Source organism: Candidatus Eremiobacteraceae bacterium (genome assembly GCA_035710745.1).
In the GTDB taxonomy this organism is placed as follows: domain Bacteria; phylum Vulcanimicrobiota; class Vulcanimicrobiia; order Eremiobacterales; family Eremiobacteraceae; genus JANWLL01.
The window spans coordinates 1-48,383 of record DASTCX010000038.1 but is presented as its reverse complement, the minus strand read 5'-3'; the positions used below and the strand labels follow the sequence as shown (position 1 = coordinate 48,383).

The following is a 48,383-nucleotide window of genomic DNA, read 5'->3' as shown; positions in this document are numbered from 1 at the left end:
CATCTACAACTTCGCGAACTTCTACAACACCCAGCGACCGCACAAAGCGCTCAACGGGAAGGCACCCCTGCACAAGCTCGCGCAGGCTCGCAAAGTGTAGCGTAGCTGTGTAGACCCTACACTAAAGCTCGACCGCTACACTTCTCCTAGGAAAAACTGCGGCGGTCGACCGTAAAGGTCGACCGCTCCAAGAATATGATCGGGTATGGTCAGACGGCGCGGGCGACGCGCTTCGATTTGAGGCAACCCGTGCATACCTTCGCGGTCTTCACGGTGCCGCGCTCGCGGATGCGAACGGATTGAAGATTGGGCAACCAACGCCGGCGCGTCTTGCGCATCGAGTGGCTGACGTTATTGCCTGCGACCGGACCTTTTCCGCATACGTCGCAACGTTTTGCCATGAGCTGATCCCTTTGAAAACAACAGGTCGCAACGCGACAACCCCCGTATGATACCACAAGCTGAGAAGCCCTTCAAGGGGCCTAAAAACGGGCGGGACATCAACGTGGAGCAAGTTACGACGTGTGACGGACGGCGATTTTCCGATTTCGTCGTCGCGGGCACGTATTTCTTGCGCAAGTACCGCACCGTCATCAACGATCTCAACGTCTTCCCGGTGCCCGACGGCGACACGGGCACGAACATGTTCTTCACGGTCCGCAGCGCGATGATCGAAGCGCGCAAAGCGCGAACTCCGGACCTCTCGAAAGTCGCCGCCGCAGCAGCCCAGGGCGCGCTCATGGGTGCGCGCGGCAATTCTGGCGTCATCATCTCGCAGATGTTCCGCGGCTTCGCGCATGCGGTGCGGCACAAGGAGTCGGTCCGCACGATCGAGTTCTCGTCCGCCCTCGGCGAAGCGGTTCAAGCCGCGCGTCAGGCGTTGCTCAAACCGGTCGAAGGCACGATCTTGTCGGTCGCAGCGGCAGCGCACGCCGCCGCGTTCAAAGCCGCGGTGAGCGAGCGCGCGTTCATTCCCGTCCTCCACGCGCTCGTCGACGCCGCGCAAGAAGCGCTCGAACGAACGCCCGATCAACTCGCCGTCCTCAAAGAGGCGAAGGTCGTCGACGCAGGCGGCGCCGGCTTCCTTTACTTCATGGAGGGCGTCATCCGGATGCTGCCCGGTCGAGCGCCGTACACGACCGCGTTCCCGCGCAAGCCGGTGCGCAAGACGACGTTCACGGCCCGGCAAAAAGTGGAGTCGAACCGTTTTTGCACCGAGTTCGTCATCGTCGGACCGAGCGCGAACGAAGATCAGCTACGCTCGCTCTTGACGGCGCACGGCGACTCGCTCATCGTCGCGGGCGGCGACGGAGCGATACGCGTCCACATCCATACCGACTATCCCCAAGAGGTCGCCGGCGTCGCGGGAAAGTTCGGCGACGTCCAAAAGCTCAAAGTCGACAACATGGAGGACCAGCACAACGTCCTCGTCGTCGACCGCGAAGCGAAGCCGCGCGGAATCGTCGCGGTCGTGCCCGGCGAAGGGTTCGCGAAGATATCGAAGGAGCTCGGCGCTGACGTCACCGTGCTCGGCGGCGCGACGATGAACCCGTCTGTGAAAGACCTGCTCGTCGCCGTCAACAAAGTGCTCGCACCCGTCGTCTATCTATTGCCGAACGACAAGAACGTCGTCCTCGCGGCTCGCCAGGTCGGCGAACTGACCGACCGGAAAGTCGTCGTCATCCCGACGCGGACGGTCGTCGACGGCGTCGCCGCACTGTTCTCGCTCGTCAACTTGCCGGAAGACGCGACGCCGGCGGCGGAAGACATAGCCGGAGAGTCGCAAATCGTCGCGAGCGGCTCGATCTTCCAAGCCGGCCGCGATGCGGAGATGGGCGGCGTCGCGGTCAAGCGCAGCCAACTCGTCGGCGCGCTCGATGCGCGCAACGGAACCGCGGAAAAACTCGTGGCCGGGGCCGACGCTCCATCGATCGCGGTAGCGATGATCGCGTCTGCAGGCGCCGGCGATGCCGGCCTTGCGACGATCTACTACGGCGGCAGCCGCAAACTCAAAGACGCCGAGGACATCGCCGGCGTCATCCACGAGACGTATCCCTCCATGACGGTCGAGACGTACTACGGCGGTCAGCCGTCATCCGAATTTGTGATATCGATTGAGCGCTGAATCGCCCCGCATATCGATCGACGCCATGGGCGGCGACAACGCACCGCGCGAGATCGTCGCCGGCACGCTCCAGGCGGCAGCCGCTTTCGACGCGCGCTTCATCCTCGTCGGCGACGAGAAGCAGATCGCGCCGCTCGTCGAGCAGGCAGCGCGTGGCGCGAAGATCGAGATCGTGCATGCGCCCGAGACCGTCGCGATGGACGAAGCGCCCGTCGCCGCCGTGCGCCGCGGCGCAGTGACGTCGATGGCAAAGGCATTCGAGCTCGTCCGCGACGGCGAGGCGGACGCCGTCTTTTCCGCCGGCAACAGCGGAGCGTTTCTCGCGTTCTCGATGATACGGCTGCGCCCGCTTGCCGGCATCGCCCGGCCTGCCTTCGCGACCATCTGGCCCGCGCGCAACGGCCCGATGCTCGTGCTCGACGCAGGTGCGAACGTCGATTGCAAGCCCGAGTGGCTCGTCCAGTTCGCCATCATGGGAAGCGCGTACTCGCGCGCCGTGCTTGGCGTCGACAGGCCGAAGGTCGGCCTGCTTTCGATCGGCGAGGAAGAGGGCAAGGGAAACGCGCTCATCGATGCGGCGACGCCGCTGCTCGCCGACGCGCCGATCGAGTTCGCAGGCAACGTCGAAGGACGCGACCTGCTGCTCGGGTCCGTCGACGTCATCGTCTGCGACGGCTTCGTCGGCAACGTCGCCCTCAAGTTGGCCGAAGGCGCGGGAGAATACATCTTCGGCGCGTTGAAGGAGGCTGCGACGACGTCGCTCGCGGCGCGGATCGGCGCGCTCCTTCTGCGGCCGAAGATACGCGAGATCCGCGGTCGCATGGATTATCGCGAGTACGGCGGCGCGCCGGTGCTCGGCGTCCGCGGCGTCAGTTTCGTCGGCCACGGCCGCACCGACAAAAAAGCGGTGGTCAGTGCTTGTCGCGCGGCGGTTCGCGCCGTCCGCCAAGACCTCGTCGGCACGATCGCCCGCGCGATCGCTCCGGCGAATGACGCGGAGGCGGCCCGATGAGCGGCCGCGTCGCGATCGTCACCGACTCGACGTCGGATCTGGGCGCGCTCGCCGGTCAGCACGGGATCGAGGTCGTGCCCCTCACCATCCGTTTCGGCAACGACGAGTTTCGCGACGGCGTCGATCTCAGCGAGGCGGATTTCTACCGCAAGCTCGAAGCGAGCCCGACGACGCCCATCACTGCACAGCCGACGCCCGCGCTTTTCGCCCAGACATATCGGCGTCTGCTTGACGGCGGCGCCGACCGCATCATATCCATCCACTTGCCTGCGACGTTGTCGGGCACGATCAACGCCGCGGCGATCGCCGCGAACGAGATCGGCGACGGCAAGGTCGACGTCCTCGATTCTCGGTCTGTGAGCGCCGGAATCGGCATTCTCGCACTCGACGCTGCGCGTCGAGCCGCGGCCGGGGAAGACGCCGACGCCATAGGGTCCGCGTTGCGCGCCGACGTGCCGAAGGTGCAGCTCTTCGCGACGATCCCGTCGCTGACGTACTTGGCGCGGGGCGGCCGGATCGGGCAGCTGAGCGGACTCGTCGGCAACGTCCTCAAGATCGTGCCGATCTTGACGATGGTCGACGGCACGCTCAAAGAACATGCAAAGGTCCGGACGTTCCAAAAAGCGGTCGATCAGATCGTCGACATCGCGACCGCGCGTCTCTCGGGGACGCACGGCGCTCGCGTCGCCGTGATCCACAGCATGGCGCCGGACCTCGCTCAAAGCGTCGCTGGCCGGATCTCGGCCGCGGCTGACCTTGGATCGCTTTACATCAGCACGATCGGGCCGACAGTCGGCACGCACGCCGGGCCCGGAGTCGTCGGCACTGTCTTCATCGTGTGAGCCGGATATGAGCTCCGACAGATACGCCGCCGTCTCCGACGACACGGCCGGCTGCTACGTCCACCTGCCGTTTTGCGATCGCATCTGCCCGTATTGCGATTTCGCGGTCGTGCGTCACGTCCAACAGCGCGTCGAACGCTACACGTCTGCGCTCGCGTCCGAGATCGAACGAAGTCCGTTGCCGGACAAACCGGTGCGGACGATCTTCTTCGGCGGTGGAACGCCGAGCGCGCTCGAGGCGAATCGTCTCGAGCGGCTGCTCGATCAGCTCTTCGAGCGTTTCGGAATACGACCGGGCTCGATCGAGTGCTCGCTCGAAGCGAACCCGAGCCGGAACGTCGATGACCTTCCGAAGTGGCGGCACGCCGGCGTCACGAGGGTCTCGATCGGCGTCCAGTCGCTCGATGACGGCGAGCTTCATCGGCTCGGCCGCGATCACTCCGCTTCGCAAGCGGAAGCGTTCGCTCGCGCGGCGCGACGTGCCGGGTTCGACAGCGTCTCCATCGATCTCATCGCCGGCGCGCCGGGTCAGACGGCGGGATCGTTCGCGACGTCGCTGGATCGCGCGATCGCGCTGGAGCCGGATCACATCTCCGTCTACGGACTGACGATCGAAGCGTCGACGCCGTACGCCGCGTGGCATGCGAGGGAGCCGGCGGCGTTTCCCGATGACGACGCGGTCGCCGATATGCTGACCGAGGCCGATGCGCGCCTCTCGTCCGCCGGATTCGAACATTACGAGCTGTCGAACTTCGCACGCCCCGGACATCGCTGCGAACACAACGTCGGCTACTGGCGTCAGCGGGACTGCATCGCGTATGGTATGTCTGCGGCGGGATACGATAACGGCGAGCGCTACCGCAACGAGCGCGATTTCGACGCGTATTGCGCGGCCATCGAGAAGGGCTCGTCGCCGCGCGCCGTGTTCGAACGCCTCGAACGAGGGCGCAGGATAGGCGAGGCGGCGATGCTCGCGCTGCGAACGGCGGACGGCATCGGCGATGCGGACTTCCTCAAGCGCTTCGGAATAGATATATCCGTCGCGTTCGCGGCCGCGATAAAAAAATGCTCAGCAAGGGGCCTTCTCGAAGCAGATGGGCATGGAGCGAGGCTGACCGCCACGGGTCGCCTGCTCGCCAACGACGTCTGCGCGGAGTTCCTGGTCCCGCAGATCGACGAACCGTCGGAACGAACTTCGAAGGGAGTGCCGATCGCTTGAGCGGCCTTGCGCGAGCCACTATCGCCGTCCTCGCCGGACTTATCGGTTGGATGGTAGCGCGCTTCGTCGCGCACCTCACGCCGAGCGAGGACGACATCATCGAATGGGGCGGCGCGCTCGCGCTCGCGCTCATCGCGTTCTTCGTCAGTCCGCAGATCGGCCGCATCCTCGACCGCGCGGCATCGGTCGTCGAGCTCAGCCTCGGCGGCATGTCGGCGTCCGAGGCGCTGTCGGGCGCGATCGGGCTGCTCATCGGTCTTATCATCATGTTCTCGGTGCGCGGGGCGTATCAGGACCTCCACATGTTCGAACGCTACGGCCCGGAGCCGTTCTACGCGCTCTGGCTGCCGATCGTCGCATTCTTCGCGTTTCTCGGATTTCGTATCGGACGCCAGCGCGCGAGGCGGTCGTCGACCGTCCAAGAGAAATTGCTCGACACTTCGGTCATCATCGACGGCCGCATCGTCGACATCGTCGGCAGCGGCTTCGTCGATGGTCCGCTCGTCGTGCCGCGCTTCGTCCTCGGCGAGCTGCAGATGCTGGCCGATTCGGCGGATCCCATCCGGCGAGCGCGAGGCAAACGCGGTCTGGAAGTGCTCGAGCGCCTGCGGGCGGCCAGCCGCGAGTTCCTCGTCGTCGATCAGCAGACCGAAGATCATGACGTCGACGCGAAACTCGTCACGCTCGCGCGCCGTCGCGGCGGCAAGATCTTGACGAACGACTACAACCTCAACCGCGTCGCGAAGCTCCAAGGCGTCGGCGTCCTCAACATCAACGAGCTGAGCAACGCCGTGAAGGCCGTCGCCCTGCCCGGCGAAGAGATGGCCGTTAGCATCATCAAGGAAGGCAAGGAGCAGAACCAGGGCGTCGGGTTCCTCGATGACGGCACGATGGTCGTCGTCGAGAACGGGCGCGAGCGGAAGGGCGAGCAGGTCGGCATAGAAGTGACGTCGGTGCTGCAGACCGCCGCCGGCCGGATGATCTTCGCGAAACTGAAGCGTTGAACCACGTGACCGCCATCGTCGCGGCAGCCGGGCGCGGCTCGCGGCTCGGCGTGCGCAAGCAGCTCCTCGATCTCTGCGGCAAACCTGTCGTCTCGTGGTGTCTCGACGTCATCGCGCACTGCGGCTGCGTCGACGATGTCGTCGTCGTGTGCGAGCCGGACGAGCGCGAGGAGTGCGAGCGGCTCGCGCGGGCGACGTGCGCGTCGAAGCTCCGCGCCGTCGTCACCGGCGGCGATCGGCGTCAAGATTCCGTACTCGCGGGCTTGCGCGCATCGATGCCCGATGCCGACTACGTCGTCATCCACGACGGCGCGCGCCCGTTCGTGACGGAAGACATGGTCGAGCGATCGCTCGCAGCGGCTCGGTTGAGCGGCGCGAGCGTCGTGGCGGTCCAGGTGAAGGACACGATCAAACAAGTGAGCGAGGGTGGCGTCGTCACGCGCAGTCTTCCACGCGAGACGCTTTGGGCGGCGCAGACACCGCAGGCATTTTCGGTCGACGCGCTCGTCCGCGCGTACGCAGCGGCGGAAGCAGAAGGGTTCGTCGCCACCGACGATGCGATGCTCGTCGAATGGGCCGGTACCGGGCAAGTGAGCGTCGTCGAAGGCTCGTACGACAATCTGAAGATCACGACGCCCGATGACCTCATCGTCGCGGAGCAGATCGTACGGCGCCGGGCGGCGTCGACGGCATGAGAGCTGGACTCGGCTACGACGCGCACCCGCTCGTCGCGGATCGTCCGCTCATCCTCGCGGGCGTAGAGATATCGTTCGGCCGCGGGCTCGAGGGCTTCTCGGACGCGGACGTCGTTGCGCACGCGGTCATCGACGCGATCCTCGGGGCCGCGGCGCTCGGCGACTGCGGCACGCACTTCCCGAGCGGAGATGCGAAGTTCGCGGGCGCGCGCAGTGTCGAGCTGCTGCACCAGGCGGTTGGGTTCGTCTCGGACGCCGGCTTCGCTGTCGGCAACGTCGACTGCACGATCGTCGCCGAGCGGCCGTCGCTCGCCCCGTACGTCGCGCGCATGCGCGACGAGCTCGCTGCTGCGATCGGCATCGAGGTCGGGCGCGTCAGCGTCAAAGCGAAGCGCACCGAAGGACTCGGCTTCACAGGCAGCGGCGACGGGATCGAGGCGTACGCCATCGCGCTCCTCGAAGACAAGCGGTGAGCGCCCTCGTCCGCGTCCGCTTCGCCCCTGCTCCGACGGGCTCGCTCCACGTCGGCGGCGCACGCACGGCGCTCTTCAACTATCTGTTCGCGCGTGGACGCAGCGGCACGCTCGTGCTGCGATCGGAAGACACCGATCTCACCCGCTCGTCGATCGAGTCGGAGCGGGTCATCGAAGACGATCTGCGCTGGCTCGGCCTCGATTGGGATGAGGGCGTCGATCGCGGCGGGCCGTACGGGCCGTATCGCCAGACCGAGCGGCGCGATCGCTACGGTCTCGCTGCGGCACGCCTGCTGGAAATCGAAGCCGCGTATCCGTGCTACTGCACCCCGGAAGAACTCGAGGCAGACCGTGCGGCCGCCGAGGCGCGCGGCCTCGCGCCGAAGTATTCCGGCCGCTGCCGCGAGCTGACGCACGCGCAGCGCAGCGCGTTCGAAAGCGAAGGCCGTAAACCGGCGATCCGCTTCCAGATGCCCGAGCGCGACGTCTACGTCGAAGATCTCGTGCGCGGCTCGGTCCACTTCCCCGCCGGCTCGATCGGCGATTTCGTCATCGTCAAGTCCGACGGCAATGCCGCCTACAACTTCGCCGCGGTCATCGACGACAGCGAGATGGCGATCACGCACGTGATCCGAGGCGACGAACATCTGCCGAACACGCCGCGGCAGGTGAGCCTCTACGAGGCACTCGGACTTCCGCTGCCGCTCTTCGCGCACGTCTCGATGATCCTCGCGCCCGACCATCAGAAACTGTCGAAGCGGCACGGCGCGACCGCTCTGAGCGAGTACCGGGAACAGGGTTTCGTGGCGCCGGCGCTCGTCAACTATCTGGCGCTCCTCGGTTGGTCGCCAGGAGACGATCGCGAGTTCTTCACGCTTGACGAGCTCGCGCGCGCATTTTCGATCGAGCGCGTGAGCAAAAGCCCGGCCGTCTTCGATCACGCGAAACTGCGCTGGTTCAACGCGCACTACGTGCGCGCGCTGCCGCTCGAGGAACGGGCGGCCCTCTTCATCGAGTGGGCCGCTCGCGATCCGCGCGTCGTGCAAGCGCCCGAGCTTGGCGACGCGAGGTGGCGAAAACGGCTCGCGGCCGCGATCGGCGATCACGTCGAGATCCTCAGCGACGTCGCACCCGCGGTCGAGGAACTGCTGCGCGACGACGTCACGCTCGGCGATGCGGCGCGCGACGTGCTCAAGGAAGGATCGGCGCGATCGCTCGTGGCCGAACTTGCCGAGGTCGCGCGCCGTTCGAACGCCGACGGGTTCGAGAATGCGACGTCAAGAGAAAGGCTCAACGAATTGGGCCGTCGTCACGGCGTCAAAGGCAAGGCGCTTTTCCAGCCCATACGACTTGCGGTGACGGGGATGGAACATGGCATCGAGCTGCCGTTGCTCTTGCCGCTGCTCGGCCCCGCACGCGTCGCGTCGCGCATCACCTCCGCGCTGTCGCAGGATTCGTGAACCTCGCACCAAACTAGCGTGCGTGATGACAATGGTGACGCGCCTCCTTCGGATGTTCTGCCCCGGTTGCTGCTGCGTCTGCTCGTCCTGCTGCTGTTGTTGATCGCGGCTCCAGCCGCCCATCACGCGTTTCACCCGTCACCTTAGAGCAGGACTTCCATGCGTCACGAATCGTTCTTCCAGTGCATCCGCCGCGACTGGCGCGCTTGTTTCGAACGCGACCCGGCCGCGCGCAACTGGCTGGAAGTGCTCCTGTGCTATTCCGGTTTCCACGCGATCTTCTGGCACCGCTTGACGCATCCGCTCTACCGTTTAGGCGTTCCCGTACTGCCTCGCGTCATGTCGCAGTGGACGCGGTTTTTCACCGGCATCGAGATCCATCCGGGCGCCGAGATCGCGTCGGGTCTCTTCATCGATCACGGCATGGGCGTCGTCATCGGCGAAACCGCTGAGATCGGACGCGATTGCACGCTCTACCAAGGCGTGACGCTCGGCGGCACGAGCTTGCAGCGCGGCAAGCGTCATCCGACGCTTGAAGACGGAGTCGTCTGCGGTGCGGGGGCGAAGATCATCGGCGCGATCGTCATCGGCGCGCGCTCGAAGATCGCCGCAGGCGCGGTCGTCGTGAAATCGGTCGCTTCGGATTCGACCGTCGTCGGCGTGCCCGGCCGCGTCGTCATGCAAGACGGAAAACGAGTCGCGGAACCGATCATACCGCAAGTCGACATGCCGGATCCGGAGGTCGAAGACATCGCGGCGCTCACCGCGCGGATCGATGCGCTCGAGGCGCGGATCCGTACCACCGAAGGGCAGCATGGCACTTCGGCTCTATAACAGCCTGACGAGGAGCGTCGAACCTTTCGAGCCGCGCACGAGCGGCTCGGCCGGTATCTACGTCTGCGGCATGACGCCGAGCTTCCACCCGCATCTCGGCCACGCACGTACCTTCCTCACGTTCGACGTGCTGCGCCGCCATCTGCGCAATCGCGGCTACAAGGTGACGTATGTCCAGAACGTCACGGACATAGAGGACAAGATCATCGAGCGCGCGGCGGCCGAGAACGTGCCGTGGCAACAGATCGTCGATCGCTACTACGGCGAGTATAAGAAGTGCGCCGAGATCCTCGGGATCGAGCCGCCGGACGTCGAGCCGTACGCGACGCGCGAGATGGCGGACATCGTCGATATCATCGCGGCGCTCGTCGCGCGCGACGACGCATACGAGACGGGTGACGGCGTCTATTTCTCGGTCCAATCCTTCCCGCGCTATTCCGAGTTGAGCAACCGCGACCTCGAAGAGCTGCGAGCGGGCGCGCGCGTCGCCAAACGCGAGGATAAGCGCGACCCGATGGACTTCGCCCTCTGGAAAAAAGCAAAGCCGGGCGAGCCGTCGTGGCCAAGCCAATGGGGTCCGGGCCGGCCGGGCTGGCATATCGAGTGCTCGGTGATGGCGCGCCGTTATCTCGGCGATCAGTTCGACATCCACGGCGGCGCGACCGATCTCATCTTCCCGCACCACGAGAACGAGGTCGCGCAGACCGAATCGGTCACGGGAAAACATCCGATGGCCCGCTACTGGATGCATGCCGGTCTTATGATGGTCGACGGGCAGAAGATGAGCAAGTCGCTCGGCAACTTCACGCCGCTCACCGACATGCTCGAGAAATACGAACCGGCTGCGATCCGCTTCTTGTTCTTGCAGACCGGGTATCGCAAGCCGACGAACTTCACCGAAGAGGCGATCGGTGCGGCGACCGAGGGATTACGACGGCTCTATGACAACGTCGATGCGCTCAGAACCGCCGCATCGACGACCGCGCTCGGTCGAGATGGATCTGGACTGCTTCCCGACCTTGCGACAGATGAGTTCGACGCCTTCCTCGACGATGACCTTAACACGGCCGGCGCCCTCGGCTGGCTCGTCAGGCGCATCCGCGACGAACGCGCGGCCGCGATGCGCGGCGAAGGGTCGCCGGCCGCGGCGGCGGCTCTGGCCGAGCGGTGCCTTCGTGCACTCGGCCTTCCGGCCGTCATGAGGTCGCGCGCCGATAAGGGGTTATCGGGGGAAGCACGCGAGCTGCTCACGGCCATTGTCAGCGATGGCGCCTCGTCGGTGACGGATGCTGAGTTGATCGACGCCGTCATCGCGCTACGCGATCAAGCGAGAGCCGCGAAAGACTTCAAGAAGTCGGACGAGCTGAGAGCGGAGCTGACGAAAGCGGGCGTGTCGATCAAGGACGGCAAGGCGGGCACCGAGTGGTCGTTGGATGGGTCGACGTAACGCGCCGCGGTCGACCATAAAGGTCGACCGCTCCAACGGCTCTTTGGGAGAAGCGATAGCCGGCGTCCACGCAGTCGCCGAGGCACTTGCGGCCGGCGAACGCATCGATAAAGTCATCATCGGCAAAGCGCGCACCGGCGATCCGGCGGTGCAAGCCATCGTGCGGTCCGCGAAGTTGGCGGGCGTTGCGGTGCAGATAGAAGGCGAAGAAGCATTTCGGCGCTTCGGAACCGAGCGGCACCAACACGTCGCTGCCGTCGTGAAACGCTATGTCTATGCGCGTTGGGATGAAGTCAGAGCGAAGGTCAAATCGACCCCGGACGCGCTCGTCGTCGTCCTCGACCACATCGAAGATCCCCAAAATCTCGGTGCCGTCCTGCGAAACGCCGAAGGGGCGGGAGCGACCGCCGTGGTCATTCCCGACCGCCGGGCAGCCGGCGTCACCCCTGCTGCTCGCCGGGCGGCCGCAGGCGCAGCATCACACATGCGGGTCGCCAGTGTCCCGAATCTGGTCCGTGCGATTGAAGACCTGAAGGCCGACGGGTGCTGGGTCTACGGCCTGTCGACCGAAGCCGGCGCGGCTGCGTATACTCAAATGGACATGCGTGGACGCTGTGTTATCGCGGTCGGAGCAGAAGGAAAAGGCCTATCGCGCGTAGTCGGCGAGAAATGCGATCGGCTGGCCCAAATCCCTTTGCGTGGCAAAGTCAAGTCATTGAACGCCTCCTCGGCCGCCGCAATAGCGCTTTTCGAAGCGGTGCGACAAAGGGCACAAACGCCGGTCGCTTGACGAACCGAGCGACGAACCCTATAATCGTACGAGGGCTGCTTCGGCGACGAAAGCCGAGCAAATATCAGGGGGTAAGAGATACTTGGGGGCACTTCACCCGACAGAAGAAACCCTGGACTACAGCGAGCGAGCCGACGAAGAACTCGTAAATGCAGCGAAATGTGGCGACAACCTCGCCATGGAGTTCCTGCTCAACAAATATAAGAACTTCGTCCGCATCAAAGCGAAGAGCTACTTCCTCATCGGTGCAGATCGCGAGGACATCATCCAGGAAGGCATGATCGGCCTTTACAAGGCCGTCCGTGACTTCCGGGCCGATAAACTCTCGTCGTTCCGCGCCTTCGCGGAGCTGTGCATCACGCGCCAGATCATCACCGCCATCAAGACGGCGACCCGGCAGAAGCACATCCCGCTCAACCAGTACATCTCGCTCAACAAGCCGATCTACGACGAGGACAGCGAACGAACGCTCCTCGACGTCATGGCGAGCGCGAAGATGTCTGATCCGGAAGAACTCGTCATCACGCAAGAAGTGTCGGAAGACATCAAGGAACGGATCCAGGAGAACCTGAGCGACCTCGAGTCGCAGGTGCTGCTGAGCTATCTCGAAGGCAAGTCCTATCAAGAGATGGCTCGCGACCTGAACCGCCACGTGAAGTCGATCGACAACGCGCTCCAGCGCGTCAAGCGGAAGATCGAGAAGAATCTGAGCGAAGTCGACCTGTACTAGGGGTTGGAAACACCAACCGCTGAAAAAGGGAAAGGCGCTGGGTGACCGGCGCCTTTTCGTGTGATTGGCGTCACGCTCGGGGCAGATGCCGATAGAGACGGCGACAGTCGTCACGCGCGAGCTCAAATCCCTGTCTCACGAGCGTGACCCCAGCAGCACCCTGGATGCAGCGCACGCTCGATTACCTATCGTCCGCGACTAATCCACGCCGTCGCGGCGCGGTCGTCGCGTTGCTCATCGTGCTCGCCGCCGCGGTCGCGGCCTACAATTATCTAGGTATATCGAGCGCCTTCGCCCGTTCGCAGCAGTTCTACGTCGCCCGTCAGATCACGTGGCAAGTGCTCGAATCGCTCTTCCGTGAAGAGTCGGCGCTTCGCGGCTATACGAGCACGAAAGACGCGCAGTACCTGCCGTCGTTCACGACGGCGCACCAGCAGTACGACCGCCAGTTCGCGCGCCTTCAGCGCTACATGTGGGCGGTCGACGTCCCCGGCTCCGGACAATACCTCAACGACATCAAGCGCATCCATGGCCAATGGATGACGACGGTCGCATCGAGGCTCGTCGCAAACCCGACCGGCGCCGCAGCTCAGGATCGCCAGCGCACCGGCGAGCTGCTCCTCACGACCCTCGGCGACGACGTCACGTCGCTCAACAATCTCCTTGACGCAAAAGTAGCGCAATCGGTGCACGATGCCCGGCTTCGGATCCTCACGGCGATCGTCGAGATCGCGCTGCTCACCGTCTTCTTCGGCTTGACGATCATGAGCATCCGGCGATCGAGCCGTCGCGTCGAGCAGTATTTCATGGCAGAGATCACCGAGGCGAACAAGACGCTCGTCAGCGCGCAGCGGCTGGCCGGGGTCGGCAATTGGGCCAAGGACCTCAAGAGCGGTAAGACGACCTGGTCGGCGGAGCTCTACCGCATCTTCGACGTGCCGCTCTCGTCCGCGCCGGAGGACGACATCCGCCGCTTCGACCACGCCGAGGACGCTCCGAAACTTCGTGAAGCGGTCGGCGTCTTCGAGCAGAGCGGCCAACCGTATCGCATCGACCACCGTATCGTCACCGCATCGGGCGACGTGCGCCACGTCCAAGAGCAAGCCGAGTTCTCGACCGACGCCGACGGAAACCCGACGCGCATCATCGGCACGATCGTCGACGTCACCGAGCGCAAGCTCGCGGAGGCGCGGCTCGCGTATCTCGCCCACCACGATGCGCTCACCGGATTGCCGAACCGGACGATGCTCAACGAACGCCTCGAACACTCGATGGCGTACGCGCAGCGACATGGCGGATTCGTCGCGGTCCTCTTCCTCGACCTCGACCGTTTCAAGAACGTCAACGACACGCGCGGGCACACGTACGGCGATCAGCTGCTGCGCAAAGTAGCAGAGCGGCTTCGCGGCGTCGTCCGCGCAACCGACACCGTCGCCCGCTCGGGCGGCGACGAGTTCATCATCGTCGCCGGTGACGTCGCGAGTCCGAGCGACTTGCTCGCCATCGCTTCGAACGTCCACAGCGCGTTCGAGAAGCCGTTCGAGCTCGAAGGCGAAGAGGTGTTCTGCACGTCGAGCGTCGGCGTCAGCGTCTTCCCGCAGGATGGCAACGACGTCGACACGCTCATCAAGAATGCCGACGCCGCCCTTTACCTCGCGAAAGGCAACGGCCGCAACAACATCCAGTACTTCACGGTCGACATCGTCGAGTCGGCGTCGCGCCGCATGGCGCTCGAAGCCGATATGCGACGTGGTCTCGAGCGCGGCGAGTTCCGCCTGCACTACCAGCCGCTCGTCGGATTGCGCTCGCGCAAGCTGCTCGGGTTCGAGGCGCTGCTGCGCTGGCATCACCCCGAGCTCGGTCTGGTCCTGCCCGAAGAGTTCATCCCGGTCGCCGAAGAGAGCGGCATCATCGTCCAGCTGGGCGAGTGGGTGCTGCGGACCGCATGTGCGCAGCAGAAGTCGTGGATCGACCAAGGCTACGACGTCCAGCGCGTCACGGTGAACATCTCGGCGCGTCAGATCCAGACGCGGCAGCTCGAATCTATCATCGAGCGCGTCATCGAGGAGACGGGAATCACGCCGAGCGCGCTTGAGATCGAGCTGACGGAAACGCTCCTCATGAGCGACATCCCCGGCAGCGTGTTGACGCTGCGCAACCTGCGCGAGATGGGCGTGGGGATCTCGATCGACGACTTCGGCACCGGGTACAGCTCGCTCGGCTACCTCAAGAACTTCCCGATCGACAGCCTCAAGATCGATCGGACCTTCGTCCGCGACATCACGACCGACCGCTACGACGAAGCGATCGCGGCCGCGATCGTCGCCCTAGCCCGCAGCCTCGGGATGCACGTCATCGCCGAAGGCGTCGAAACGCCCGCGCAGCTCGCGCAGCTCCTGCGGCTCGGATGCGATGAGGGTCAGGGCTATCACTTCGGCCAGCCGCTGCCGCCCGAAGCGTGCATCGAACTGCTCGAAACGCACACGATGCGCGAGAACCATGAGGAGCCGGCATGAACACCTCGCGCAGCATCGGCAGGGTCTTGGCGTTCTTCACGCTTGTCGCTTCGCTCGCCGCCGGCGGATGCGGGAATCGCGCAGATGCGCTCGCCGCGATCGGCGACCGGGTCAACCAATGGACGGTCCCGGGCGTGCTGCGAATCGAGACGACGTCGACGCCGGACACGCTCAACCCGCTGTTGGGCCAGGAATCGATCGATACCGATCTCTCGATGTTCTGGGCCGGGCATCTCTTCAACTGGAGCGATGACGGCCAGATGATCCCCGAGCTCGCCACCGAGGTGCCGACGCTCGCCAACGGCGGCATCAGCGGCGACGGCCGGACGATCGTGTATCACCTGCGCCACGGCGTCCTTTGGCAGGACGGCAAAGCGTTCGACGCACGCGACGTCGTGTTCACGTGGCACGTGATCATGAACCCCAACAATGCCATTCCGGTGCGGCAGGGCTACGATCTCATCACGTCGATCGACACACCCGATCCGTATACGGTCGTCGTCCATCTGCGCCGGCCGTACGCGCCGTTCATCTCGACCTTCTTCGCGATGTCGAGCACCGCGTATGCGGTACTCCCCGCTCACATCTTGTCGAAGTACAAGTCGATCGACCATACGCCGTTCAACCGCGCGCCGATCGGCACCGGTCCGTTCCGGGTCGATTCTGTCGACGGTTCGCACGTGAAGCTCGTCGCCAACCGCTCGTACTGGCGCGGCTTGCCGCAGCTCAAGGAAGTCGATTTCGAATGGCAGCCGGACGGTGACAAGATCCTCGCCGATCTCAAAGCGCACAAGATCGACTTCTACTATGGGGCGTTCGGTCACCAAGAGCCGCAGCTCCACGGTATTCCGGGGACGACGATCTACTTGTATCAGTTCAACTACTTCCTCGACATCGGTTTCAATACGGCGTCGCCCGTCGTCTCCGACCGCCAGGTCCGCCAAGCGCTCGCGTACGCGACCGATCGCGCCGCCATCGTGAGCGAAGACGCGAACGGCGTCAACGTGTCCGCCGATACGGATCAAGCGCCGTCTTCGTGGGCTCGCGATGAGGGCGTCAAACATTACGAGTTCGACCCCGCAAAGGCGCGCGCGACGCTTGACGCAGCCGGCTGGAAGGTCGGTCCGGATGGAATCCGATCGAAAGGCGGGCACCCGCTTCGCATCGTGCTCGTCAGCGACGGCATCGCGGGGTCGGCGACGACCGAGCGCATCGTCCAGTCGGATTGGCGCGCCGTCGGCGTCGACGTCGTCATCCGCAACTTCAGCGAAAACGTGCTCGACTCTTCATCCTCATTCGGCGGGATCGAAGCGACCGGCAAGTTCGACGCGGTCATCGAAGGCTGGGTGAATGGCGTCGACCCGGACGACTCGACGCAGTTCATGTGCGACATGCGGCCGCCGGCCGGCTGGAACGTCTACCGCTACTGCAACCCATCGCTCGATGCGCTCGAGCGAGCCGAGCTCTCGACGTACGACCGGAACGAGCGGCGCGCCGATTTCGGGCGCATACAAGAGATACTCGCGAACGACGTCCCGATCATCATGCTCTCGTTCGCGCAACAGCAAGACGTCGTCAACCTCGACCTCAAGAACTACTATCCGGCGACGGCCGTGACCCCGTTCTGGAATCCCTGGCAGCTCGAGATCTGACATCGCGTCATCGACATCTTTAGACCCGTAGCGGTCGAGCTTTAGCTCGACCGCCGCGGCCAACCCACAGGGCCGTCGCCATCTCCGCGCCCAATCCAGCTTACATGCTCCGTGTCGGCACGTGTGGTTTCTCATACCGCGACTGGGTCGGACCGTTCTATCCGTTCGGCATCCGTCCGGCGTCGATGCTCGACTACTATGCGGAGCGATTCTCCGCGGTCGAGATCGACAGCACCTACTACGCGATCCCGAAGCCGTCGATGTTCGAATCGATGGCGCATCGGACGCCGGCGGATTTTCGTTTCACGGTAAAGGCGCCGGGCAGCGTCACGCACGTGCCGGCTGATGCATCGCCCGAGGAGTCCGAACTGCTCTCGTTCCGGGCATGCCTCGAACCGCTGATCCGCGCCGGCAAGCTCGGCGCGGTGCTGGCACAGTTTCCGAATTCGTTCCGCCCGACGCGTGAGGCGCTCGGCCGGCTCGAACTGCTCCGCAAGGACTGGTCCGATCTGCGCCTCGTCGCGGAGTTCCGCCATCGCGACTGGCAGAAAGATTCGGTCTTGCGCATCTTGAGCGCGCTCGATATCGGGTGGTGCAACGTCGATGAGCCGCGTTTCGAGTCGCTCGTCAAACCGGACGCGCAGACGACGTCGACGATCGGCTACGTACGATTCCACGGACGCAACGCGGCGAAATGGTGGAAGCAAGAGCGCAGCGCGGCCGAGCGTTACGACTACACGTATTCCACCGACGAACTCGTCGAGTGGCTGCCGCGCATCGGCGAGATCATCGAGCAGACGGACGAGACGTACGTGTTCTTCAATAACCATCGGAACGGGCAGGCGGTGACGAACGCGCGTCAGATGATGGATCTGCTCGACATCACGCCTGCGCCTGTCGACGATGCGTCGAGGCAGCTCAAACTGCTAGAATAGCCGACGGACGCAGTGATTTCGCGCCGGGCCCGGGACCTTCGTCCGGGGACTCATCACAGGCGCGAATTTTCGATTAATTGAATTTTCAGCAGCCGACGGTAGAGTCGTGTGGTGCTATCGCTTCAAGAAAGGCGTTTGGAATGAAGTACGCGGTCGGTTCGTTCGTCCTCGCGGCGCTGCTATTGGCCGGATGCAGCGCACACGGTTCCTCGGCGTCGTCGCCGATCGTTCCGGCGCCATCGCAGAATGTCATGAACGTCGGATTTAACGAAGACGGCGTCGACATTTCGACGTCGGCAATAGCGGTCGGCATCCGTTTGACCGGCGAAGCGCCGTTTACGAGCCCGAGGTACGGCGTCGTGCTCGGCTACTTCAAGGGCAAGACCTCGACGACGTCTGAAGTCATCTCGCTTCCCGCCGCGACGTCGGTCCATTTCTTCAACGTCGACACGGTCCGGCCTCACACGCTGAGCTTCTTGGGCGACGCAACGCGGAACATGGCGCCATGGCCGCAGCTTTTCAACGGCAGCTCGACGAAGTCGCCGGCCGGCACCGCGATCGGAACGGTAAACTTCAGCACCGGCGCTCTCAATCCGGGCACGAAGTCCGTCATCTACAATACCGGTATGCCCGGCTTCTACATGGTCGGCTGCGCGTTCCACTATAACTCGAACGGCATGCGTACGGTGATCATCGTCAAATAACCGGCCGCTCGCGCAATCAACGCAAAACGCCCTCGGCCATCGCCGGGGGCGTTGCATTTCACTCAACATGATGTAGTAGGCCGAGCGAAGCTCGGCTTCTTACCGCCGCGGTCTGGCTCTAAAAAGTCGGCGTGGGCGAAGGCGTCGGCGACTTGCGCGGGCTAGCGCTCGGACGCGGCGATGGTTTTGCGCTGCCTGTCGGCATGACGGTGAAGGTCGGCATCGGCGACTCAGGTGCTGCCGGCATTTGGTAGGCGTCGTTTCGCGAATGCGTCGCGGCGACCGCGGAGAGGATCAATGTAGCTGAAAGCCCGATAGCGGCGACAGTCCGTCGCCAATGCGTCTTGATCATAGCGCTAAAGAGTTGCCCGTTCTAACACGATCTCAGACGACCGACAGTCGCTTGGTCGCGCTGTCAGCGGGGAGCCGAGCGCCTTCGTCCAATATGTTCCAAGGTCTGCGCCGACGTAGCTCAGTTGGTAGAGCGGCGGTTTTGTAATTCGTCAAGACGCTGACACCCCGTTACTTTAAGTGGCGGGGTGTTTTCTTTTTAGCGTGATCGCGTCGTCATGTCAGCCGACAACATCGGATGTCAGGCAACGGACGTGACCTCGGCGTGACCTCGGTAAGGGGACCGGGGGTTTTCGACGAGCGCGAAGTTTTGGGACCCCCGGCGGTTCTTATCGCGTGATGTTTTTGGCGAGCGACTGGTCGGCGCGATCGGGCGCAGGGCTAGGACCGCACAGATGGACCTGGGCCTTCAGGCTCCCATTGTTCGAGTCTCGCGGAGTGGAAGAGGCAGCATCGAACGCTCGCAGAACGCCCAAAAAACCGGCGAAAGGTTTTGATTGCGACAAGCAACCTTGCGCCCGAGTTCGGTATTGTCGTGAACGAGCGAGGGCGAAAATGATACGTCTGATTTCCGCTGTTGCCGTATTGCTGCTTGCGGGATGCGCCGCGGTTCCCAGTGTTCCGACTCATTTGCAACCAGTGGGATCCGCGTCACGCAATAACGGCGGGGCCTTTAGCGCAACGTATGCGGGCACCGAGACCAACGGAGAATTCTGCTTCGAGAACCAGAAAATCAGCTTCACCGGGAAGGGATCGGCTTCGTTCCTTCGCCGCAGCACGGAGGTCGGCTCAGTTCAGTGGGCGACGGGATTCAACTGCAATCTGAGAGGCAAGGCAACTCTGACGAGTATACTTTATCCGGGCAACAGCATTCTAGTTTATTTGACCGGAACAACTCAAATATGCGACCTCCGTGGCAGTGGCCTTTTTTACACCGTTGGCGGAGGGACTGGAAGATTTAAGCGCGCGAGCGGCGGGGGCCATATTACCTTTAGTTGCAAGGCCGATGGGACGTACACCGACAGTTGGAGTGGATCGTTAAACTTCTGAAACCGCGTCCAGCCAAGGTAGTCAACGGCTCGGTCCAGGCTGATTGCCTTTCCCCGAACTCGACTTTTTCAAGAAACGTGAGGACGGAATGATGCGCTCGATTTTTGCAATCGCAATATTGGCTCTTGTGGGGTGCTCCGCCATGCCGAATATTCCGATTCATGCGCAACCGCACGGTGCCGCGATCAAGGCGAGTGGCGGAGCCTTTAGCGCGAGCTACTCAGGCACGTTCACGCTGAGAGCATGCGCTCCGCCTGACGGATTCGGCAGCTTCGGATTCAATGGCTCGGGCTCTGGCGCGTTCATCCATGCCAGTACCGAAAACGGTTCGGCGGTCGGAAACGTACATGGAGCCTGCTCATTGAGCGGGACCACTACGCTTAGGAACTCGCTACATCCGCGGAACTCAGTGAAGGTGAGCCTGTTCCTCATGGGGTCCGGCACTGGCCAGGATAATACGCCCTGCCATCCAGACTTCGGTCACACCGTGAAGTTCACTATTGTTAGCGGCACAGGAAGATTCGCGAACGCGACTGGTAGTGGGACCGTGAAGTTCACCTGTAAGAGCAACGGTACCTATACCGACCAATGGTCGGGCACGATTACGTTCTGAATTTGGAGGGCGATATGAGACGTTTGATTTCGGCGGTAGCATTGTTAGTGCTTGTGGGATGCGCCGCGGTCCCGAGTGTTCCGACTCATTTGCAAACCGTCACGCTTTCCGTACAACAGCGCGGCGGAGCCTTTAGCGCGACTTATTCGGGTAGCCAGAGCCTAAGAGTCTGCAATCCGCCCGACGGAGATGGCTCTTTCAGATACACCGGAGTCGGCTTTGGGTCATTCATTCGCAAGAGCACGGAAAGCGGTTCTCTTCGTGGTGATGTCCATTCGGGGTGCAATTGGAGCGGCCAGACAATCCTGACGAGTAAATTCCATCCGCAGAATTCAATCACGATGGGCCTAAGCCTCAGGGGATTCCAAACCGGTACACCTTGCGCGCCCCGGTTTGGACAAAAGGTGATGTTCACCGTGATAAGCGGAACCGGAAAGTTCGTGAACGCGACGGGCAGCGGAACCGTCGCCTTTACGTGCAACAGTAGTAACGGCACATACACCGATCACTGGTCGGGCACGATCACGTTCTAAAAGCGGACGCGACCGTGGACATCGAGAACATCTCGGGTCAGCGGGCCCTTCTAAATTGCCGTTGAGATCAAAAGCAATGAGAACTCGTGTACCGCTGCTACTCCTTACTCTTATGACGAGTGGGTGTTATGCCAGTTCCTTGTGACCTGAGGCGGTGATTTCGGACAGGCGGAAGCTGTGAGTTCTCGGGCGTAAGGCCCGCCAAGGAGACTCACGTGAAGAAGAGCCGCTTCACCGAATCGCAGATCGTCTCGATCCTTAAGGAACTCGACGCCGGCGCGACCGCGACCGAGCTGGGCCGCAAGCACGGCGTCCATCCGAACACGATTGGGGCGTGGCGCGCCAAATACGCCGGCCTCGAGACGAGCGATCTCGTGCGTCTCAAACAGCTCGAAGACGAAGCCCATCGCAAAGACCGCGTCATCGCTCGGCTGACGCTCGAAGTCGAGGCGATGCGGGAGTTGATCCAAAAAAACGGTTGGGGCTCTCGCAGCGGCAAGACGCGGTGAGAGCCTTGCAGACCCGGGGGATCTCGGCGCTGCGCGCGTGCACGCTCGCGGGCTACGCGCGCAGCAACCTGTACTACCGTCGCAAGCCGAGGGCGGATGAGCCGATCGCGAGTCGCCTGCAAGAGCTTGCGACCCAGCGGCCGCGCTGGGGTTGGCGGCGCCTCTTGATCGTGCTGCGACGCGAGTACGACGGCGTCGGCGAGTATCGCTTCCGCCGCATTTATCGGGGTCTTGGGCTGCAAGTACGGCCGCGTAAGAAACGCAAGGTGCGCTACGTGCGCGGCAACGCCATCGCTCCGGTCCACGCGCCCAACGAGCGTTGGTCGCTCGATTACATGCACGATACGCTGGCGAGTGGACGGCGACTACGCGTACTCGTGATCGTCGACGACTACACCAGAGAATGCTTGGCAACCGAGGTGGAGCGCGGCTTTGATAGCCGTCGGGTCATCGCGGTGCTCGAACGGATCGGCTTCGTGCGTGGCTTGCCGCGAACGCTGCGTTTTGACAACGGCGCAGAGCTCACCAGCCACACGATGCTCTCCTGGGGAGCCGAACAACGAATCGAGCTGCACTTCATCGATCCCGGTAAGCCGATCCGGAACGCGCACGTCGAATCACTTAACGGAAAAGCCCGAGACGAGTTCCTCAACATTCATTCGTTCTTGACGCTCGATCAGGCTCGCAACGCAGCGGCGGAATTGCTGACCGATTACAACGAAGTCCGGCCGAATAGTTCGCTCAGAGGTCGTACACCCAAGGAGTTCGCGGATACCCTATTGATCAACCCATCACAGGAACCAGCTGCCTGAAACCCCGCCTCAGGTCATGCCGGTCACAACGGTTTCGGCTAACCTCGGTCATAGCAATACAACGACAACCCTGAACGTCTACGCCCATCATATTCCGTCTGCGGAAGATACCGCCGCGCTGGCGATCCAGCGAGCACTTGGCGGCGTCTCGTGAAGCGGCATACCCTAGCAAGATCAGCCCAGGTGGAATTTGTCTGTGACCTAACCGTGACCGCGAACCGACGTTTCGCATCGATAGGAGAGGGGCGGATTTCGCCAAACCCGCACCAAATAAGGCACTCAGCGAATGCGCCGACGTAGCTCAGTTGGTAGAGCGGCGGTTTTGTAAACCGCTGGTCGGGGGTTCAAGTCCCTCCGTCGGCTTCTGAAATCCGGAGTCGAGACACATCGTTCGCGATGCCGAAGGCAACCTATTCGGCCTCGGACGTTTTTCATATGACCGGGGTCATCTTTCCATTAGTCCCCCGGTCCTGCGCGGTGTGCCAGGGCACGCAAACGTGGTCGGCACGGGTACGTAGACGCAGACCGTTCTTTTGACGGCCGGAGAGTCGGTACAGTTCCAGAACCTGGATACGATACAGCACTCGGCGGCATTCCTCGGCGACGCGACGTCGAACTCGGCCCCTTGGCCTGGCTCATTCAACGGCTCGACGACCCAGTCGGCTGCGGGAACCGCGATCGGTTCGTCCGGCTTTGCGACCGGACCGATCAACCCGGGGAAGAAGTCGCTGATATACGAGACCGGTATGCCCGGGTTCTATATGTTCGGATGCCAATTCCACTACAACTCGCACGAGATGCGCATCGTCATCATCGTGCACTAGCCGCAGGACGGCGGTTGTCGAACTTGTAAACCCTCGGCCGGCGGTGGAGTCCGCCGAGCAGCGATGCAAAAACGCTCCGACCGGAGCCGATGACTCCTGACTGCTGCAAAATCGCCGTTAGGAATCACACATGCATCCTTTTGTCGACGTAGGCCAACTTCAGAACACCTGGCTCATCGCGGCCATCTGGATGGCCCTCGCTCTGCTCGGCTCGCTTATCTCCATCCGCTTCGCCATCGCGGCCGCGCTCATCGAAATCCTGCTTGGAATCCTCGCAGGCAATCTCATCGCGTTGCGATCGAACGTCTGGATCGACTTCATCGCGGGCTTCGGCAGCATCATGCTGACATTTCTCGCCGGCGCCGAGATCGATCCGAAGGTCCTGAAGGCTCAATGGAAGCCTGCGGTCGCGATAGGCGCCCTGTCGTTCTCCGCTCCGTTTTTCGCAGCTCTTGTATTTGCGTTCTTCGGAGCGCATTGGAGTTTGAACGCGGCGAAGATAGCCGGCACCGCCATGTCGACCACGTCGGTGGCGGTCGTCTACGCTGTCATGGTGGAATCGGGACTTGCGGGAACCGGCTTCGGACAACTGATCTTGGCGGCGTGTTTCATCACCGATCTCGGAACGGTCGTCGCGCTCGGACTGCTCTTTTCGAACCTCAACGCATGGCTCGCGCTCTTCGTCGGCGTGAGCTTCGTCGTGATCGCATTCGCGCCTCGCTTCGTGCCGAACTTCTATGTGCGGCTTGGAGACCGTGTCAGCGAACCAGGTGCGCGCTTCCTGTTCTTGATCATCTTCCTGCTCAGCGGCCTCGCGACGCTCGCGAACAGCGAAGGCGTCCTACCCGCGTACTTCCTCGGCTTCTCGTGCGCCGGCTTTCTGCTGAGCCATAGGGAATTCTCACGGGGTCTGCGGCGTACGACGATGAGCTTGTTGACGCCGTTCTACTTCATCAAAGCGGGCACGTTCGTATCGTTGACGCAAGCGGCCGCCGGCGTATGGGCTATCGCCGCGTTCTTCGCCGTGAAGGTCGTCGCAAAAGTCATCGCGGTCTTCCCCGCAGCCCGCGCGTTTCGTTACAAGGCCGGCGACGCGGCCTACCTCACGCTCATGATGGCCACCGGTTTGACGTTCGGCACGATCTCGAGCCTATACGGCCTTACGCACGGGTACGTCACGCAGGCGCAATACACGGCTCTCGTGACGGTCGTCATCCTGACCGCGATCGTTCCGACGATGATCGCGCAGCGCCACTTCCCGCCGAGCCAGGATGTCATCGAGGCCGAGTCCGGCGGACTCGAGGAGATCGAAGTGCGTACCTCGCGTTAGGGAGCTGGTATGAACCTACCGAATAACCCGTCGCCGTATCCGTTTGGACCGGCCGAGAAATAGAGCTGATCGGCATTTCCATTGGCGCCGCCGCCGGAACCTACTTCGAGGCTCCATAAGCCGGGCATAGCGATCGTCTTGCCCGTGGGGTCTTGCATCTGGCCCAAGAACACGCCCGTTTTCGCGTTGAACGCGCTTATGTGTCCGTCATCCTCATTGCCGATCAAGAGCGCGTCGCTGAACTGACCGAAATGCGGCCCCGCGACGGCGGCGCCCCACGGCGCTTCGAGCGCCCCGCCTGGTCCGTTCGCCGCGAATCGCTTGATGAGCCGGCCGTTGAAATCGAAGATGTCGACAACGCCGCCTTGGTTACTCGCTTGACTGCCGAAGGTGACGAGGATGAAGCCCTGGACGAGGTGGACGCCATAGACGCCCAGCTTATGCGATACGGTTGGATCGGTGAACGAGTATAACTTCTGGAATTTGCCGTCGAACACGTCGACCCGATCGTTGACCGCATCGGCGGCGTAGAGCCGCTCTCCGTGCCGCGTCTTGGCGATGGTTAGTCCCGTGTAGAGCGAATGCGAGCTGAAGTTATCGACCGCGACGATCGCGTGATTCAGATCGACGCCCGGATTCCAGCCGCTGATCGTGCCATCGAGCGTGTCGAAGAGAAAGATGCCCGGACCTGACGCGCCGTTTTCAGAAACGACGAACGCATTCGTCGGGTTTGCGACGATGCCGCTCGGCGTGCCCGCCGTTCCCGCGGGCTGCTCGGGCGCAGCCGGGATCGCGACGACGAGGCCCTGCGGCACACCGTGAGAGTCGTAGAGAGTTGAAAGTCCCGTGCCTTCATCCGACAGCCAAAAGGGACTGCCCGGGAAGAACGCAGCGCCCCAGCCGTTGACGAGGTTCGGATCCGTGTGGTGCGCCATGCCGGGCACGTTCGACGTCAGGTTGATCTGCTGATAGCCTCCCGCCGCGGCGGCCTGCGCGACGCAAAGATCCAACGCTCCAAGTGCAAGCACGACTGCCGACAACATCGGCAGCGCACGCCTAGATGAAAAATGCATCGAACGCGAACCTCCATGATGTCGCCGAACTCTAGTCGGCGTGCTACAGTGGCGGCCAGCGTATCAGCGACCGCTGAAACAACGGTGAATGAAAAAATCTGCGCAGTCGTGCGTTATGACGGAGCGTGCCAAGACGTTCGAGCGGCGCGAGCGATCGGCAGAGCGACTGTCAATGTCGTGCCGATGCCGTCGTTCGAATCGACGCTCACAGCATCGGCGAGCGTGCCGACGAGATAGAGGCCGCGGCCATCTTCGTCGAATTCGTCGTCGGGCAGCTTGACGGCGAAATTCGGAAGGCCGGGCCCTGCATCTGAGATCGTGAGCACCGGATGGACTCCATGGCAGTCGATCTCGAGGCGTACGACGCCGGGCGCATGCTTGACCGTGTTCGCAAGGAGCTCGCCGATGATGAGCTCGGAGCGCGCGAGGTCCTCTTCGGAAGCGCCGTAGTCGCGCAAGAACGCCATGAGTTCGTGGCGGGCAGCGTGTGCGAAGTATGCGTCGCTCGAGTGGAACAACCACGTCTTCCGACCGGCAGGGTCGACCGAGATCGGACCGTTTGGCGCGGGCGACAACTGGAGCACGACGATCACCGCATCGTCGGTCGCCTTGTTCGAGCCCATGACGGCGCTCTGGACGGCGAGTGCCGGCCGCGGCCACGTATCCGTCTCGACGATAGCCGACACGGCTTGGACGAGCGCCGCTTCGGCCGCCAAAACGTCGCGCTTGAATTCGGTGATGCCGTCGGAATAGAAGAGCACGACCGCATCCGGCGCCAGCGGCACGACATGCGTCTGCAATCGCAGATCGGTGTCGACGCCGAGCGGCATGCCGCTGCATGAGAGGATACGAGCCGGAATAGTCGATGCGCCGATGATGGGCGGCGGGTGACCCGCGCTCGCGAAGCGCATCGTTCGGAGGTCGCGGTCAATGAGCGCCACGAGCGCCGTGACGATCGTGCTTTCTTGCAATCGCAGCAGGTCGTTGGTCTTTGCGAGGATCGTCGAAGGGTCGTCGGCGTCGAGCGCTGCTGCGAGAATGCTCTGGCGCATCCGGGCGGCCGTCATCGCCGCGGCGACGCCATGGCCCGCGACGTCGCCGATCGAAACCATGATCCGGCCGTCGGGGAAATCGAACGCGTCGTACCAATCGCCGCCGACAAACGCCGTCTGCTCGGCAGTCAGATAGAGCGCATCGAAACGCACGTCGGGCCGCTGAGGCAGTGCGCCGGGCAAGAAGAAGGCCTGAAGCGTGTCCGCGATGCGAGTCGTCTGCTGCAGCTCGCGCTTTTGAGCATCGACGTCCGTGTTCGTGCCGTACCATCGCGTGACGGTGCCACGCTCGTCGCGCATCGGCTCCGCCCTGACGAGGAACCAGCGATAGCCGCCGTCGTGGCGCCGGATCCTCGACTCCATCGAAAACGGTTCGCCGGTCGCGATCGAACGCGGCCAATCGCGCATCATCCGTTGATAGTCGTCGGGATGGTACGCGCGCTGCCAACCCCACCCGGCCGCTTCGTCGGCCGTCTGCCCGGTGAACTCGTACCAACGCTCGTTACACCAGTCGATCCAGCCTGAGCCGTCGGCCATCCACACCATTTGCGGCACCGTTTCGGCGAGCAGCCGGAATCTTTGCTCTGCGGCTACCGCCTGCGCGCCGGCTTGACGGCGCTCCGCGATGACCGCTCCGAGGATGAGCCCGCTAACGGCGAGCATCGCGACGAACGTGACAAGCTCGCTCAGCCGGACGTCGAGCGTTCCTTCGCTGAACGGTCCGAGCCCGTGGGCGGATCCCCAGATCGCGATGGCCGATATCGTGACGACCGCGAGGGCGACGATGCGCTGTCGGAATCGCAACGCGGCCCAGATGAGCACGGGATACACGTCGTAGCCGGACGCGAGCGGTTTCAAGAAAACGAGCGCGGATACGATTACGAGCGCCACGCCCAACGCCGCCGCTTCGACGGCGGACGTCCACGTGACCCGCGCGCGAATGGTAGGTGTGAGCCAGGTGAGGATGAGCGGTGCGAAGATCAGGACGCCCATCGCATCGCCGGTCCACCAAAGCCGCCACGTCGGCGCGAACGCCGACCACGGGATGATGCCGGATAACGCGAGGTTGAACGTGCCGTTCGTCGCCGTCACTGTCATCGCCGCCGCCGCTGCGACCAGCACGAATGCGATGACATCGCCGACGCGTTCGAGCGCCGGATCGAAACGCCCGATGCTTCGCAGCAGATAAACACCGACGATAGGCCCGGCCGTATTGCCGACGGCGATCGCCGCGGCGGTCAACAGCGGTTCGTGGCTCAGCGCGTTGCTGACGAACGCGCCGAGGAAAACGCCCGGCCAGATCCGATAGCCGAAGACGAGGAGGCATGCGACGGCGATACCGGCGGGCGGCCACACGGCGGTGACTTGCTTCGTCGCGTACGCCATCGAGAAGCCGATCTCGGCGAAAACGATGTAGGCCGTCGCGACAAGCGCAATGGAAATGAGATACCGCGCGTCGATCAGGGACGCACGCGTTCCGGCTGTAGCAGTCGTCGAAGAACTCATCGCCGCAAAGTCCTCTAGTGGCATTATCGACCGGCAGCCCTGGTTCCCGGCCAACCTGCCGCTGGGCCGGAACTTGCCAAAGCGCCAGGTCTAGGCGCGAACTGTTCCCAGCGTGTAATGGCCGCTGCTTTACATTTGGTTCATGACCTGGGCTCGGTTCACGGTCGGATCGCGAACGAATGGGTCCCGGGCTGTCACAAGGAGGGAACCAATGAAGCGGACATGGACGGCGGCACTTGGGCTCTTGATCATCCTCGCTGCGAGCCGGACTGCGGCGTTCGCCGCGCATCAGCCGGCGATCGCCGATGGAGACGCGTACGCGGCAAAGATCGACGCGAACATAGGCGGCCCTAATAACCTGTCGGCAGGGCCGATCGCGCCCGCATCGCTCGCCTGCGATACGAGATCGGCCACCGATCAGAACTCGGTCGCCTCGATAACCCTCGAGCCGATCATCACGAGTTCAGGCACCGCGTCGGATATGGTGACGAGCACCTACGGCTCGTCAAACGTCGCGGTCCAAAGCTCTTCGGTCATCCAAGGCGTCGATGTTCTTAGTGGCGTCATCACCGCCACGACGGTCCAAGCCGTCGCCAATAGCGGCTTGACGAATGGGTCGGCGTCGAGCAATGCGAGCGGCTCCATGTTCGTCGGCCTTACAGTCGGCGGTCAAATGATTTCGGGCACGCCGGCCCCGAACACGCGGATCCCGCTGCGTGGCTTAGGTGTCGTCATCTTGAACGAAGAGTTGATGAGCCGTAACCGTTCCGTCGCGACCGGCATCACCGTGAATATGATCCATGTGCGGATCACGCAGTCGAACAGCTTCGGCCTTCCGATCGGCGCGAGCATCATCGTGGGCCATGCAGACTCGAGCATCGCGACGCCGCCGGTACCGGTGACCGTCGATGCGAGCTCGTATGCCCTGCTCGCGACCGGACTTGTCGGTCCGGGTTCGGCGAAGAGCGGACCGTGGGCACCGGCGCGCATACCCTGCACGGGCGGAACAGCCGAAGACGATCTCGCGCAGTTGACGCTGACGTTCGCGAATCTCGGCACGATGGTGGACACGGCGATGGGCCAAGTCTCGTCGAGTGGGTCGTCTGCCGGAGCGCAGTCGCAGGTCCAAAACGTGAACGTGCTCGCCGGACTCATCGCCGCCGACGCGGTGACGTCGGACGCGTCGGCCGCGCTCAACGGATCGGCTTCGCGATCCGGATCGGTGACGATCGTCAACGGTTCGATCGCCGGCATTCCGATCTCGTCGTCGCCCGCGCCGAATACGATGGTGAACATCGCGAACCTCGGCTATGTGGTGCTCAACGAGCAACACGGATCGCTTGGTGCGCACTCAGCCAAGATCGTCGTCAATGCGATCCATCTCGTCGTGACGACGAACAATACGCTCGGCCTGCCGGTCGGGGCAAATGTCATCATCGCGAACGCGACCGCGGGGGTGAAGCGCTTCTAGGGCGCGCTTTTAGTGGTATGCCGAGCGAAGCGCGGTGCGCCCTCCGCTCGGCATACCGCATCATCCGCCGCTCTGCAACACGAAGTCCGGCATGGCGCCGCTCTTGTTGCCGCACAGATGCATGTGTTCGGCGTGCGGCATGAAGACGAGCATGATGTCATAGTGCGGCGACGGGAATCCATCGTGGCCGTGCGGTGCGAACCAGATGTCGATGTGGTCGACTGGGAACGGCGGCACCGGCTTGCCGACGTCGTTGAGGTCGAAGCCCTTCTCGAAGTCGCGTTGCGAGATCATCACTTCTTCGAAGACCGGTTTCCCATCGTGAACCCCGTAGGTCGGGCCGAACGGCAGCCGCTTCGGGTTCCAATAGATGTCGCCGAGCGCCTCGACGCATGGGGCAACGGCGGTCGCATCCGCCGGGAGCCAGGACGGTCTCGCGATGTCGGTGCCTCGAGCGACGCCGGTCGACGTGAGGCAGACGGTGCAAAGGGCCATCGCCCACGAATTCTTCATGCCGCAATTTTTGCGCAGCCGGATAGCGAGTCCCACGCGATGTCGGGTCTCCGCGCAAAAGCCGAACTTACCGACGCAGGGCTCGGGATTTACCGGCGCTATCCGCCGCCCGCGCGTTTCGCCGCAGGGCGAGCCTCGAAGCCTTCGATCGCTTCTTGGAAGCGCCCGCGGCGACGATGTTTGGCGCCAGGCGTCTTGAGCGTGCCGTCCGCCGCCTTCTGCCGCGCGAGCCATTGGGCGAATTCGTGCGCGGGTACCGGTTGACTGAAAAAGTGACCTTGGCCTTGCGTGCATCCGAACGCGGTGAGCAGCTCGACCTGATCGGCGGTCTCGATGCCTTCAGCGATGATGCCGAGTCCGAGGCTTTGCGCCAAACCGATGATCGCGCGAGCGATGACGCGAGAATGTTCGTCATGGGTGATCTTGCCGACGAAGGACCGGTCGATCTTGAGGCCGTCGATGGGGAACGCACCGATGCGCCCGAGAGAGCTGTAGCCGGTGCCGAAGTCGTCGAGCTCGATTCGCACGCCCGTCGACTTGAGCTTCGACATGATGTCGAGCGCTTGGAGATCGTTGTCCATGAGCAAGCTCTCGGTGATCTCCAGGCGCAGCCGCTTCGGGGAGACGCACGCGATGATGAGCGCGTTGGCGACCTCATCGATGAGCTCGAAGCGCCGGAATTGCCGCGGCGCCACGTTGACGCTGATGTCGACGTCGGGCAAGCCTTGCGCTTTCCACTCCGCGAGGTCGAGGCACGCGCGATCGAGGACCCAGCGGCCGATCGGAACGATAAGACCGGTCTCCTCGGCGATAGAGACGAATGCGCCCGGGCCGACCTGCCCTCGCTCCGGATGGTTCCAGCGGAGGAGTGCTTCAGCGGCGATCGCCTTGCCCGAACGCAGGTCGAGTATCGGTTGGTAATGGAGGACGAACTCTTCGCGCTCGATCGCTCGTCGCAGATCGTTTTGCACGACCATCCGGTGCGAGACCGACTCCTGCATCGCGGGCTGATAAAAGCGGAAGGCGTTGCGCCCCTCTGCTTTCGCCTGGTACATCGCGACGTCGGCATGGCGGACGAGCGTCTCGATATCGTTCCCATCGTTCGGATAGACGCTGATGCCGATGCTCGCGGTCGTCGTGATCTCGCGCCCATCGATGACGTGCGGCGTCATGAGAGCGGCGAGCGTTCGTGTCGTGTACGCAGCGACGTCGTCGAGCGACGCGACGTCGTTGAGGACGATGATGAACTCGTCGCCGCTATAACGGCACAGCGTATCGCCTTCGCGCATTCCCGCATTGAGCCGAGCGGCGACGTCGCGCAGGACGATGTCGCCCGACGTGTGGCCGAGGCAGTCGTTGACTTCTTTGAATTGGTCGAGGTCCATGAACAGTACGCCGACGAGCCGGTTGTTACGGCCGGCCGCCGCGATGCTCTGGCTGAGCCGATCCCGTAAGAGAACTCTGTTCGACAGGCCTGTGAGCGTGTCGAAATGCGCGAGGAACGCAAGACGCTCCTCGGCCTCTTTTTTCTCGGTGACGTCGCGCAGTAGCGCGAGCCGGACCGTTTTACCCGACCACTCGATCTCCGATGACGTGACGTGCACGTCGAGAAGCGATCCATCCTTGCGCCGATGCGTCCAGATGCCGTGGTCGTGGAACGGTGAATCCCGCTGCCCCATACGCTCGAGCATGCGGGGGACGTCGCTTTGCGGCCGCACGTCGGTGAGCTTCATCGCGGCGAATTCGTCGAGGGTGAAGCCGTACTGGTCGACGGCACGTTTATTGACGGCGAGCAGCGCGAGCGTTTGGGGATCGTAGATCCACATCGGGATCGGGCTCGTCTCGAAAAGGTTCCGGTAGCGCCGCTCCGATTCGTGGAGCGAAGATTCCGCCCGCATCCGGCGAGAGACGTCGCGCGTGAGGAGGTGCGTTTCTCGGACGGTCCGCTGGTCGTCGACTGCGCGCACGATCCGGCCACGCGCCTCGACCCAGATATACACGCCATCCTTCCTGCGCATCCGATACGTCGATTCATAGACGTCGGACTCACTGCTCTGCCCCTCGAGCCGGACGAGATCCTCGGATTGGATGTAGTCTTCGAGGCGGGTGCCGATCAGCTCGTCGACGCTGAAACCGAGGACGTCGGCACACGATGGAGAGACGTACGTGAAGCGGCCCGCCGAGTCGTGGCGTGAGATGACGTCCGAACAAGCATCGACGATGTAGCGCAGACGCATCTCTGCATCGATGTTCTGCCGGACGCTCAGGATGATCGCACCGCCGTCCGGGTGATCGCCGATGCGGCGGTTCGACAACTCGACCCAGAACGTCGATCCGTCCTTGCGATATTCGAGCGCGCGGATTTTGGCGGCGCCGTCTTTCAGGACGGCTGCACGGAATTGCGCGAAGGCGACGGCGTCCGTCTCGAGGCCGTGAAAGATCGAGACCGGCTTGCCGATGAGGTCACTCGGCGCGTGCCCTGTCGACGCCTGCGCTTCAGGGTTTGCGTAGATGATGCGGGGCATGCTATCGCCGGGCTTGGCATGCAGGAGCAGAATCGTCGTCGGCGCTTGTTCGGCGGCCTGCGCGAGGAGATGCTCGGTAGAAAAAAGCTGGTCCATACCCCGGCTCGTAGGCAAGAAGAATCGGTGCCCGATGAGGGCTACCTTTCTCATCGGCTTGTAGCCGCCCCGACGCCCCGCCATGTGTCCGGCAGTGCGACCGGTATCACTAAACAGGCGGCTCGTGGGCGGATACCGTCGAACGCCAGTCCGGGATGTCTGAGGATCGCGCCCTTCACCTCGCCCAGCTCGTCCTGACGGTCCACGCGCTCATCGCGTCCTTCGTCGTCTTCGGGATGATCGCGATACCGCTCGGTGCGCGCCTCGGATGGCCGTTCGTCTATTCGATTTGGTGGCGCGGTGCGCACTTCGGCATCGTCATCCTCATCGCGCTACAAAAGGTCTTGGGGCAGACGTGCTTCCTCAGCGTGTGGGAGTTCGATCTTCTCGACCGTGCCGGGCGCGCCGCAGGGCAGATGCCGGCCGCGCAGGCGGTGCTCACGCGCGTTATGCACTGGGATATGCCGCTGTGGTTCTTCACCGCGCTCTATCTCGTGGTGCTGGCGTATACGCTCCTCATGTGGTACGTCGTTCCACGGCGCCGGCTTCGGCGTGATTGATGATATAATGAACAGCGTGAAAAGATCACCTCTCCACATTACAATCGCGATAGTCGCGATGGCATCGTGCCTTGTCGCTTGCTCGAAATCATCGACGCCCGCCGGTCGCAGCCGCGAAAAATCGGCCGCACCGCGCGCCGTCCAGGCGAGCGCGGAGTATCCAGGTTGGGCCGTGTTCACTTCGCTCGGTGACGAACCGGTTTTCGCCATCGCGGCCGGATTCTCAACGCACGTCTGGCTGATACCGGGCGGAGTAGATGCGCCGGTACTGCGCGTCGCCTTTGACGGCTCGTACGACACGATCTCTATGCCGAGTAAGATAGCGGGTGCGGTCGCAGTGGCTGCCGGGCCGAAGGGGGACATGTGGGTATCCGAATGGTTCGGGAAGATCGGCGAGATCCGGATGCCCGATGGACCGATAAGGGAGTTTTCGATCGGCGGGCCGGACAAGGACGCGATCGGTCTCGCCTTGGGGCCCGACCGGAACTTGTGGTTCGTCGCTCGCGATGGTGGCGCTATCGGGAAGATCACGTCGACCGGTGTCGCGACCGAGTATCAGCCGCACCTCATGAACGCAGGCGAAGCGATCGCAGCAGGTCCGGGCGGCGACGTCTGGTTTTGCGGGTTCGATTCGCCGCCGAGATCGGCGCAAGTCAGGGGCATCATCGGCAAGGTCTCGCCGGCTGGCGCGATCACCGAGTATCCGGTACGCGACACATCGGGGCTTCCGTTCCGGCTCACGGTCGGCGGTGACGGTAATGTGTGGGTCGTCGTTAACGATGCGCAACGCGATGGTCACATCCTCAGGGTGACGCCGTCTGGATCGATGACGGCCTTCGCGGTGCGCGGCAATCCTAGGGACATCGTCGCAGATGGGCCTGATAAGCTCGACTTCACTATCGATAGCACTCCGTCGTTTGGTGAGATCGCACTTGACGGCCAAATCTCGACGATCCCGTTGCCGGGCGGACCGACTGCACGCGCGACAGCGCTGACGGTGACGCCGAACGGCGACGTGTGGTTTGGCGGGTCGCTCAACGGTAAGGGTGCGGTCTTCGTGCGCTTGGCATCGAAGATCGATGTCACGCCTGCGTCGGTGACGCTCGCTGCACCAGGCGCATCGCAGAAGATCACGGTCTCGGAGAAGAAGTACTCCGGGAAGTGGAAAGTGCAAAGCTCGGACGACGGGATCGTCGACGTGACCAAAGGTAAGACGCTTGACACATTCACGGTCGTGGCGATATCAGATGGCACCTGCATGTTGACGATCGCTGACAAAAAAGGCAACAGCACCACGATTCCGGTCACGGTGAAGTGACAACGTGAAGATATACGATGAACTCGCGCCGTGGTGGCCGCTTTTCTCGCAGCCTTCGGACTATGAGGAAGAAGCGGCGTTCTTCAGCAGCCTGTTCGATCGTACGATTTCGCCCGCGCCGCGCACGATGCTCGAGTTGGGTAGCGGCGGCGGGAACAACGCCTCGTTCATGAAGGCTTCGTGCTCGATGACGCTCGTCGACATCGCGCCTGGGATGCTCGACGTCAGCCGCTTCATCAATCCTGAGTGCGAACATGTCGAGGGCGACATGCGCACGCTTCGGTTAGGCCGGGCGTTCGATGCGGTATTCGTCCACGACGCGATCTGCTACATGACGAGCGAGGCGGATCTGAAAGCCGCAATGCGCACAGCGTGGGAGCACACGAAGCCGGGTGGCGTCTCTCTGTTCGTCCCCGACCATGTCCGCGAAACCTTCGAGAAATCCGCCGACATGGGCGGCCACGACGATGGCGACCGCGCACTACGCTACATCGAGTGGCATGATGATCCCGACCCGACCGACTCGACGTGCGTCACCGACTATGCGATCTTGCTGCGCGATCGCAACGGCACGCGCGTCGTCGTACACGAACGCCACATCCACGGGCTCTTCGGCCGTGACGAATGGACGGTATGGCTGCGCGAAACAGGATTTGAGCCGACGATCGTTCGCGACAAGTGGGGCCGCGACGTATTCGTCGCCGTCCGCCCGAGGTAACGCCGCGGCGGTCGAGATGAATCTCGACCGCTCCCTTTCAAAATGCGAGGCCGCAGCCGCGTTCGTTCCTGAAGTACGAAGGTCAGGCCGCGTCGGGACTCCAGGGCGGCGGCGGCGCGTCGAATTGCCAGCCGTTCTTAGGATCGTGGATGAAGCTCGCGAGCTTGTCGTAGTCGCGCTGCGCCATGCCGGTGAACTTGAGGCCGTACTGGCACTTGAAGTCGCTGTTCCGCGCGCCGGTGTGGACGACCCGAGCCGGGATCTCGACGCGGAGCTCCGATGCCAGTTGTACTTTGAGGATCACGCGATCGTTGACGCGGAGGCGGACGTGGCTCGTCATGCTCGCACCGCCGACCGAGATGTTTTTCAACATGACGGAGACCGGCGGTTGCTTCGCGATATGAAGCTGCGCGGTGACTTTGACGGGCAGGCGTGGCGCGCGGCGCGGCTGACGCGCAGACGACGACGTCGACGACGTGACGGCACGAACGAGCTTCAGCAAGGGGTCGGCGAACGATTGGCTTTTGCTCACGACGATATTCTTCAATCCTCGCCCATATGACCACGGGCCGACGCCCATCCATTACCGGCACGCGGGAGGTGTGACGAGGCTCACTCGCGCCTTGCGAAATGGTCTAGGGTCGAAGTGCCTATTGCGGCTCGGCGGCGCCAAGTCTAGCATAATCGGCATAGCCTGACGCTGGAGACACCGCGGATTCGGATTCATCATTTCACGTACACGCTCTCTACAAGCTTGATGGAGGTACGTCGGTGAGCATTCGAAATCGAAGTTTATTCCCGTTCGCCATGCTCGTGATAGCGATCATCGGCAGTCTTGCTGCGTGCAGCGGCTCGACTGGATTGCCGGCCAACCCTGGCGGGCCGGGGCCGGCGCTCATGCAGCCTGGCAAGTCTCTCAACCCGAACACCGGCCAAAACTGGCAGGTGGCGGTGGGCGCGAACCTGCACGACCAAGCTTTTCAAGCGCTTAATTTCTTCTCGAATTCGATAACGATCGATCAAGGCGATACGATCACGTGGACCGTCGGCGGCAACGAGCACACGGTGACGTTTTTCGGAAAGCGGACGCAGCCGTTCATTCCGATAACCAAGCGCTACGGCGGCGACACGTATGACGGCAACATCTACACGAGCTCGGGGATCCTGTTCCCCGGACAACAGTACACGCTCAAATTCACGAAGCCGGGAACGTATCCGTACGAGTGCCTCTTCCACGATCCTGAGATGGCCGGCGTCGTCATCGTGCAGAACAAGGGCGCGGTCTATCCGCATACGCAGAGCTACTACGATCAGCAAGGCGCGATCTCGAGCAGGCATGAGCTCGACGCGGCGATCGGCTCGCTCGACCAATTCCCGTTCGCGCACGGCGGCACGACTCTCGCGGCAGGCATCGCACCGGGCCTCGCGAGCGGACCTCCGGTAAACCCGACGGTGCTGCGTTTCCTCGATACAGACGTCATCCACGACTCGGTCACCATCCCGGTGGGCACGACGCTGACGTGGGTAAACGAGTCCAACAACGAGCCGCACACGATCACGGTGCCAAGACCCGGTCACACGCCGCCGCCCGACAAGAATCCGTTCGCTCCTCCATCCGGCGGCAACACGTACGACGGCAGCCACCTCGTGAACTCCGGACCGCTCTTCCCCGGACAGAGCTTCAGCCTGAAGTTCACGGTGAAAGGCACCTTCACGTACTACTGCCTCGTCCACGACGCCCTCGGCATGCTCGCGACCGTCACTGTCAAGTGACCGCGTAGGTCGGAAGAGGCGGAGCGGTCGATCGTAAAGGTCGACCGCTCCATTTATAGAGTAGTAGGCCCGCATGCTCTTCGGACCTGCGATCCGCAACATCCAAGTCCGCTACTACATCGATCACGACAACGACCCGCGCCGCGCGACATTCGTCGCCGGCATGGGCCGTAGCGGCACGACCTGGCTCGCGCAGCTGCTCAACTTCCGCAACGACAGCCGCTTCATGTTCGAGCCGTTCGATCCGATGCGCGTCGCGATGTCGGTGAATTTCGGCGATCACACTTATTTACGGCCCGACGACACGCGCCGCATCTACCTCGCCCCGGCTCGCGCGATCGTCACGGGGCTCGTCCGCGAATGGTTCGTCGACCAACACAACCGCAAGGTGATATGCGCTCGGCGCATCATCAAAGATATCCGTGTGAACCTGTTCCTGCGCTGGCTCTACGAACAGTTCCCGGGAATGCCGCTCGTCCTCATCGTCCGTCATCCGTTCGCCATCGCCGCGTCGCGGGCGAAGACCGGCGCCGACGTCGACCTCGAAGCCTCGTTCCTCTCGCAGCCGCAGCTCGTCGAAGACTACCTTGCGCCGTTCGCCGACTTGATGCGAGGATGCCAGACGCCGTTCGAGCGGCACGTCGCGGCATGGTGTGTCGAGATCGGCATCCCGCTCTCGCAGTTCAAGCCGGGCGAACTCGGCGTCGTGTTCTACGAGCAGCTCGCCGCCCAACCGCTCGCCGTGTTGCCGGAGATTTTCGCGCACATCGGGCGGCCGTTCGATCGGCGCGTCGCCGACTTCGTGAAAAAGCCGTCGCACACGACCCTCTCAAAGTCGACCCTGACGACGGCTTGGTCGTCCGGCTCATCCCGCGTCACGGGTGCTTGGCAGGCTTCGATATCGCCGGTCCAGGTGCGCCGCGGACTCGACATCCTCGAAGCGTTCGGCCTCTCACATGTCTACGACGACAGCCCGATGCCGAAGCTCGTGCGGCCGCCCCTGGGCATCACCTGGCGCTCGGAGCTGGCGTCCCGGGAGAATATGGTTAGCCCCCAGCCATCTTGAACCTAACGTTCATTCCATGGTATAGTAAGGCCACCGAACAAATCGTGAGCTTAGATCGGAATTGGCCTTATGATCGACCGCACAGCCCTTGACGAGCTCGATATCGGACTGCTCGAAGCGCTCCAACGCAACGCCCGTTCGACTTACGCCGAACTCGGCGCGCTCGTCGGCCTAAAAGCGCCCTCGGTTCACGATCGGGTCAAGCGCCTCGAAGCCCGCGGCTTCATACGCCGGTATAGCGCGCAGCTCGACGGCCGCCAGCTCGGGCGCGGGCTCACCGCCTTCGTCAGCTGCTACACATCGAGCGAGACCGGGTACGACGAGTTCACGAACAACGTATCGAAGCTTCCCGAAGTGTGCGAGATCCACAGCGTCGCGGGTGAGGAGACGTACGTCCTCAAGGTCGTCACGCGCAATACCGAGCACCTCGACGAATTTCTCGCGCGCGCCAAGGCGATCCCCGGCATGATCCGCACGAAGACGACCATCGTGCTCTCGACGCCCTTCGAACGTGGCGGCATCGCGCTCGACCACCAAGGCGCCGCACCCAGGCGGCTGCGCAGCGTCGTCGCCGGACGCTCCTGACCGCACGCATCTCGCATTTTCGCATCGACCGACGAGGAAGCCAATGGCCATCAGCGACATCTCGAAGATCCACGCGCCCGAACCGCACCGACATGTGAAACCGCCGGCTGATCCGTCGGCGCTCGAGCACGAACGGCTGCTGCAAGGAGAGTTCTGGCGCAAGATACCGGCTTACAAAGACATCGACGAGCCGACGTTTCTGGACCACGTCTGGCAGTATCGCAACTCGGTGAAAACGGTCGACGAGCTCGCCAATACGGTCCAAGATCTCGTCTCGCCCAAGTTCCTTGAAGATCTCCGCACCGGCTTCCATCGCGCGCCGATGAATGTCCGCGTGTCGCCGTATGCGATGGCGCTCATCGACTGGGCCAATCCGTATGAAGATCCCATCCGCACGCAGTTCATACCGCTCGCGTCGCGGCTGCTGCCCGATCACCCTAAGCTGTCTCTCGATTCGCTCCACGAGCTCGAAGACTCGCCGATGCCCGGCCTCACCCATCGCTACGTCGACAAAGCGCTCTTCTTGCCGACGAACGTCTGCCCGGTGTACTGCCGGTTCTGCACGCGCTCGTATGCGATCGGCGGCGATACCGACGTCGTCGAAAAGGCGGAGCTCGCGACCGACCCAAAACGCTGGCAAGACGCGTTCGACTACATCGCATCCCGGCCGGAGCTGCAGGACATCGTCATCTCCGGCGGCGACACGTACCAACTGCCGGCGAAGAGCCTTAAGCGCATCGGTGACGCACTGCTCGACATCCCGAACGTCCGGCGCATGCGCTTCGCGACGAAAGGCCCGGCGATTCTGCCGAGCAAGATCCTCACCGACCATGCGTGGACCGAGGCGCTGATATCGGTCGTCGACCGCGGACGGACGATGGGCAAGGACGTCGTCCTCCACACGCACTTCAACAGCCCGAACGAGATCACGTGGATCACGGAGAAGGCGATGCGGTTGCTCTTCGAGCGCGGCGTCTTCGTGCGCAACCAGTCGGTGCTCATCCGCGGCGTCAACGATGACAAAGAGACGATGCGGCTGCTCGTCAAGCGCCTCGGATACCTCAACGTCCATCCGTACTACGTGTACATGCACGATATGGTCAAGGGCGTCGAAGACCTGCGCACGACGATCCAGACGGCGATCGACATCGAGAAGTTCGTCCGCGGGTCGACGGCCGGCTACAACACGCCGCTCTTCCTGTGCGACGCACCCGGCGGAGGCGGCAAGCGCGATCTCCACTCGTTCGACTACTACGATCGCGAGAACGGCATCGCCGTTTACAGCGCACCGAGCGTGAAGCCCGGCGAGTGGTTCCTCTACTACGACCCGATCGACCAGCTGTCGAAAGACGCCCAGGCGCGGTGGAAAGATCCGGCGACGCAAGACGCGATGGTCGCCGACGCGATCGGAAAAGCAAAAGGTTGAGGATGTAGCGGTCGAGCTTTAGCTCGACCGCCGCGGCCTTTCAGGCGAGCTCGTCTCCGGTCGAGCTGAAGCTCGACCGCTACAGAGAATCAGCTGAACTGGCGCGGGTCGTAGTTCGGATGCGGCGGCCGGGGAATGTCCTTCCACCATGCGCTGTACTTCGCGAGCCATTCGAAGTTCTCGTAGATGTATTCGTTATTCTCAAGGCGGCGCCGGCGCGTGATGAACGGTTCGAGCGCTTTCCAGCGGGTCCTGATCATGTGGCCGACGGCGTCGACGATGAGGGACGCGTCGAGCACCTCGCGTCTCGCTAGGCAAGCGACCGTCTCCATCATCTGACCGACGACGAAGTTCGCGCGCGAATCTGCCGATTGCGAATAGCGCGCGATGAAATCTTCGTCGGTCGTGTAGTGCTCGTTGGCATTTGCGAGTTCGTCGAAGGCGGCGATGAGTTCCGGCGACGTCAGCCGGTCGATCGCTTCGAGGAGCGCGAGCGCGTTGCGCTCGTGCGCCATCTCTCGGGCCTGGCGGTGCATGAGGACGGCGGTGACGATGACCGTCGCAAATGCGACGACCAGCGAAACGATGGGAACGATCGTCTCGAACGGCGACATGGCACTGACGATTCTCGGTAGCGGTCCTAGCCTCCGCCCAAGGGGACGTTCGACCCTAGGCTCCCGTCAAGGCGCCGCGTTAGACTGTAATCACTTCAGGTCGCCGGAGGTCCATGATGTCGTTCGCGTTGCGCGCTCGCTCGCTCGCCGTGCTCTCATCCGTTCTTATCGCGACGACCGTCGCACAACCCGCTTTCGCCGGATCGTGCACGTGGTCGCAGCTCAAGACGCCGAACCCGGGCGATGGCGTCAACGAACTGAACTCCGTGCTCGCGTTCTACGTCGGCAACGTGTGGGCGGTCGGCGATTCTTCGTCGGCATCGACCGGCACGTACGAGGACGTCATCGACCATTGGGGCGGCAGCTCCTGGACGACCCAGATCGTCGGAATGGCGCCGCTCACGCAGCTGCTCTCCGTCGGCGGTAATGACAACAAAAACGTCTGGACGGCCGGCTTCGCGACGACGTCGAACGATCCGAGTACCGCCGCGCCCATCGCGCTCCACTTCGACGGCACGTCGTGGACATCAACGTCGCCGGTCCTCATGAGCGGTTGGCAACCGGCACGCTTCAACGCGATCACCGGCATCGGCGGGAAAGATGCGTGGGCCGTCGGCTTCCGCAATACTATGTACGGACCGCAGCAGCTCATCGAGCACTGGAAGGGCACGAAGTGGGTCGACTTCAACATCCCGGTCCAGCAGAACACGCAGAGCGATCTCATCGCGATCGCGGCGCTCTCAGGGACGAATATCTTCGCGCTCGGCGATTGGTCGTCGAACGGCCAGAGCGGCACGATGATCGAGCACTATGATGGCTCGAACTGGACGACGTCGTTTGAATCGACCGCATGCCTCTCGACGATGACGGCGCTGGCGCCGAGCTACATCTTCGCGGCGGGCGCGTGCGGCGGGTCGTCGACGATCGAGTTCTTCAACGGCACGAGTTGGTCGGCGCAGCAAGGGCCGGCGGTCGATCCGTCGACGATCATCTCCGGGATCTCCGCTCGCAGCTTGACCGGCGTATTCGCGGTCGGGCAGATCCCGGCGACCGGGCAAGGCTTTTCGATGTTCTTCGACGGCAACGCGTGGACGCAGATCATCGTGCCGAATCCGAACAAAGACGTGCGGATCCTGACCGCGACGGCGCAGGTGCCGCGGCTTACCGAGTTCTGGACGGTCGGCACAGTCATCCCGCAATTCGGCATGACGAGGACGCTGTCGGTCAAGCCGAACTGCACCTAGTCCTTTCGACGAGGATTTGAACGCAAGAAACGGGGCGCGCGCATAGCGCGCCTCGCGTTATGCTTTGCCCATGAGTTATCGAATCGTGGGCCTTGCGCCCGAACCGTTCCTCGACTTGTTCCAAATGTCGGACGACGAGCTCGCCGCACGGCATATCATCCGCACGAGCGCAGCAGAGAAGCCGGGCTATCCCTGTCGCATCACGCTCGACGACGCAGAGCCGGGCGAGAGCGTCTTGCTCCTCAACTACGAGCATCAAACGGCATCGACGCCGTACCGCTCGTCGCACGCGATCTATGTCAGAGAGAACGCGCGCCGCAGGTTCGACGCGGTCGAGCAAATCCCACCGGCGCTTCGCACGCGAACGCTTTCCGTTCGCGCCTTCGACGCCGACGGGATGATGGTCGACGCCGATATCGTCGAAGGCGAAGCGCTCGAATCGCTGATCGCGCGTTTCTTCGCCGCTACAAACACCGCGTATCTGCACGTGCACAACGCGAAGCGAGGGTGCTTCGCGGCGCGCGTGGAAAGGGCATGAAGATGAAGATCTACGCCGTTCGCACGACGGGCATCTACTGCCGCCCGTCTTGTCCGGCACGAGCGCCGAAACCGGAAAACGTCATCCTCTTCGACTCGACCGACGCAGCACGCAGGGCGGGTTTCCGCGCGTGCAAGCGATGCCGGCCCGACGGCGACACGCGAGCAGAAGAAGCGGTGAAGCGGGCGATCGGGTTCATCGAATCGCATCTCGAGGACGATTTGCCGCTCACTCGCGTCGCGAGTGCGGCGGGCATGAGTCCGACGCATTTCCAACGCGTCTTCGCGACTGCGACCGGTGTTTCGCCTCGCATGTACGTCGCGACGCGCCGCAGCGAATCGCTCAAATCGCGCTTGAAGCGGGGCGATACCGTCCTCGACGCGGCTCACAACGCGGGGTTTTCCGGCCAGAAGCAGGCATACGCGCATGCGAACGGGGCGCTCGGCATGAGCCCGGGCAAATACCGCCGAGGCGGTACGGGCGAATCGATCGTCTACACGATCGAGACGACAAAGCTCGGCAAGACGCTCATCGCGACGACCGAGCGCGGCATCGCCGCGATCGGCTTCGGAGCCAAAGCCACCTCGCTCATCGCCGATCTGCGCGCGGAGTTCCCAAAAGCGACGATCGCCGACGTGAACGCTTCCACGCAACGTGCCGCCAAGATGCACCTCAATGCGGCATTGCGTTCGGTGCGCGCGCGGATCGCCGGCCGCTCGGGCGGCGATGTCAAGCTCGACGTGAGCGGTAGTCCATTCCAGCGCAAGGTGTGGCAGGCGATCCAAAAGGTCAGGCGCGGTTCGACGACCACGTACGCGAAGCTCGCGAAAGCGATCGGCCGGCCAAAGGCTGTGCGCGCCGTCGCAAGCGCGTGCGCGGCTAACAAGATCGCGCTCGTCATCCCCTGCCATCGGATCTTGCGTTCCGACGGTTCGGCCGGCGGCTACCGATGGGGAAACGACCGCAAGGCCGTGCTGCTGCGCAACGAGGTCGCGTAACCGCGAGATCCGACATCGGACGATGACGACACCGAAGAGCTCTTCGCTTCGCACGACCTTTCTATTCACGCTCATGTGCTGGGTATGGGGCAGCACGTGGCTCGCGATCCGCTTCGGTCTCGAGGGCGTGCCGCCGTTCGTCGGTGCCGGATTGCGGATGGCGATATCGGGCGTGTTGCTCATCGCTGCTGCGTTCCTCATGCGGACGCAGTGGCCGAGGACGAAGACGTACGCGATCCACATCGTCATCCAAGGCGTGTTGCTCTTCGGGTGCCAATTCGCACTCGTCTATTGGTCCGAGCAAACGGTGCCGAGCGGACTCGTCGCGGTGCTGTTCGCCGCTACGCCGCTCGTGACGTCGCTTCTCACGACCGTCGTCCTGCGTATGGAGCAGCTGAGCACTATCAACGTGTTAGGGCTCGCCTGCGGTTTCTGCGGCGTTGCGGTTATCTTCTGGTCGGAGGTGGTGTCGGCAGCGCATGCGCCTGCGGACGGGGCGATCGCCGTGCTGGTAGCGGCGGTCTGCGCCTCGGTCGCGTCGGTGTGCGCGAAGCGTTTGGCGGCAAACGTGCCGGCGATCGCAACGGTCGGACCCGGGCAACTCATCGGATCGGTCGTGCTCGGTGTGCTTGCGCTCGCGACCGAACGTTCGGAACCAGTCGTCTTCACCCAGACGGCGACGCTTGCCATCATCTATCTGATCGTCCTCGGCAACGGCGTCGCGTTTTTGGCCTACTTCACGCTCATGCACGTCATGCCGGTGACCAGGCTCAATCTGCTGACGTACATCACGCCGATCATCGCCGTACTCCTCGGCGTCTTCTTCGCCGGCGAGCACATCGCGATGACGACGATACTCGGAGCGGCGATCGTGTTCGCAGGCATCGGCCTCGTCCACGTCAAGCCGCCGGCAACGGTTAAGTCGACCGCCTAGCTCCAATCGAGGAAAACGGTCATACCAGGTGAGAAGCCTGGTCACGTGAATATTAGACGCACGTCCATTGTTTGTCTTACTGCCGCGATGCTCGTACTCGCGAGCGTGAGTCTTGCGCGCGCCGGAACGATCGACGGGGTGCTCACCGGTTACGCGAGCGGCAACGAAGGCACCGATGTGACCGTCAAGACGTCGGACGGGCACACGCACCGCTTATGGTTCGACAATCTCAAGAAGCCGCTGTTCCAAGGAAAACAGCTGCCGTGGTGCCCGGAATTTCCGTGCACCGGCTGGCCGTCGAAGCTCGTCATCGGAAAGACGCACGTCCGCGTGACGTTTGTCGAAAAGAAGGTCGAAGGAAAGACGATCGAATCACCGACTCGCGTCGACCTACTGCACTAGACCCGGGCGTTGCTAGCCCCTTTTGCTCTATAGGAGCACACGCGGCGCATGTTCCGACTCTCCATGGTATCACGTCTCGTCGTCGTCATCGTCCTGATCGTCTTATCGCTCGGATTTTCTCCGCTCGACATCCGGCGCTTCATCGGATTCCCGCTCGGCGAGTACGGGTTCAATTCCACGGGCACGATCGTAACGCGTGTGGACAGCGGTGGGCCTGCCGAGCGAGCCGGGCTTCACGTCGGCGATCGCATAGCGTTCGGTGACGCCACACGACTTTCGCGTTACGCGGTCATCCGAGGTGTGGCGTGGAGCCCGGGTGACAAGCTCTCGGGAACCGTCACGAGCGGCGGTCGCACGAGGACGGTCGCCCTCGTCGCCGACCCCGAGCCTGCTTCGGTCCAGGCCTTTGTTGCGTTGCGCTTCGTGCTCGCGTTCTTGACGATCGGCATTGCCGCCGCGCTCTTGCTGACGCGACCGGAGATAGCGACTTGGGGCTTCTTTCTCTATAGCTTGATGGTCATCAATCTGCCGGGGGCGGTCTCCAATTACGTAATCCCCCCGATACTCCTCAACGTGGACTCGTACGTCTTTTCGATATTTTTCAGTCTTGCAGGCATCGGCGGCGTGCTGTTCGCGTTCGCTTTTGCGGGTCAACCATGGACGCCATGGCGGCGGCTGGCGATTGCTGCGACATTCACGGCCGCAGCCGTGGCGACACTACTGGAAGTCCTTTTTGGCGCCGCATCGGACCGAGGGCTGAGCATCGTCGACGCCTTTGCCGGCTTGGCGTTGTTCATGATGCTGCTCGGCCTCATCGATTCGTATCGGCACGATGACGGCGCGTCACGCCAGCGCCTGCGATGGATGATCGCGGCATTGCTCATCGTCGTGCCGGCGCACTATATCGCTGGTTGGTTCTATCCAGGACCCCTCTCGTATGGCGCGTACGCGAGCCTGATCGCGATCCAGGCGGTATTGCCGCTTACGGCAGCCTATGCGATGTTCCGGAAGCGCGTCGTCGATGTCGATTTCGTCGTGAGCCGAACGCTCGTCTACGGCGTGCTCACCGTTTCGCTCGTGGCGATCTTCTCGCTGCTCGATGCCGTCTTGTCCCGCTCATTCGCAGAATCACGCGTAAGCCTGAGCATCGACATCATCGTCGCACTCCTCCTCGGCTTCTCGCTCAATTCCGCGCACCGCAGAGTCGATGTTGTCATCGACCGAGTGATCTTTCGCGAGCGCCATCGAGCGGAGCTGCAACTCGAACGCAGCGCTAACGGCATCATCCACGCTTCAGACGAAGACACCGTCTCACAGACGCTCGTGCGCTTGCCGATAGAGGCGCTCCGACTGACCGGCGCAGCGGTCTACCGGATGGACGGCGCCGCCTTCACCAAAGCAGCTGCGTCCGGGCAGTTCGTATCGCTTACGGGCTCAGTCGGCCGAAACGACGCTCTGCCGCTTTATCTGAGTTCGGAGCACCAACCAGTGCGGCTCGATTCGTTGCCGCTTTCGGTCTTCGGCGAGTCGCACGGTACGGCTAGCGTCGTGCTCGCGATTCCGGTAACGATGCGTGGCGAGCTCGACGGCTTCGTTGTCTACGGCGCACATCGGAGCGGTGCCGATATCGATCCGGACGAGCAGCGCGCACTTGTGCCACTCGTGCGAAACGCCGCGACTGCGTTCGGACACATCGAGGCGGCGGCTCTTCGCGCTCGCGTGGCAACGCTTGAAGCGATGCTCCTGGCGAAAGCAGGAAACGATGCGACCTGACTGCGTTCGCACTCGCAATGCCCGAGGAAATCTACCGACCCGAGTAGGATAAGGCACATTCCCAATCACGGGCAGGTGGCCGAGTGGTTAATGGCAGCAGACTGTAAATCTGCCGCGCGACGCGCTACGTAGGTTCGAATCCTACCCTGCCCAAACTCGAAGTAGTAACGCCTATTAACCCAGGGCATTTTCAAACGCTCGGCCAACGATAACACAGCGGGCGGGAGTAGCTCAATTGGTAGAGCGCTAGCCTTCCAAGCTGGATGTTGCGGGTTCGAGACCCGTCTCCCGCTCCATAGACCTCGAGGGACGGTCGCGAACGTTGACACGCGGCCGTTCTTGCTGGTGCGGAGGCCGCCATGTCACTCGAATTCCTCAACTCGATCGCCCCGATCCTCACGATCGTCATCGTCGCAGCGACGGCCATCGCAGCGCTCGTGCAGCTCAAGCATATGCGCGCCGGCAATCAGATCAGCGCGCTCTTGGCGATCGGCGAGGAGTTGTCGACCGAGAAATACGCAGACGCCGCCGACCTCGTGCGGCACAAACTAGCTGCCGCGATGGAAGATCCCGTCTATCGCGAGTATGAAATAGCGCTGACGCTGAATCGGCCTGCGCCCGCTGTCGATCAAAGCTACGTCGAAATTCGGCGCGCGTCGGTTTTGGTCGGCAACGCATACGAACAGCTGGGCATACTCGTCAAGAGCGGCATCGTCGATCGAGACATGTTGCTCGACCGCTACAATTGGCTTATATTGTTGCAGTGGCGGCGGCTGGAGGGGGTCACGGCTCTCAGCCGCGCGGCGATGGGGAACACGATGGCGTGGGAGAACTTCGAGTATCTCGCTGTGCTGTCCGAGGACTATTTGGCGAAACACCGAGGCGGAACGTATCCGCGCGGCGTGCGACGCATGCCGCTGGCGAATCGATGGCCGCTGCCGGAATCAGCCGCGCCCTCGCGATGACGCGGTTGGGGCGCGGCAGGTAATCCGCGGTCATAGGCCTATAGTGTCTGCTAACTGGTGCGACTCTTTTCGGAGGACGCTATGGAACAGTTCGTCGCCAACCTGCTGCACGCAGCCGCCTGGACGTTCTCGCTCATCTTCCTTTTCGCGATCATCGGCGTTGTCGCGACGATCCGCTGGATCGTGGGGCTCTTCATGCGCGGCGAGCAGGCCGTCGCCTCGGGCGTGCAAAGCGTCGAGCACATGGTGCAGAGGAAGTAGACTTCCTCGAGCCTGCCGCGCGGCTCGGCCCTTGCGCCGTGGTCGCCCTTCCGATAGTATAAGGAACGGCCAGCGGTCAGGCGCGCCCTTGTAGCTCAGTGGTAGAGCGCGTCCTTGGTAAGGACGAGGCCGCGGGTTCAATCCCCGCCGAGGGCTTTTCGATTCACGCGCGCGCCCGTAGCTCAAATGGATAGAGCAAGGCACTCCTAAGGCCGAGGTTGGAGGTTCAATTCCTCTCGGGCGCGAATTTTAGCGGTTCGCATCCCGGAGTGCGAAACCGGGGTGTGCGTAAGCGTGTCTTGAGATACCCGGCCAACGAGCGATTGCGGCGCTTCCGCAATGACCCATAATCGATACGGAGACGCAGAGGTTGGCAAAGGCGAAATTCGAGCGGACGAAACCGCACGTGAACATCGGGACGATCGGTCACGTCGACCACGGCAAGACGACGTTGACGGCGGCGATCACGAAAGTGCTCGCGGCGTCGGGGACGGGGACCAAGCCCTTGATCG

General features: G+C 63.0%; 46 protein-coding genes and 5 tRNA genes. 44 read left to right on the top strand and 7 right to left on the bottom strand.

Features of this window, described 5'->3' with window-relative positions; translation table 11 throughout:
* Positions 1-209: 209 nt before the first annotated feature.
* A complete protein-coding gene (gene rpmB / locus VFO25_13385) occupies positions 210-401 on the bottom strand; it encodes a 50S ribosomal protein L28 (GenBank protein HET9343896.1) in 192 nt (63 codons plus the stop codon).
* A gap of 104 nt (positions 402-505) precedes the next feature.
* On the opposite strand from rpmB, the gene VFO25_13380 reads away from it, so the two are divergent.
* From VFO25_13380 to VFO25_13270, 23 genes are all read left to right on the top strand, one after another.
* Positions 506-2,125, top strand: coding sequence for a DAK2 domain-containing protein (locus VFO25_13380; protein HET9343895.1), 1,620 nt, complete (start codon positions 506-508; stop codon positions 2,123-2,125).
* A complete protein-coding gene (gene plsX, locus VFO25_13375) occupies positions 2,115-3,137 on the top strand; it encodes a phosphate acyltransferase PlsX (protein HET9343894.1) in 1,023 nt (340 codons plus the stop codon). Before VFO25_13380 ends, plsX begins: the two co-directional genes overlap by 11 nt.
* On the top strand, positions 3,134-3,979 hold the full coding sequence (locus tag VFO25_13370; protein ID HET9343893.1) for a DegV family protein: 846 nt from the start codon (positions 3,134-3,136) through the stop codon (positions 3,977-3,979). The genes plsX and VFO25_13370 overlap by 4 nt, the downstream gene beginning before the upstream one ends.
* 7 nt (positions 3,980-3,986) lie before the next feature.
* The gene (hemW, locus tag VFO25_13365) at positions 3,987-5,198 is read left to right on the top strand and encodes a radical SAM family heme chaperone HemW (GenBank protein ID HET9343892.1); all 1,212 of its coding nucleotides are present in this window, start codon (positions 3,987-3,989) and stop codon (positions 5,196-5,198) included.
* Positions 5,195-6,202: a PIN domain-containing protein gene (locus VFO25_13360; GenBank protein HET9343891.1), complete on the top strand. Its 1,008-nt coding sequence runs from the start codon at positions 5,195-5,197 to the stop codon at positions 6,200-6,202. The genes hemW and VFO25_13360 overlap by 4 nt, the downstream gene beginning before the upstream one ends.
* 5 nt (positions 6,203-6,207) lie before the next feature.
* A complete protein-coding gene (ispD, locus tag VFO25_13355) occupies positions 6,208-6,897 on the top strand; it encodes a 2-C-methyl-D-erythritol 4-phosphate cytidylyltransferase (GenBank protein ID HET9343890.1) in 690 nt (229 codons plus the stop codon).
* Positions 6,894-7,370, top strand: coding sequence for a 2-C-methyl-D-erythritol 2,4-cyclodiphosphate synthase (ispF, locus tag VFO25_13350; GenBank protein ID HET9343889.1), 477 nt, complete (start codon positions 6,894-6,896; stop codon positions 7,368-7,370). Before ispD ends, ispF begins: the two co-directional genes overlap by 4 nt.
* The gene (gltX, locus tag VFO25_13345; protein ID HET9343888.1) at positions 7,367-8,830 is read left to right on the top strand and encodes a glutamate--tRNA ligase; all 1,464 of its coding nucleotides are present in this window, start codon (positions 7,367-7,369) and stop codon (positions 8,828-8,830) included. Before ispF ends, gltX begins: the two co-directional genes overlap by 4 nt.
* A 159-nt stretch (positions 8,831-8,989) precedes the next feature.
* Positions 8,990-9,664 carry a serine O-acetyltransferase gene (cysE, locus tag VFO25_13340; protein HET9343887.1) on the top strand — a complete coding sequence of 225 codons (675 nt, stop codon included), beginning with the start codon at positions 8,990-8,992 and terminating at the stop codon, positions 9,662-9,664.
* Positions 9,645-11,111 carry a cysteine--tRNA ligase gene (gene cysS / locus VFO25_13335; protein HET9343886.1) on the top strand — a complete coding sequence of 489 codons (1,467 nt, stop codon included), beginning with the start codon at positions 9,645-9,647 and terminating at the stop codon, positions 11,109-11,111. Before cysE ends, cysS begins: the two co-directional genes overlap by 20 nt.
* Complete coding sequence (gene rlmB / locus VFO25_13330; GenBank protein HET9343885.1) at positions 11,098-11,901, top strand: 23S rRNA (guanosine(2251)-2'-O)-methyltransferase RlmB; 804 nt, start codon at positions 11,098-11,100, stop codon at positions 11,899-11,901. The genes cysS and rlmB overlap by 14 nt, the downstream gene beginning before the upstream one ends.
* 82 nt (positions 11,902-11,983) lie before the next feature.
* Entirely contained in the window at positions 11,984-12,631 is a 648-nt protein-coding gene (gene sigH / locus VFO25_13325) for an RNA polymerase sporulation sigma factor SigH (GenBank protein ID HET9343884.1), read from the top strand.
* 164 nt (positions 12,632-12,795) lie between these two features.
* Positions 12,796-15,147, top strand: coding sequence for an EAL domain-containing protein (locus tag VFO25_13320; protein HET9343883.1), 2,352 nt, complete (start codon positions 12,796-12,798; stop codon positions 15,145-15,147).
* Complete coding sequence (locus VFO25_13315) at positions 15,144-16,799, top strand: peptide ABC transporter substrate-binding protein (GenBank protein ID HET9343882.1); 1,656 nt, start codon at positions 15,144-15,146, stop codon at positions 16,797-16,799. The genes VFO25_13320 and VFO25_13315 overlap by 4 nt, the downstream gene beginning before the upstream one ends.
* A gap of 104 nt (positions 16,800-16,903) precedes the next feature.
* Positions 16,904-17,734 carry a DUF72 domain-containing protein gene (locus VFO25_13310; protein HET9343881.1) on the top strand — a complete coding sequence of 277 codons (831 nt, stop codon included), beginning with the start codon at positions 16,904-16,906 and terminating at the stop codon, positions 17,732-17,734.
* A 140-nt stretch (positions 17,735-17,874) separates the two neighbouring features.
* The gene (locus tag VFO25_13305; protein ID HET9343880.1) at positions 17,875-18,438 is read left to right on the top strand and encodes a hypothetical protein; all 564 of its coding nucleotides are present in this window, start codon (positions 17,875-17,877) and stop codon (positions 18,436-18,438) included.
* A 131-nt stretch (positions 18,439-18,569) separates the two neighbouring features.
* Entirely contained in the window at positions 18,570-18,692 is a 123-nt protein-coding gene (locus VFO25_13300) for a hypothetical protein (protein HET9343879.1), read from the top strand.
* A gap of 2,167 nt (positions 18,693-20,859) precedes the next feature.
* The gene (locus VFO25_13295) at positions 20,860-20,985 is read left to right on the top strand and encodes a hypothetical protein (protein HET9343878.1); all 126 of its coding nucleotides are present in this window, start codon (positions 20,860-20,862) and stop codon (positions 20,983-20,985) included.
* 215 nt (positions 20,986-21,200) lie between these two features.
* Entirely contained in the window at positions 21,201-21,494 is a 294-nt protein-coding gene (locus VFO25_13290; GenBank protein HET9343877.1) for a transposase, read from the top strand.
* Positions 21,491-22,306: an IS3 family transposase gene (locus tag VFO25_13285; protein ID HET9343876.1), complete on the top strand. Its 816-nt coding sequence runs from the start codon at positions 21,491-21,493 to the stop codon at positions 22,304-22,306. The genes VFO25_13290 and VFO25_13285 overlap by 4 nt, the downstream gene beginning before the upstream one ends.
* Positions 22,307-22,596: 290 nt before the next feature.
* Positions 22,597-22,669 (top strand) — tRNA-Thr (locus VFO25_13280).
* Between the two features lie 170 nt (positions 22,670-22,839).
* The gene (locus VFO25_13275) at positions 22,840-23,130 is read left to right on the top strand and encodes a hypothetical protein (protein ID HET9343875.1); all 291 of its coding nucleotides are present in this window, start codon (positions 22,840-22,842) and stop codon (positions 23,128-23,130) included.
* Positions 23,131-23,260: 130 nt separating this feature from the next.
* Positions 23,261-24,460: a cation:proton antiporter gene (locus VFO25_13270; protein ID HET9343874.1), complete on the top strand. Its 1,200-nt coding sequence runs from the start codon at positions 23,261-23,263 to the stop codon at positions 24,458-24,460.
* Here the strand turns inward: VFO25_13270 and VFO25_13265 are convergent.
* Together VFO25_13265 and VFO25_13260 are read right to left on the bottom strand one after the other, a co-directional pair.
* On the bottom strand, positions 24,457-25,533 hold the full coding sequence (locus VFO25_13265) for a TIGR03118 family protein (GenBank protein HET9343873.1): 1,077 nt from the start codon (positions 25,531-25,533) through the stop codon (positions 24,457-24,459). The genes VFO25_13270 and VFO25_13265 overlap by 4 nt on opposite strands.
* Positions 25,534-25,646: 113 nt before the next feature.
* Positions 25,647-28,091, bottom strand: coding sequence for an MASE1 domain-containing protein (locus VFO25_13260; GenBank protein ID HET9343872.1), 2,445 nt, complete (start codon positions 28,089-28,091; stop codon positions 25,647-25,649).
* Positions 28,092-28,302: 211 nt separating this feature from the next.
* Here VFO25_13260 and VFO25_13255 point away from each other — a divergent pair, with 211 nt between their 5' ends.
* On the top strand, positions 28,303-29,562 hold the full coding sequence (locus tag VFO25_13255) for a choice-of-anchor P family protein (GenBank protein ID HET9343871.1): 1,260 nt from the start codon (positions 28,303-28,305) through the stop codon (positions 29,560-29,562).
* 60 nt (positions 29,563-29,622) lie between these two features.
* On the opposite strand, the gene VFO25_13250 is transcribed toward VFO25_13255, so the two are convergent.
* Entirely contained in the window at positions 29,623-30,075 is a 453-nt protein-coding gene (locus VFO25_13250) for a hypothetical protein (protein HET9343870.1), read from the bottom strand.
* 98 nt (positions 30,076-30,173) lie between these two features.
* Positions 30,174-32,696, bottom strand: a complete 2,523-nt coding sequence (locus VFO25_13245; GenBank protein HET9343869.1) for an EAL domain-containing protein — start codon at positions 32,694-32,696, stop codon at positions 30,174-30,176.
* A 155-nt stretch (positions 32,697-32,851) separates the two neighbouring features.
* Here VFO25_13245 and VFO25_13240 point away from each other — a divergent pair, with 155 nt between their 5' ends.
* From VFO25_13240 to VFO25_13230, 3 genes are read left to right on the top strand one after another with little or no spacing between them, the layout of a single operon-like run.
* On the top strand, positions 32,852-33,256 hold the full coding sequence (locus VFO25_13240) for a DUF2784 family protein (protein ID HET9343868.1): 405 nt from the start codon (positions 32,852-32,854) through the stop codon (positions 33,254-33,256).
* A gap of 58 nt (positions 33,257-33,314) precedes the next feature.
* On the top strand, positions 33,315-34,574 hold the full coding sequence (locus VFO25_13235) for a hypothetical protein (GenBank protein ID HET9343867.1): 1,260 nt from the start codon (positions 33,315-33,317) through the stop codon (positions 34,572-34,574).
* Between the two features lie 4 nt (positions 34,575-34,578).
* Complete coding sequence (locus VFO25_13230) at positions 34,579-35,292, top strand: class I SAM-dependent methyltransferase (GenBank protein HET9343866.1); 714 nt, start codon at positions 34,579-34,581, stop codon at positions 35,290-35,292.
* A gap of 82 nt (positions 35,293-35,374) precedes the next feature.
* Here the strand turns inward: VFO25_13230 and VFO25_13225 are convergent, their stop codons facing one another.
* Positions 35,375-35,824 carry a PilZ domain-containing protein gene (locus tag VFO25_13225; protein HET9343865.1) on the bottom strand — a complete coding sequence of 150 codons (450 nt, stop codon included), beginning with the start codon at positions 35,822-35,824 and terminating at the stop codon, positions 35,375-35,377.
* A gap of 239 nt (positions 35,825-36,063) precedes the next feature.
* Here VFO25_13225 and VFO25_13220 point away from each other — a divergent pair, with 239 nt between their 5' ends.
* The 4 genes from VFO25_13220 (at position 36,064) to VFO25_13205 (ending at position 40,142) form a co-directional block, all read left to right on the top strand.
* Positions 36,064-37,065, top strand: a complete 1,002-nt coding sequence (locus VFO25_13220; protein ID HET9343864.1) for a plastocyanin/azurin family copper-binding protein — start codon at positions 36,064-36,066, stop codon at positions 37,063-37,065.
* Between the two features lie 73 nt (positions 37,066-37,138).
* Positions 37,139-38,131 carry a sulfotransferase gene (locus VFO25_13215; GenBank protein HET9343863.1) on the top strand — a complete coding sequence of 331 codons (993 nt, stop codon included), beginning with the start codon at positions 37,139-37,141 and terminating at the stop codon, positions 38,129-38,131.
* Between the two features lie 69 nt (positions 38,132-38,200).
* A complete protein-coding gene (locus VFO25_13210; GenBank protein HET9343862.1) occupies positions 38,201-38,716 on the top strand; it encodes an Lrp/AsnC family transcriptional regulator in 516 nt (171 codons plus the stop codon).
* Between the two features lie 43 nt (positions 38,717-38,759).
* Positions 38,760-40,142: a KamA family radical SAM protein gene (locus tag VFO25_13205; GenBank protein ID HET9343861.1), complete on the top strand. Its 1,383-nt coding sequence runs from the start codon at positions 38,760-38,762 to the stop codon at positions 40,140-40,142.
* A gap of 89 nt (positions 40,143-40,231) precedes the next feature.
* On the opposite strand, the gene VFO25_13200 is transcribed toward VFO25_13205, so the two are convergent.
* Positions 40,232-40,756, bottom strand: coding sequence for a DUF4760 domain-containing protein (locus VFO25_13200; GenBank protein HET9343860.1), 525 nt, complete (start codon positions 40,754-40,756; stop codon positions 40,232-40,234).
* 113 nt (positions 40,757-40,869) lie between these two features.
* On the opposite strand from VFO25_13200, the gene VFO25_13195 reads away from it, so the two are divergent.
* The 13 genes from VFO25_13195 to VFO25_13135 form a co-directional block, all read left to right on the top strand.
* Entirely contained in the window at positions 40,870-42,000 is a 1,131-nt protein-coding gene (locus VFO25_13195; protein ID HET9343859.1) for a hypothetical protein, read from the top strand.
* Positions 42,001-42,070: 70 nt separating this feature from the next.
* Positions 42,071-42,538, top strand: a complete 468-nt coding sequence (locus VFO25_13190; GenBank protein ID HET9343858.1) for a DUF1203 domain-containing protein — start codon at positions 42,071-42,073, stop codon at positions 42,536-42,538.
* Positions 42,535-43,536, top strand: coding sequence for a methylated-DNA--[protein]-cysteine S-methyltransferase (locus tag VFO25_13185; protein ID HET9343857.1), 1,002 nt, complete (start codon positions 42,535-42,537; stop codon positions 43,534-43,536). Before VFO25_13190 ends, VFO25_13185 begins: the two co-directional genes overlap by 4 nt.
* A gap of 22 nt (positions 43,537-43,558) precedes the next feature.
* Complete coding sequence (locus VFO25_13180) at positions 43,559-44,470, top strand: EamA family transporter (protein ID HET9343856.1); 912 nt, start codon at positions 43,559-43,561, stop codon at positions 44,468-44,470.
* Between the two features lie 45 nt (positions 44,471-44,515).
* Complete coding sequence (locus VFO25_13175; protein HET9343855.1) at positions 44,516-44,872, top strand: hypothetical protein; 357 nt, start codon at positions 44,516-44,518, stop codon at positions 44,870-44,872.
* A gap of 48 nt (positions 44,873-44,920) precedes the next feature.
* Positions 44,921-46,645 (top strand): PDZ domain-containing protein, encoded by a 1,725-nt coding sequence (locus tag VFO25_13170; protein HET9343854.1) that lies wholly within the window; start codon positions 44,921-44,923, stop codon positions 46,643-46,645.
* 69 nt (positions 46,646-46,714) lie between these two features.
* Positions 46,715-46,798: transfer RNA gene (locus VFO25_13165), tRNA-Tyr, on the top strand.
* 67 nt (positions 46,799-46,865) lie between these two features.
* A tRNA-Gly gene (locus tag VFO25_13160) sits at positions 46,866-46,941 on the top strand.
* A gap of 63 nt (positions 46,942-47,004) precedes the next feature.
* Entirely contained in the window at positions 47,005-47,610 is a 606-nt protein-coding gene (locus tag VFO25_13155; protein ID HET9343853.1) for a hypothetical protein, read from the top strand.
* A gap of 81 nt (positions 47,611-47,691) precedes the next feature.
* Complete coding sequence (locus VFO25_13150) at positions 47,692-47,871, top strand: hypothetical protein (protein HET9343852.1); 180 nt, start codon at positions 47,692-47,694, stop codon at positions 47,869-47,871.
* Between the two features lie 84 nt (positions 47,872-47,955).
* Positions 47,956-48,027 (top strand) — tRNA-Thr (locus VFO25_13145).
* A gap of 15 nt (positions 48,028-48,042) precedes the next feature.
* A tRNA-Arg gene (locus VFO25_13140) sits at positions 48,043-48,116 on the top strand.
* Positions 48,117-48,241: 125 nt separating this feature from the next.
* Positions 48,242-48,383, top strand: a 142-nt coding sequence (locus VFO25_13135) for a GTP-binding protein (GenBank protein HET9343851.1), incomplete at its 3' end; no start/stop codon positions are given.

What these genes read in the sequence shown, in the direction of transcription:
- VFO25_13255 (HET9343871.1), top strand. Translation starts at nt 28,303, where the DNA reads ATGAAGCGGACATGGACGGCGGCACTTGGGCTCTTGATCATCCTCGCT.
- VFO25_13150 (HET9343852.1), top strand. Translation starts at nt 47,692, where the DNA reads ATGGAACAGTTCGTCGCCAACCTGCTGCACGCAGCCGCCTGGACGTTC.
- VFO25_13235 (HET9343867.1), top strand. Translation starts at nt 33,315, where the DNA reads ATGGCATCGTGCCTTGTCGCTTGCTCGAAATCATCGACGCCCGCCGGT.
- VFO25_13315 (HET9343882.1), top strand. Translation starts at nt 15,144, where the DNA reads ATGAACACCTCGCGCAGCATCGGCAGGGTCTTGGCGTTCTTCACGCTT.
- VFO25_13170 (HET9343854.1), top strand. Translation starts at nt 44,921, where the DNA reads ATGTTCCGACTCTCCATGGTATCACGTCTCGTCGTCGTCATCGTCCTG.
- VFO25_13320 (HET9343883.1), top strand. Translation starts at nt 12,796, where the DNA reads ATGCAGCGCACGCTCGATTACCTATCGTCCGCGACTAATCCACGCCGT.
- VFO25_13265 (HET9343873.1), bottom strand. Translation starts at nt 25,533, where the DNA reads ATGCATTTTTCATCTAGGCGTGCGCTGCCGATGTTGTCGGCAGTCGTG.
- VFO25_13200 (HET9343860.1), bottom strand. Translation starts at nt 40,756, where the DNA reads ATGTCGCCGTTCGAGACGATCGTTCCCATCGTTTCGCTGGTCGTCGCA.
- hemW (HET9343892.1), top strand. Translation starts at nt 3,987, where the DNA reads ATGAGCTCCGACAGATACGCCGCCGTCTCCGACGACACGGCCGGCTGC.
- VFO25_13270 (HET9343874.1), top strand. Translation starts at nt 23,261, where the DNA reads ATGCATCCTTTTGTCGACGTAGGCCAACTTCAGAACACCTGGCTCATC.
- VFO25_13155 (HET9343853.1), top strand. Translation starts at nt 47,005, where the DNA reads ATGTCACTCGAATTCCTCAACTCGATCGCCCCGATCCTCACGATCGTC.
- VFO25_13215 (HET9343863.1), top strand. Translation starts at nt 37,139, where the DNA reads ATGCTCTTCGGACCTGCGATCCGCAACATCCAAGTCCGCTACTACATC.
- VFO25_13370 (HET9343893.1), top strand. Translation starts at nt 3,134, where the DNA reads ATGAGCGGCCGCGTCGCGATCGTCACCGACTCGACGTCGGATCTGGGC.
- VFO25_13185 (HET9343857.1), top strand. Translation starts at nt 42,535, where the DNA reads ATGAAGATGAAGATCTACGCCGTTCGCACGACGGGCATCTACTGCCGC.
- VFO25_13190 (HET9343858.1), top strand. Translation starts at nt 42,071, where the DNA reads ATGAGTTATCGAATCGTGGGCCTTGCGCCCGAACCGTTCCTCGACTTG.
- VFO25_13250 (HET9343870.1), bottom strand. Translation starts at nt 30,075, where the DNA reads ATGAAGAATTCGTGGGCGATGGCCCTTTGCACCGTCTGCCTCACGTCG.
- rpmB (HET9343896.1), bottom strand. Translation starts at nt 401, where the DNA reads ATGGCAAAACGTTGCGACGTATGCGGAAAAGGTCCGGTCGCAGGCAAT.
- VFO25_13245 (HET9343869.1), bottom strand. Translation starts at nt 32,696, where the DNA reads ATGGACCAGCTTTTTTCTACCGAGCATCTCCTCGCGCAGGCCGCCGAA.
- VFO25_13310 (HET9343881.1), top strand. Translation starts at nt 16,904, where the DNA reads ATGCTCCGTGTCGGCACGTGTGGTTTCTCATACCGCGACTGGGTCGGA.
- VFO25_13295 (HET9343878.1), top strand. Translation starts at nt 20,860, where the DNA reads ATGTTCACCGTGATAAGCGGAACCGGAAAGTTCGTGAACGCGACGGGC.
- ispF (HET9343889.1), top strand. Translation starts at nt 6,894, where the DNA reads ATGAGAGCTGGACTCGGCTACGACGCGCACCCGCTCGTCGCGGATCGT.
- VFO25_13180 (HET9343856.1), top strand. Translation starts at nt 43,559, where the DNA reads ATGACGACACCGAAGAGCTCTTCGCTTCGCACGACCTTTCTATTCACG.
- VFO25_13195 (HET9343859.1), top strand. Translation starts at nt 40,870, where the DNA reads ATGATGTCGTTCGCGTTGCGCGCTCGCTCGCTCGCCGTGCTCTCATCC.
- VFO25_13210 (HET9343862.1), top strand. Translation starts at nt 38,201, where the DNA reads ATGATCGACCGCACAGCCCTTGACGAGCTCGATATCGGACTGCTCGAA.
- VFO25_13205 (HET9343861.1), top strand. Translation starts at nt 38,760, where the DNA reads ATGGCCATCAGCGACATCTCGAAGATCCACGCGCCCGAACCGCACCGA.
- VFO25_13305 (HET9343880.1), top strand. Translation starts at nt 17,875, where the DNA reads ATGAAGTACGCGGTCGGTTCGTTCGTCCTCGCGGCGCTGCTATTGGCC.
- VFO25_13240 (HET9343868.1), top strand. Translation starts at nt 32,852, where the DNA reads ATGTCTGAGGATCGCGCCCTTCACCTCGCCCAGCTCGTCCTGACGGTC.
- VFO25_13260 (HET9343872.1), bottom strand. Translation starts at nt 28,091, where the DNA reads ATGAGTTCTTCGACGACTGCTACAGCCGGAACGCGTGCGTCCCTGATC.
- cysS (HET9343886.1), top strand. Translation starts at nt 9,645, where the DNA reads ATGGCACTTCGGCTCTATAACAGCCTGACGAGGAGCGTCGAACCTTTC.
- cysE (HET9343887.1), top strand. Translation starts at nt 8,990, where the DNA reads ATGCGTCACGAATCGTTCTTCCAGTGCATCCGCCGCGACTGGCGCGCT.
- rlmB (HET9343885.1), top strand. Translation starts at nt 11,098, where the DNA reads ATGGGTCGACGTAACGCGCCGCGGTCGACCATAAAGGTCGACCGCTCC.